Origin of the sequence: Pseudoalteromonas sp. SG44-17 (assembly GCF_014164235.1) — a bacterium.
Classification (GTDB): Bacteria; Pseudomonadota; Gammaproteobacteria; order Enterobacterales; family Alteromonadaceae; genus Pseudoalteromonas; species Pseudoalteromonas rhizosphaerae.
On the sequence record NZ_JACJEV010000013.1, the window covers coordinates 57,672 to 113,750 of the forward strand.

Annotated in this window: 42 protein-coding genes and 2 pseudogenes (1 of these 44 cut by a window edge); 15 read left to right on the plus strand and 29 right to left on the minus strand. The window is 40.5% G+C overall.

The window, feature by feature from the left end:
• From H5182_RS11255 to ttcA, 6 genes are all read left to right on the plus strand, one after another.
• Positions 1-1,646: the 3' portion of a heavy metal translocating P-type ATPase gene (locus tag H5182_RS11255; RefSeq protein ID WP_182731416.1), read on the plus strand. 730 nt of this gene lie to the left of the window's left edge; 1,646 of the gene's 2,376 nt are visible here — the last part of the coding sequence; its start codon lies off the left edge, out of view; the stop codon is at positions 1,644-1,646.
• Positions 1,643-1,810, plus strand: coding sequence for a cbb3-type cytochrome oxidase assembly protein CcoS (gene ccoS / locus H5182_RS11260; RefSeq protein WP_145233504.1), 168 nt, complete (start codon positions 1,643-1,645; stop codon positions 1,808-1,810). Before H5182_RS11255 ends, ccoS begins: the two co-directional genes overlap by 4 nt.
• The gene (locus H5182_RS11265; protein WP_182731415.1) at positions 1,803-2,474 is read left to right on the plus strand and encodes a sulfite exporter TauE/SafE family protein; all 672 of its coding nucleotides are present in this window, start codon (positions 1,803-1,805) and stop codon (positions 2,472-2,474) included. The genes ccoS and H5182_RS11265 overlap by 8 nt, the downstream gene beginning before the upstream one ends.
• 41 nt (positions 2,475-2,515) lie before the next feature.
• On the plus strand, positions 2,516-3,250 hold the full coding sequence (locus tag H5182_RS11270) for an FNR family transcription factor (RefSeq protein WP_145233499.1): 735 nt from the start codon (positions 2,516-2,518) through the stop codon (positions 3,248-3,250).
• A gap of 92 nt (positions 3,251-3,342) precedes the next feature.
• A complete protein-coding gene (gene uspE / locus H5182_RS11275; RefSeq protein ID WP_182731414.1) occupies positions 3,343-4,269 on the plus strand; it encodes a universal stress protein UspE in 927 nt (308 codons plus the stop codon).
• A gap of 74 nt (positions 4,270-4,343) precedes the next feature.
• Positions 4,344-5,249, plus strand: coding sequence for a tRNA 2-thiocytidine(32) synthetase TtcA (gene ttcA / locus H5182_RS11280; protein ID WP_145233494.1), 906 nt, complete (start codon positions 4,344-4,346; stop codon positions 5,247-5,249).
• A 68-nt stretch (positions 5,250-5,317) separates the two neighbouring features.
• Here the strand turns inward: ttcA and secF are convergent, their stop codons facing one another.
• The 4 genes from secF to H5182_RS11300 form a co-directional block, all read right to left on the minus strand.
• Entirely contained in the window at positions 5,318-6,244 is a 927-nt protein-coding gene (gene secF, locus H5182_RS11285) for a protein translocase subunit SecF (protein ID WP_182760031.1), read from the minus strand.
• On the minus strand, positions 6,241-8,094 hold the full coding sequence (gene secD, locus H5182_RS11290; protein ID WP_182760032.1) for a protein translocase subunit SecD: 1,854 nt from the start codon (positions 8,092-8,094) through the stop codon (positions 6,241-6,243). The genes secF and secD overlap by 4 nt, the downstream gene beginning before the upstream one ends.
• Before the next feature lie 107 nt (positions 8,095-8,201).
• Positions 8,202-8,699, minus strand: a complete 498-nt coding sequence (locus H5182_RS11295; RefSeq protein WP_182735214.1) for a hypothetical protein — start codon at positions 8,697-8,699, stop codon at positions 8,202-8,204.
• 127 nt (positions 8,700-8,826) lie between these two features.
• Complete coding sequence (locus H5182_RS11300) at positions 8,827-9,876, minus strand: NAD(P)-dependent alcohol dehydrogenase (RefSeq protein ID WP_145233486.1); 1,050 nt, start codon at positions 9,874-9,876, stop codon at positions 8,827-8,829.
• 222 nt (positions 9,877-10,098) lie between these two features.
• Between H5182_RS11300 and H5182_RS11305 the strand changes: the two genes are divergently transcribed.
• From H5182_RS11305 to H5182_RS11320, 4 genes are all read left to right on the plus strand, one after another.
• Positions 10,099-11,841 (plus strand): ABC transporter ATP-binding protein/permease, encoded by a 1,743-nt coding sequence (locus H5182_RS11305; protein WP_145234073.1) that lies wholly within the window; start codon positions 10,099-10,101, stop codon positions 11,839-11,841.
• Positions 11,842-12,014: 173 nt separating this feature from the next.
• Complete coding sequence (locus tag H5182_RS11310; protein WP_182757657.1) at positions 12,015-14,081, plus strand: M13 family metallopeptidase; 2,067 nt, start codon at positions 12,015-12,017, stop codon at positions 14,079-14,081.
• A gap of 179 nt (positions 14,082-14,260) precedes the next feature.
• Positions 14,261-14,974 (plus strand): YebC/PmpR family DNA-binding transcriptional regulator, encoded by a 714-nt coding sequence (locus H5182_RS11315; RefSeq protein WP_145233481.1) that lies wholly within the window; start codon positions 14,261-14,263, stop codon positions 14,972-14,974.
• Positions 14,975-15,062: 88 nt separating this feature from the next.
• On the plus strand, positions 15,063-16,337 hold the full coding sequence (locus H5182_RS11320) for a leucine-rich repeat-containing protein kinase family protein (protein WP_182760033.1): 1,275 nt from the start codon (positions 15,063-15,065) through the stop codon (positions 16,335-16,337).
• Between the two features lie 198 nt (positions 16,338-16,535).
• Here H5182_RS11320 and H5182_RS11325 read toward each other — a convergent pair whose 3' ends face one another.
• The 7 genes from H5182_RS11325 to glk form a co-directional block, all read right to left on the minus strand.
• Positions 16,536-18,290: a hypothetical protein gene (locus H5182_RS11325; RefSeq protein ID WP_182760034.1), complete on the minus strand. Its 1,755-nt coding sequence runs from the start codon at positions 18,288-18,290 to the stop codon at positions 16,536-16,538.
• Between the two features lie 187 nt (positions 18,291-18,477).
• Positions 18,478-19,602, minus strand: coding sequence for a sterol desaturase family protein (locus H5182_RS11330; protein ID WP_182760035.1), 1,125 nt, complete (start codon positions 19,600-19,602; stop codon positions 18,478-18,480).
• A gap of 279 nt (positions 19,603-19,881) precedes the next feature.
• Positions 19,882-20,886, minus strand: a complete 1,005-nt coding sequence (gene gap, locus H5182_RS11335) for a type I glyceraldehyde-3-phosphate dehydrogenase (RefSeq protein WP_145233472.1) — start codon at positions 20,884-20,886, stop codon at positions 19,882-19,884.
• Between the two features lie 18 nt (positions 20,887-20,904).
• Positions 20,905-21,525: a bifunctional 4-hydroxy-2-oxoglutarate aldolase/2-dehydro-3-deoxy-phosphogluconate aldolase gene (eda, locus tag H5182_RS11340; protein WP_145233470.1), complete on the minus strand. Its 621-nt coding sequence runs from the start codon at positions 21,523-21,525 to the stop codon at positions 20,905-20,907.
• Positions 21,526-21,557: 32 nt separating this feature from the next.
• On the minus strand, positions 21,558-23,408 hold the full coding sequence (edd, locus tag H5182_RS11345) for a phosphogluconate dehydratase (RefSeq protein ID WP_145233468.1): 1,851 nt from the start codon (positions 23,406-23,408) through the stop codon (positions 21,558-21,560).
• A gap of 480 nt (positions 23,409-23,888) precedes the next feature.
• The gene (locus tag H5182_RS11350) at positions 23,889-24,902 is read right to left on the minus strand and encodes a LacI family DNA-binding transcriptional regulator (protein ID WP_145233466.1); all 1,014 of its coding nucleotides are present in this window, start codon (positions 24,900-24,902) and stop codon (positions 23,889-23,891) included.
• A 35-nt stretch (positions 24,903-24,937) separates the two neighbouring features.
• Positions 24,938-25,936 (minus strand): glucokinase, encoded by a 999-nt coding sequence (gene glk / locus H5182_RS11355; RefSeq protein ID WP_145233464.1) that lies wholly within the window; start codon positions 25,934-25,936, stop codon positions 24,938-24,940.
• Between the two features lie 339 nt (positions 25,937-26,275).
• Here glk and H5182_RS11360 point away from each other — a divergent pair, with 339 nt between their 5' ends.
• Together H5182_RS11360 and H5182_RS11365 are read left to right on the plus strand one after the other, a co-directional pair.
• Entirely contained in the window at positions 26,276-27,292 is a 1,017-nt protein-coding gene (locus H5182_RS11360) for a LacI family DNA-binding transcriptional regulator (protein ID WP_145233462.1), read from the plus strand.
• Between the two features lie 224 nt (positions 27,293-27,516).
• Entirely contained in the window at positions 27,517-28,149 is a 633-nt protein-coding gene (locus H5182_RS11365) for a trimeric intracellular cation channel family protein (protein ID WP_145233460.1), read from the plus strand.
• 100 nt (positions 28,150-28,249) lie between these two features.
• Here H5182_RS11365 and H5182_RS11370 read toward each other — a convergent pair whose 3' ends face one another.
• The 6 genes and pseudogenes from H5182_RS11370 to H5182_RS11390 form a co-directional block, all read right to left on the minus strand.
• On the minus strand, positions 28,250-28,900 hold the full coding sequence (locus H5182_RS11370) for a membrane protein insertase YidC (RefSeq protein ID WP_145233458.1): 651 nt from the start codon (positions 28,898-28,900) through the stop codon (positions 28,250-28,252).
• Positions 28,901-29,483: 583 nt separating this feature from the next.
• Positions 29,484-30,338, minus strand: coding sequence for a CPBP family intramembrane glutamic endopeptidase (locus H5182_RS11375; protein ID WP_182760036.1), 855 nt, complete (start codon positions 30,336-30,338; stop codon positions 29,484-29,486).
• Positions 30,339-30,678: 340 nt separating this feature from the next.
• On the minus strand, positions 30,679-30,768 hold the full coding sequence (locus H5182_RS22625; RefSeq protein WP_404936217.1) for a DUF2834 domain-containing protein: 90 nt from the start codon (positions 30,766-30,768) through the stop codon (positions 30,679-30,681).
• A 56-nt stretch (positions 30,769-30,824) separates the two neighbouring features.
• Positions 30,825-31,004 (minus strand): annotated as a pseudogene (locus tag H5182_RS22630) (DUF2834 domain-containing protein); the annotation flags it as partial.
• Between the two features lie 835 nt (positions 31,005-31,839).
• Positions 31,840-32,415, minus strand: a complete 576-nt coding sequence (locus H5182_RS11385; RefSeq protein ID WP_182735207.1) for a hypothetical protein — start codon at positions 32,413-32,415, stop codon at positions 31,840-31,842.
• Positions 32,416-32,957: 542 nt separating this feature from the next.
• Complete coding sequence (locus tag H5182_RS11390) at positions 32,958-33,962, minus strand: transposase (RefSeq protein WP_259398285.1); 1,005 nt, start codon at positions 33,960-33,962, stop codon at positions 32,958-32,960.
• Between the two features lie 75 nt (positions 33,963-34,037).
• Here H5182_RS11390 and H5182_RS11395 point away from each other — a divergent pair, with 75 nt between their 5' ends.
• Positions 34,038-35,033, plus strand: coding sequence for a transposase (locus tag H5182_RS11395; RefSeq protein WP_259398286.1), 996 nt, complete (start codon positions 34,038-34,040; stop codon positions 35,031-35,033).
• 40 nt (positions 35,034-35,073) lie between these two features.
• Here H5182_RS11395 and H5182_RS11400 read toward each other — a convergent pair whose 3' ends face one another.
• Positions 35,074-36,003 carry a toll/interleukin-1 receptor domain-containing protein gene (locus H5182_RS11400; protein WP_182760037.1) on the minus strand — a complete coding sequence of 310 codons (930 nt, stop codon included), beginning with the start codon at positions 36,001-36,003 and terminating at the stop codon, positions 35,074-35,076.
• A 251-nt stretch (positions 36,004-36,254) separates the two neighbouring features.
• Here H5182_RS11400 and H5182_RS11405 point away from each other — a divergent pair, with 251 nt between their 5' ends.
• On the plus strand, positions 36,255-36,401 hold the full coding sequence (locus H5182_RS11405) for a phage integrase N-terminal SAM-like domain-containing protein (RefSeq protein ID WP_259398287.1): 147 nt from the start codon (positions 36,255-36,257) through the stop codon (positions 36,399-36,401).
• A gap of 106 nt (positions 36,402-36,507) precedes the next feature.
• Here the strand turns inward: H5182_RS11405 and H5182_RS11410 are convergent, their stop codons facing one another.
• The 8 genes from H5182_RS11410 to H5182_RS11445 all read right to left on the minus strand — a co-directional run bounded on the left by H5182_RS11410 (position 36,508) and on the right by H5182_RS11445 (position 52,113).
• Positions 36,508-38,220, minus strand: coding sequence for an alpha-amylase family glycosyl hydrolase (locus tag H5182_RS11410; RefSeq protein ID WP_182760038.1), 1,713 nt, complete (start codon positions 38,218-38,220; stop codon positions 36,508-36,510).
• A gap of 269 nt (positions 38,221-38,489) precedes the next feature.
• Positions 38,490-40,895 (minus strand): glycoside hydrolase family 15 protein, encoded by a 2,406-nt coding sequence (locus H5182_RS11415; protein ID WP_182760039.1) that lies wholly within the window; start codon positions 40,893-40,895, stop codon positions 38,490-38,492.
• 14 nt (positions 40,896-40,909) lie between these two features.
• Complete coding sequence (locus tag H5182_RS11420) at positions 40,910-42,394, minus strand: MFS transporter (protein WP_182732456.1); 1,485 nt, start codon at positions 42,392-42,394, stop codon at positions 40,910-40,912.
• Positions 42,384-44,276: an alpha-amylase family protein gene (locus tag H5182_RS11425; RefSeq protein WP_182760040.1), complete on the minus strand. Its 1,893-nt coding sequence runs from the start codon at positions 44,274-44,276 to the stop codon at positions 42,384-42,386. The genes H5182_RS11420 and H5182_RS11425 overlap by 11 nt, the downstream gene beginning before the upstream one ends.
• A gap of 123 nt (positions 44,277-44,399) precedes the next feature.
• Positions 44,400-46,205: a glycoside hydrolase family 13 protein gene (locus H5182_RS11430; protein ID WP_182760047.1), complete on the minus strand. Its 1,806-nt coding sequence runs from the start codon at positions 46,203-46,205 to the stop codon at positions 44,400-44,402.
• 52 nt (positions 46,206-46,257) lie between these two features.
• Positions 46,258-47,745: a tryptophan halogenase family protein gene (locus H5182_RS11435; protein ID WP_182760041.1), complete on the minus strand. Its 1,488-nt coding sequence runs from the start codon at positions 47,743-47,745 to the stop codon at positions 46,258-46,260.
• Between the two features lies 1 nt (position 47,746).
• Positions 47,747-49,258, minus strand: coding sequence for a tryptophan halogenase family protein (locus tag H5182_RS11440; protein ID WP_182760042.1), 1,512 nt, complete (start codon positions 49,256-49,258; stop codon positions 47,747-47,749).
• A 104-nt stretch (positions 49,259-49,362) separates the two neighbouring features.
• The gene (locus H5182_RS11445) at positions 49,363-52,113 is read right to left on the minus strand and encodes a TonB-dependent receptor (RefSeq protein ID WP_182760043.1); all 2,751 of its coding nucleotides are present in this window, start codon (positions 52,111-52,113) and stop codon (positions 49,363-49,365) included.
• 714 nt (positions 52,114-52,827) lie between these two features.
• Between H5182_RS11445 and H5182_RS11450 the strand changes: the two genes are divergently transcribed.
• The gene (locus H5182_RS11450) at positions 52,828-54,453 is read left to right on the plus strand and encodes an alpha-glucosidase family protein (RefSeq protein WP_145233428.1); all 1,626 of its coding nucleotides are present in this window, start codon (positions 52,828-52,830) and stop codon (positions 54,451-54,453) included.
• A 272-nt stretch (positions 54,454-54,725) separates the two neighbouring features.
• Here H5182_RS11450 and H5182_RS11455 read toward each other — a convergent pair.
• The 3 genes and pseudogenes from H5182_RS11455 to H5182_RS11460 form a co-directional block, all read right to left on the minus strand.
• Positions 54,726-55,109: pseudogene (locus H5182_RS11455) on the minus strand (transposase); the annotation flags it as partial.
• Between the two features lie 77 nt (positions 55,110-55,186).
• A complete protein-coding gene (locus tag H5182_RS22355) occupies positions 55,187-55,312 on the minus strand; it encodes a hypothetical protein (protein WP_259397419.1) in 126 nt (41 codons plus the stop codon).
• Between the two features lie 437 nt (positions 55,313-55,749).
• The coding region (locus tag H5182_RS11460) for a 2OG-Fe(II) oxygenase family protein (protein ID WP_182760044.1) at positions 55,750-56,079 on the minus strand (330 nt) is incomplete at its 5' end.

A 56,079-nucleotide genomic window follows, 5' to 3' on the forward strand; every position in this document is an offset into this window, starting at 1 on the left:
TAAACATGGATCTTCCTGTATCCCTGGCTATTTTTGGCGCATATGGCGCAAGTAGTTACGCCACAGTGATGGCCGTGGGCGAAGTGTATTTTGAATCAATTTGTATGTTCACCTTCTTATTATTGCTAGGTAAATATTTAGAGTTTAGGGCTCGACTGAAAGCCAGTGAGTTTACTGCTAACTTACAAAAGTTATTACCACTTACAGCCCGTACTTTGGATGAAAACGGCCACGAACATATTATTGCAGCTAAAAAATTAAAACTCGGTGACCGAGTCTTAATTAAAGCCGGAGAAACAATTCCTGCAGATGGTGTTATTTGCTCTGGTAGCACCACCGTTGATGAAGCAATGATGACAGGTGAGCATTTACCAGTTAGTAAGTACATTGATCATCAAGTTTTTGCCGGTACCGTGAATCATGATGGTGTAATTGAAATCCTTATCAATAAAATTGGTCAAAATACTCTTTTAAACCAAATAATTAAATTGCAGCACAGTGCGCTTGCCACCCGTCCTAAACTGGTGGAAATCACCGACAAAGTGGCACAGTGGTTTGTTGCCTGCTTGCTGGTATTTGCCTCACTTACCGCCATCGGCTGGTATCAAGTTGACCCTGAACATGCCTTTTGGATCACCATTGCGGTCCTTGTTGCAACTTGCCCATGTGCGCTAAGTTTAGCAATTCCAACCGCCTTAACCTGCGCGGTGGCTACCTTAACCCGCAAAGGAATACTCATTAAGCAGTCTCATGTGCTAGAAACACTACCACAATTAACGCGCGTTGCTTTTGATAAAACAGGCACGTTAACACAGGGGCGTTTTAGCCTAGATGCTGTGGACTTATTAGCAAATTCTTTATCTAAAAAACAGATTTTGGCTCTTGCAGCACAACTTGAAAGTTACTCCGAACACCCTATTGCGACTGCATTTAATGAGTTCACACCCACACAGCGCGACTTAACGAATATTAAAATTCATCCTGGCTGTGGCATCACCGGTGAAGATGACAATCATAACTATGCAATTGGTAAAAGTGGTTGGTTCAACAGTAAAAAAAGTAATGCTCAAGCAACGTTCTACATTGATCAACAACCGGTTGCTAATTTTTACTTTGTAGATGAAGTAAAAAGTAATGCTGCAAACTTAATTACCTCTTTACAACAGCAAGGCTTAACCTGCCACATGCTAACTGGGGACGCCTCAAATGCAGGGCAACAAATTGCTAAGAAGCTCAAACTTGATAGCTTTAAAGTAGGCTGTCTACCAGAGGATAAACAAAGCGAAGTGAAGCTGTGGTCAAGCCAAGGTGAAATTGTTGCCATGGTAGGAGATGGTGTCAACGACAGTCCAGTGTTTAATAGCGCGCATTTATCTATCGCAATGGAAACCGGCGCTGATATTTCCAAAAACACCGCCGATGTGGTATTACTCAATAGTGATTTAGCCGCTATAGAGCATTTATTGACGGTATCGAAAAAAACACGCCGAATAATAAAGCAAAATTTAGCGCTTTCATTGCTCTATAATGGTTCAATCTTACCGCTTGCGGCATTAGGCCTAGTTGCACCTTGGATGGCTGTGATTGGGATGTCTGCCAGTTCCATCATTGTGATCAGTAACTCACTAAGGTTATTAAAATTATGAGTATAATTTATATTCTAGTTCCAATTGCTATTTTATTTGTACTGATCGCGATTGGAGTGTTTTTTTGGGCCGTTCGCGGTGAACAATTTTCAGATTTAAACAAACAAGGTCATAGCATTTTGTTTGAAGATGATAAAGAGCAGCACAAAAAAAGTAATGATTGACCCCTTATTTGTCAGCGCTTTTATCATGGGCCTTATTGGCAGCGGACATTGCATAGCAATGTGTGGTGGTATTGCCAGCTCCTTACAATTAGCCACAGATAAAACCCGACCATTGCAGTACTCCATTGCGTATAACATCGGTCGTGCCGGCAGTTATATGCTCGCAGGGGCGCTCGTTGCTGGGATCAGCAGCCATTTTGCCACCCAAAGTCATTGGTTCGCGTTAATTTTAGCGTTTTTAAGTGGCCTGTTTATGATTTTGGTTGGCTTGTATATCATGCGGTTAGGCGCAAGCTTACAATGGCTGGAATCGCTAGGGAAAACCTTGGTGTGGCAGCACTTGGTAAAACTAAATCGTTTTATAATGCCAATCAACTCATTACCTAAAGCAATGGCTTATGGCGCATTATGGGGTTGGTTACCCTGTGGTTTAGTTTATTCAGCGCTAACCTGGGCGATGACCAGCAACACAGCCCTTGATGGCGCTCTAGTCATGCTATTTTTCGCGCTTGGTACGTTTCCCGCGATGTTAAGTATCGGCATGGGCGCACAAGTATTACATAAAGTATTAAATCACCCATGGGCACGAATAGCACTGGGCAGTGTACTTATTTGGTACGGGATTTATTTACTTATCATTGCAACTGACAAGCTGCTGCATTAATCTTAACAAATTAATGTGACAACATTTAATGGACTGAACTAATGGATTTATATCAAAACAAAGCCAAAAATAATTGCACAATCAGCTGCAATGACTGCAGCATAAGTCAACTGTGCTTACCTTTTACCCTCAATGGGCAAGAAATGGATAAACTTGATGAAATCATTGAGCGTAAAAAACCATTACACAAAGGGGATTTTCTTTTTGAATCAGGAGCGCCACTGAACGCTATTTTTGCTGTTCGTTCTGGTTCATTTAAGTCCTACACCCTTTCAGAGCAAGGTGACGAGCAAATTACTGGCTTTCACCTCGCAGGAGATTTAATCGGCTTTGATGCAATAAATAAAATGGCACACCAAAGCTTTTCTCAAGCGCTCGAAACCTCAATGGTATGCGAAATTCCATTTGAAACACTTGATGATCTAGCGGGTAAATTACCAAAACTACGCCAGCAGATTATGCGCCTGATGAGCAGTGAAATTAACTACGACCAAGAAATGTTTTTGTCACTGAATAAAAAATCAGCCGAAGAGCGCTTAGCTAGTTTTATCTACAACTTGTCAAATCGCTTTGGCGAACGCGGGTTTTCTCGTAAAGAGTTTCGCTTTACCATGACCCGTGGTGAAATTGGTAATTACCTTGGTTTAACCGTTGAAACGATTAGTCGTTTACTGAGTCGTTTTCAAAAAGCTGCTTTAATAAAAGTGGAAGGTAAGTTTATCACTATTCTAGATAGTGATGGGTTATCCGCAGCTGCAGCAATCCACCCAAAATAAACTTGATCTAGCGCAACTAGTTGTTAGCTGTTACTTTAACTACTCACGTTATACGTTACACTCTAGCTATAAAGTAGTTAAAGGAGCAGCTTATGAACACCATCAAACAAATACTCGCCATTATTGATCCAACCGCTGAGTCTCAGCATGGTTTATCTCGCTCTATCGAATTAGCCAAAAAGTCCGGTGCCAGTATCACCGCTTTTATGAGCATTTATGATTTTTCCTATGAGATGACGACCATGCTCTCTGGCGATGAGCGCGAGGCAATGCGCAATGCCGTCGTTAAAGACCGTCAGTTATGGCTGGATGAAATTTTGCAACACTACCCAGACGTCGATATTAACAGCCAAGTGGTTTGGCATAATCGCACTTATGAAGCGATCATCGATACGGTAATAGACCAACAGTTTGATTTGGTTGTAAAAGGAACTCACCAGCACGATACACTTAAGTCAGTAATTTTTACTCCAACCGATTGGCATTTAATTCGTAAATGCCCAGCCCCGGTATTATTGGTAAAAGAGCACGCTTGGCCTTCGCAGGGTAATATTTTAGCTGCTGTTAACGCTGTAAGTGAAAACCAACAGCACCTTGATTTAAACCATCGTATTATTCAAGATGCGCAGTTTTTATGTGAACTGGCTAACGCAAGCCTTAGTATCGTTAACGCCTATCCTGCGACACCGGTAAACATTGCAATTGAAATCCCTGAGTTTAACCCCAGTATTTATAACGAATCGGTAAAAAAACACCATATAGAATCGACCCATGAGTTAGCAGCTAGTCATCAAATCGCCCAGCAAAACTGTGTCATAGAAGAAGGTTTACCAGAGGACGTGATCCCTGATGTAGCAAAGCGCCTTAATAGTGAATTAGTGGTGATTGGTACGGTTGGCCGCACTGGATTAAGTGCAGCCTTAGTAGGTAACACCGCAGAGCATGTCATTGACAGCCTTGATTGTGACGTATTAGCCTTAAAACCCGACGGCTATGTGAGCCCGCTGGCAAAAGATTAAATAAATTTTGTTGATTGAAACTTTAGGCATATAATACGCCCCTTTATTTTACCCATAGTTCTAAAGGGGGCGTAATGTCGCATTCTGTTCAAGCCAAAGCTCAACATAGCTTATCTAAGTTACAAAAACGCTTACGTCGTCAAACCGGTCAAGCGGTGATGGACTTCAATATGATTGAAGAAGGCGACCGTATCATGGTGTGCCTCTCTGGTGGAAAAGACAGTTATACTCTACTTGACATGCTGCAGCATTTACAGCGTGTTGCACCTATTAAATTTGATTTGTTTGTTGTTAACCTTGATCAAAAGCAACCAGGCTTTCCTGAACATGTATTGCCAGCATATTTAGACACTCAGAATATTGAATACAAAATTGTTGAAGAAGACACCTACAGTATAGTGACTGATATTATTCCTGAAGGTAAAACAACCTGTTCGCTATGCTCACGCTTACGTCGCGGTATTTTATATCGTACCGCAAATGAAATGGGGGCCACTAAAATCGCCTTAGGTCATCATCGCGACGATATGATCGAAACCCTATTCTTAAATATGTTTTATGGTGGCAAACTGAAAAGCATGCCAGCTAAATTAATGAGCGATAACGGCGAGCACATGGTAATTCGTCCATTAGCCTACTGTAAAGAAACAGATATTGAACAATATGCTATCAGCCAAGCATACCCTATCATTCCATGTAATCTGTGTGGCTCACAAGAAAATCTGCAACGCAAACATACCAAAGCGATGCTTGCACAGTGGGATATTGAGCACCCTGGTCGTATTGAGAGTATTTTTACTGCAATGCAAAATGTTGTGCCTTCGCATCTAGCAGATAATGAGTTATTTGATTTCACCAACTTAAAAACCGGTGAAGTAATTGATGGCGGCGATATTGCGCTTGATAAACCAGACATACCAAAACAACCTGTACTTAACGATGATGAAACAGCTGATGTTGTGACAATTAATTTAAGTTAACAAATTAACTTAAATAATAACAATGCCGCGTATATCGCGGCATTTTTGTTTTTCGTTGATAAAGTTAGTTACGGCATATCCATCAACGCTTGGCTTTGCTCATCGACCTTAACTTGATAGTTTTCATGTCTTAAACCAAGTAACTGCGGTAACGTTGCAGCAATACAAATTGACGATAATGTTCCCACAACAATTCCTACAAATAGTGCGATAGAAAACCCCTGTAACGGCGCACCAGCCAATAACCACACACTCGCCACTGTAGCAAGAGTAGTGCCTGAGGTGATCAAAGTACGGGTCAAAGTGCTCTTAATTGATTCATTGATCACCGTATTCACGCTAGCTTGTTGTGTTGTGGAATCTAAGCGCAGTAGCTCGCGTACCCTGTCCCCGACAATAATTGAATCATTTAATGAATAACCAATGATTGCCAGTAAACTCGCTAACACGGTTAAGTTAAAATCAAGCTGTAACCATGCAAATAAACCAACTACCACCACCACGTCATGCATTAAAGCCACAACCGATCCCAACGCTAAACGCCACTCAAAGCGTAGCGCTAAATAAACCATCACGGCAACCATTGCCGCAAATAATGCCAAACAGCCTTGTTCAAATAATTCATCGCCAACTTGAGAGCCTAAGTAAGAAGATGACAACACTTCAGCACCCAATGTCTCATCTTGCGTAAGCGTTGCTAACCAAGGCGATGTACTGGCTTGCTCTGCCTCTCTTAACTGAAAGTGCTGGCTAGATTGAGCGCTTAAGGTAAAGTCATCATGGTGATAATAATTAATTTTTTTCGCCAGCTCAGCCTCACTAATTGGCACTGCAGTGGTAAACTCAGTTAAATAGCCACCAGTAAAATCAAGGCCGAAATTCAATCCTTTTGTAGCAACTCCTATTACAGAGAGCAGCACTAGTAGGATAGATAAAACCAACCCCGATAAACGTAAGCGGGTTGTGGTGCTCATTTTTTCATTTGAATTGCTCATGCGCGAGCTCCTCGCTTATTTGCCAATTTTAAATACAAAGTCTGACTCAACGCCTTAGAAACATACACCCCGGTAAATACGCTAGTTATTAGCCCTAACGCCAGCGTAATTGCAAAGCCTTTGATTGGCCCATAGCCAATACCATATAAAATAATTGCCGTGATCATAGTGGTAATATTAGCATCAAAAATTGTCGCAAATGCTTGTTGGTAGCCCTGCTCTATCGCTTGATATGGTGCTCGGCCTTTACGGCGCTCTTCTTTGATCCGCTCAAAAATAATAACATTAGTATCAACAGCCATACCGATTGTCAGTACCAGCCCGGCTATGCCCGGTAAAGTTAGCACCACGCCAGGCAGCAGTGACATTAATCCTACTAAAGCTGTTAAATTCAATAATAAGGCAATATTTGCCACCAGCCCTAAACGGCGATACCACAGCGCCATAAAGGCTAATGTAATACCCATTCCCAACATTAAGGCCGCGAGCCCATTATGTATGTTATCTGCGCCCAAGCTTGGCCCAATGGTTTGTTCTTGTACGATTGTCACCGGCGCAGTTAATGAACCTGCACGTAATAGCAATGCTAAATCCTGCGCCGCTTGTGGGCTTTGCATATTAGTAATACTAAATTGGCTACTCAAATGTTGAGCTATATTGGCAACATTAATCACTTCACTTTTTTTAACTACTTCACCTTTGGCATTTTTATAATATTCAGAATACACCGTTGCCATTGGTTTACCGATATTACGTTTGGAAAATGCCGACATCGCCTCGCCACCTTGGCTATCAAGGCTAAGTTGCACTAGCGGCTTGCCCCATTCATCGCGCCCTGCATGGGCATTATTGATGTGTTGTCCCGAAAAAATAGCAATTGGGTCTAAATTGATCGAGCCACCATTTTGCAGGTTAAAGGTTTTTCCGCCGATTTCTTTAAGCTGATAAAAATCAAGCGACGCTGTTGCACCTATAATACGTTTTGCTTCACTTGGATCTTGTACACCGGGTAACTCAATACGAATACGTTGTTTACCTTGGCGCTGGGTAACTGCTTCAGTAATGCCTAATTCTTCAATACGGCCTCTTAAAGTGGTTAAGGTTTGACTCATTACTTCTTTATCAAACGCATTACTACCTTGTTCACTAAAACTAAATGCCACCGTTGTTAAATTACCCTGTGAATGCGCAGTTGCCATTAAACGCTCAAAACGCTTTAGTACATTCGCCTGTACTGCGGCTAAGTCACTTTTAGCAGCAGGCAACGCATGTAATTCAAAACCATGGGCATTTTTTTGTACACGAACACCTCTGGCTTTTTCATCACGAATAATTGTTTTAGTTTGTTCATACGCACTATCAAGTTGCTCTTGTTGCGCTTTCACTAAATCAACATCTAATACAAATAACACACCACCATTAAGATCAAGACCTAATTTTATAGGTGCTAATCCTAAGCTTTGTAACCAATCGGGACTTGTTTGATGCGTAACTATTTTTGCATTCAACTGCGTAAATTCACTTTTTAACGCTTGTTGCGCTGCGGCACTTTTGGTTGGCTCTTGTAGTAACACATTTAATGAAAGGCTGTTTTGCGCCACTTGAATTGATTGCTCAACCAGAAACCCATGTTGATTTAAAAAATCAATAACAGATTTTTGCGAAGGAGTATTCGCTAGTAACTGCTGTGAATGTGGCTGGCTCTGCGTTGTACTCAGATGCAGCCACGATTTTGCTGGATATAAATTTGGTAAGGCACTGATCGCTAATAATACCAGCGCCAAAAACATCGCCATATAGCTTATTTTAAAACGCTGTAGCAGCGGTTTTTTTGATGAATTTTTTAACATATTGCTTCCTTTAAACCAATGCAAGCATCGGTTTCTCGCCTCATAGGCGCAGTAATTTATTTGCTTTAGTTGAATGACTAAAACATCGAAAAAATTAGTAGGAAGAGTTAACTGTAGTAAGTAAGTACTGCACGGTATTGTAAGTTGGCGTCTTTCCAACCACTAATCCGTGATTTTTTACCTTCGTAGGCTACAAACCAAGGTAATGTTATTGGCGGTTCAAGGGGTTGTAAGTAAAGTTGGCGCGCAAGGCTAGGTACAAAAAACTCAAATATTGCCACATAACTTGGCTCAACTTGGCTTTGATACAGAAATAGCGATGAATTACTCGCTGAAAAGCGTGGCTGTAAAGACTCAAACCCCGCGCCTTCTGTTTGTTGATCAGCCGCCGCAATTGGTACCTTCTTGGTAAAAGGGGTGATATCTGATACTGAAGTATCAAATACCTTCACCTCTAAAGCACTCAAATCAGATAACATCGCCGACTGAAAAAAAGCGGTAGGCTGGCTCACATTAGCCTCAGCGTTGCTCACAGCATTAGCCTGCACACTAAAAAGTGCAGTAAACAGCAGTAATACAGTAAGGACTAAGCGAAAACGGATCATTTTATTATCTAAATAGTAAGCTGGTATTATAAATGGGGAGTAATTGCCCTATTTCAATAGCTAATTTGCAATTGAACAAAAAAAACCGCAAGTAAAACTACTTACGGCCAAAAATCACAGTCGATAATTAAGCGACTTCAAGTGAGGACATGTCAATGACATAACGATGAGACAAGTCACCTTCTTTTAAGCGTTCAAAAGCCTGATTAATGTCTGCCATATTGATCATCTCTACTTCCGGTAAAATATTATGCAGCGCACAGAAATTAAGAATTTCTTGAGTTTGTGCAATACCACCAATCAAAGAGCCAGCCACGCGGCGACGCCCCAATAATAATGGCACCGAGTTTGATTCAGCCATCTCACCCACTTGTCCGACTAATACTTGAGTACCATCAATATCTAATAGGGGCATATAAGGGGTAAAGTCATGCTTAACTGGAATAGTATTAATGATCACATCAAACTGATTAGCGTATGCTTTCATGGCTTGTTCGTCTTTAGATACCAGTAAACCTTCAGCGCCATATTCCAACGCTTGCTGTTTTTTATCATCTGATCGACTAATAGCTGTCACATGGGCACCCATTGCCGCAGCGATTTTAATTGCCATATGGCCTAACCCACCTAAGCCAATAACGCCAACTCGGCTACCAGGCCCGACATTAAAAGTACGTAGCGGCGAATAAGTGGTAATACCCGCGCATAAAATTGGCGCACACTTAGCAAGATCAAGTGATTCTGGAACGTTTAAAACAAACTCTTCGCGCACTACAATGTGTTTAGCGTAACCACCTTTGGTTGATTCACCAGTGATACGATCTTTTCCTGAATAAGTTCCGACCATGCCTTCGCGACAAAATTGCTCTTCGCCTTTGTGGCATTGGTCACACTCAAGGCAGCTATCAACCATACAACCAACTGCTACATTATCGCCAACTTTGTATTTAGTCACTTTGCTGCCAACCTCAGTGACACGACCTACAATCTCATGTCCTGGTAAAATTGGGTAACTGGTGCCACCCCAATCATTATTTACGGTATGAAGATCTGAATGGCACACCCCGCAATATAAGATTTCAATCGCAACATCTTCATCGCGCAAATCGCGTCTTTCAAAATGAAATGGCTCTAATGGCGTATTAGCTTGATGTGCTGCGTATCCGATAGTTTTCATCTGCTTTCCCTTCTTTGTTAAAAACTGAGTTTAATTAACCACTCTAAAACATTGTCTTAAGCTGCCTAAACTGTACTATGTGCTGTTAGTAGTATAGCCCTAGATACAAACTGTTAAAGTTTATACCCTAGGCTACTAGAAAAAGTTTAATGCAGACTTAATAGAGTTAGAGAAAATATGCGCGGAATGGGTAAACAAGAAGCAATAAAACATCATGATGCGATGAATTTAAAGCAAAGCATTGTCACCTTGTGGCCTTACTTAGTTGCTTTTAAAGGCCGTGTAACACTTGCAACACTGGCATTGATCGCCGCAAAGGGTGCCACTTTATTGATGCCATGGGCGCTGAAAGAAATAATCGACAGTGTTGATCCAAGTTTACAAAATATAGTCATCGTACCCATAGCTTTACTGTTACTGTATGGCGGACTACGTTTTGCGAGTGTGTTTTTTGGTGAAGTACGTGATGCGTTGTTTGGTCGTGTAACTGAACATGCTATGCGCCATATTGGCCTAAAAGTATTTAATCACCTACACAGCCTTGAGTTGTCGTTTCATCTTGATAGGCAAACTGGCGGCATTAGCCGTGATATAGAGCGTGGCACCAGTGGCTTAAGCTTCTTAATGCGCTTTTTAATGTTCAATATTGTGCCAACTTTATTTGAAATAGCCGTAGTTGCGATTATTTTTGCAACTTTATTTTCGCCGTGGTTTGCCGTAGTTACCCTGCTTGCAGTGGCTTTATATATTACCTTCACGGTTGTTGTAACACAGTGGCGCAACCGCTTTATTCGCGAAGCAAACCAAGCCGACAATAATAGTAACAGCCGTGCTATTGACAGCTTACTTAATTATGAAACCGTTAAATATTTTAATAATGAAAAGCATGAAGCACAAACATATGATGGCTTTTTAGCTAGTTGGGAGCAAGCCCGGCTTAAAAACCGCTTATCGTTGCTTGCCCTTAATTCAGGTCAAGCCTTGATCATAGCAGCAGCGATCACCGCTTTAATGTGGCTTGCTAGTATTGAAGTGGTTAAAGGCACACTCTCTATTGGTGAGTTGGTAATGATCAACGCCTATATGATCCAATTATTTTTACCGCTCAATTTTTTAGGCTTTGTTTATCGAGAAATTCGCCGCGCCTTAACCGACCTTGAAAATATGCTCGGACTATTAACCCGTAAACCACTCATTTCAGATAAAGCAAATGCACAACAGCTCAATATACAACACGCTGATATAGAATTTAAAAACGTTAACTTTGGCTACCATCCATCAAGACCTATCATTAAGCAGCTTAGTTTTTCTATTAAAGCAGGCAGCAAAGTCGCGGTGGTGGGCGCCAGCGGTGCAGGAAAAAGCACCCTAGCCCGTTTACTGTATCGCTTTTATGATATTGACAGCGGTGAAATACATATTGATGGTCAACAACTTACTAGCGTCACACTCAACAGCTTGCGACAAGCGATTGCCATTGTGCCACAAGATACTGTGTTATTTAATACCAGCATTCGCGACAACATTGCTTATGGCCGTCCAGATGCTACAGCACAAGACATTGATAATGCTATTAATATGGCGCATTTACGCAGCTTTATTGATAGTTTAGATAAAGGTGATCAAACCCTCGTTGGTGAACGAGGTTTAAAAGTTTCAGGCGGTGAAAAACAACGCATTGCCATAGCCCGAGCCATTTTAAAACGCTCCCCTATTATCATTTTTGACGAAGCAACATCAGCGCTAGACTCTCATTCCGAGCAAGCAATATTAAAAGCCATGTCTGCACTAGCCTCTAATCATACCAGTTTAGTTATTGCTCATCGATTATCAACAATAACAGATGCAGATACGATTATTGTGCTCAAAGAGGGCCAGTTGATCGAGCAAGGCAAACATGATGAGTTACTTAAATTCAATGGTGAATATGCGCGCATGTGGGAACTTCAACAAAAAACAGCATAAACATGGAGACTCATCTTCGGCGCGGGATACACACTGTATGCCGCGTAGTTTGTTGTTTCACCTAACTGAGAAGTAATTCACCTCAAAAATTTGTCTGTTTTTAGGTTATCAATAACAATCTGAGTTAGAAAACGTGCAATAAAAATAATTAAATTACATTCAGGGGAAGTCCAATGAAAAAAACACTTATTGCAGCAACACTTGCTGCCACATTTCTGACCGGCTGTTCAGAGCCCAAAACAACACAAGCGCAACAGCCTAGTACCGAAACCCAGACAGCAAAAGCTGAATTAGGTAGCTTTGGGGTAGATTTAACAGCCCGCAATGAAGCCATAAAACCAGGTGATGACTTTTTCATGTACGCCAGTGGCACATGGTATGACAACTACGTTATGCCTGCCGATAAAACTCGCTACGGTGCATTTGCAGGATTGGCAGAACGTAGCGAAGAGCGTGTTAAGGCAATTATTGAAGAGATCGCAGCCCGTAAAGATTTAAATACTGAAGAAAAGTTAGTTGCCGATTTCTATAACGCGTATATGGATACAGATACCCTTAATAAGCTTGGTGTGTCGCCAATTAAACCACTACTAACGGAAATTAGTAACGTTTCATCAACCGATGATCTAACCAAATTATTTGGCCAATCGTGGTTAACGGGCGTTAACTCGCCTATCGGTGGTGGCATGTGGTTTAACCGCTTAGACCCAAATAAATATGAAATGTCATTAGGCGCTGGCGGCTTAGGTTTACCAGATCGTTCTTACTACCTTGAAGATTCTGAACGTTTTGTTAAAACTCGTACTGCTTATGTAGCCCATATCGCCGACATGCTTAAATTTGCAGGTGTTGACAATACAACTGAACGTGCTGAGGCAATTTTAGCCCTTGAAACCAAAATAGCACAAGGCCACTGGCCACGAGAAAAACGTCGTAACCGCGACCTTACCCTAAATCAAATCGAACGCAGCGAGCTGAGCTCTAGCTACCCTGATTTTAATTGGGATCTGTATTTTGAACAAACAGGATACCAAGTACCACAGTTAAATGTATCGCAACCAGAGCCGATCAAAGCAATGATTGCATTGATCAATCAAGAAGATGTTACTGTATGGAAAGATTACTTAACCTATCACGCACTAAGCTCTAATGCAGAGCTACTGTCTGAAGATGTATTCAATACTAACTTCGCATTTTACGGAAAAGAGCTAAATGGCCAGCAAGAGCCACGCCCACGCTGGAAACGCGCTATCAGCCAAATGTCGAGCACTGATTCATTAGGTTTTGCCATTGGTAAAGTGTATGTAGCACGCTACTTCCCTGAATCATCAAAACAACAAATGTCAGCATTGGTAGAAAACCTGCGAACGGCTCTGGGCGAACGTATTGACAACCTAGACTGGATGGGCGCAGAAACGAAAGTAAATGCCCGCGCTAAACTCGCTGCGTTTGTGCCTAAAATTGGCTATCCCGATGTATGGCAATCATTTGATGGTTTAAGCATAAGTAGCAATGATTTGATGGGCAACATCAAAAATACCCGCGAGTTTTTCCGAGCTGAAAGCGCTGCAAAAGAATTGCAAAAAACCGACCGTAACCGCTGGGGCATGACACCACAACGTGTTAACGCTTACTACAACAGTTCGTTTAACGAAATTGTATTCCCTGCAGCAATTCTACAACCACCATTTTTCGATCCTAATGCCGATCCGGCAGTAAACTATGGTGGCATTGGTGCCGTGATTGGTCATGAAATGGGCCATGGTTTTGACGATCAAGGCTCTAAATCAGATGCTAACGGCGTACAACGTAACTGGTGGACAGATGCCGATCGTGCTGCATTTGATGCCAAAGCCGACCAACTTGCTGCACAATACAGTCAATACGAGCCAATCCCTGGTAACTTCGTTAATGGTCGTAATAGCTTAGGTGAAAACATCGGTGACGTGGGTGGGTTAGCAATGGCTTATCACGCTTACAAACTCAGCCTAAACGGTAAAGAAGCGCCTATTATTGACGGCCTTACGGGCGATCAACGGTTCTTCCTAGCCTGGGCACAAGTATGGAAAGAAAAACGCACTGAGCAAAGCATGTTAAACCAGCTTCGTGGTGGCACACATGCACCCGGTCGCTTTAGAGCACAAGCACCACGTAACCACGATGCATGGTACAAAGCATTCAATGTACAACCGGGTGATGCCTTGTATTTACCAGAAGATCAACGCGTACGTATTTGGTAATAACCCGATACATTTCGATTGAAAATATAACCCGCAACTGCGGGTTATATTTTTTGTGCTGCTTGCTCACTCAAAGCAACTTTAATTCCCACTGAATTCTGTATTTCCAAGCGAGTTGGGTATAGAATACGGCACTACAAAATTTATACTTTTAAAAACATATTTAAGGCGAAACGCAGATGGGAAGAGCTTACCAAAACAAAAAAGATTCAATGGCTAAGACTGCGGGTGCTAAAACTAAAGTTTACTCAAAGTACGGTAAAGAAATTTATATTTGCGCAAAAAATGGTGGTATTGATCCCGATGGCAACCTATCGCTACGTCGTTTAATTGAACGCGCTAAAAAAGATCAAGTACCAGCACACGTAATTGACCGCGCAATTGATAAAGCCAAAGGCGGCGGCGGTGAAGACTACTCAGCAACTCGTTACGAAGGCTATGGCCCTGGTAACTGCATGATCATTGTTGATTGCTTAACTGACAACAACAAACGTACCTTTGCTGATGTACGTGTATGTTTTACTAAAGCAAACGCTAAAATTGGTGCACAAAACTCGGTATCTCACCTATTTGATCATTTGGCTATTTTTGTATTTGATGGCGATGATGACGAAGCCGTGCTTGAAGCACTAATGATGGCTGACGTTGATGTTACTGACGTAGAAGTTGAAGCCGGCAAAGTCACTGTTTTTGCTCCGCATACTGAGTACAACAACACCCGTACCGCACTTGAAGAAATGGGCGTTACTGAGTTTGATGAAGATTTGATCTCTTTTGTGCCGCAAGTTGAAGCACCAATTGCAGGCGAAGACGTAGAAGTAATGGAACGCTTTTTAGCGATGCTTGAAGATTGTGACGACGTACAAAACGTGTATCACAACGCACAATTTTAATTTTATTGACTAAAATTATGACTAAGGCCAACTTGATTGGCCTTTTTATTTTCTTATTGTTAAACCCCTAAATAAATGGATTTGTATTTTGAATACCGTTGAACAGCTTCGTAGTGGTAAATTAGCTGGCACTAAACGTTTACAGCTAGTTGAAGAGCTAACCACATTCCCAGACGAAATTTTTACCCTTGCAGATACCCTCGAAGTACTCGATTTATCAAATAATAACTTATCTGATTTGCCCGACGAATTTGCTAGTTTAACTAAATTAAAGCGGGTGTTTTTATCATTCAATCAGTTCCAGCATGTTCCTGCTGTATTGGCAAAATGCCCTTCCCTTATTATGATTGCATTTAAAGGCAATAAAATCAGTGAATTTGCCGAGCATAGTTTGCCGCTTTCGACACAATGGTTAATTTTAACTGACAACCATATTGAACAATTGCCAGACTCTTTTGGTGAACTTACGCAACTGCGTAAACTTGCCCTTGCTGGTAATCGACTAACGACTTTGCCACACAGCATGCAGCAGTGCCAAGCGCTTGAACTCGTGCGTTTATCTGCGAATAACTTAACTGATGTTAATGACTGGCTGTTTGAATTACCAAAACTCAGTTGGCTGGCTTTTGCAGGCAATGACTTTAATAAAGCACAAAGTTTACAACAAGTTCAATTAGCAGCCATACAACTAAACGAGTTTTCACTTGTTGAAAAAATTGGTGAAGGTGCGTCTGGGATTATTCACTTAGCACAGTGGCAGCACAATAATGTGGCGTTAAAACTGTTTAAAGGCGCGATCACCAGTGATGGCTATCCACTTGATGAAGTAAACTGTTGCTTGCAAGCGGGCGAACATAAAAACCTAATAAACGTTCTCGCCTATATCGATAGCCCAGAGCAACTTGGTCTGGTTATGGAGCTTATCAGCAAGGACTATCAAAACCTCGGCTTACCGCCGTCACTTGATACTTGCACCCGCGATACCTTTTTTGAGCATACACAGTTTACTGCTCACGCCATTAAACACATAGCTAAGCAAATGGTCAGCACCCTTGCCCACTTACATATCAACAACGTAAGTCATGGCGATGTATATGCGCACAACACCATGATAAACGATGAATACACAGTATTGTTTGGTGACTTTGGCGCAGCAACTAACTTAGACTCTCTGACCGACTATCAGCGCCAACAAATGCAGCGTATTGAAGTCAGAGCGATTGGCTGCTTAATTGATGATTTACTGAGCGTGTGTTCTGAAGTTACGAGCGATGCAACACAGCTAAGAAAACTTGCTCAACAATGTATGAATGCAGATATGAGCCAACGACCAACTCTTAAAGCACTAATAGAAAAACTATAACTTTTATGCGCGACTCTACCTCTGAGTCGTGCTTTACCGCCTTGCTTTGCTACATAGCTATAAAATAAAACTGAATATAAATAAGCCTTGGTCTACTTATATGGCTTTCGTGTCTGGTATGCTTTTATAATATCAGTAACTTTACTGAGCTTTGGTCAAACTAATTCACCCAAAGCTCAGTTGGTTAATAAAATAGCGTTAATCAAGCGTTATTGTAATGACTTCGTTGGCAAATTCGCTATACACCACAAGGTGTTTTTCAGAAATAGTCTCAAAATGAAAGTCTTTCATTGAATAACTTTCCCATGACACATCAGCTTTGATCAAATACTCTTTATCCGCTGATAGGGCCCACAGTTGCCCCGTAGATTGATTAGATGACGCATCACCTACATAAATCAATAAATAGCCTTGTTCACTCACAATAGGAGTTATTTTTTTAGTATTACTTCGTGCATAACTCGCAATTGTGCGCCATGTTTCATTATAAACTCTGATCGGTTGAGTGGTATTTAACCGTGATTGCAACTGCAATTCTGACTGCTCTGTACCAGCCTTACGTAAATATTTAAGCACGGCATATTTTATCGATGCTGTCTCAACAAAATCACCCGCTAGTAAAGTATCTAAGTCGCCGCCAATCCAATCAGGAGTTATTTGTCTTAGCGCGGTTAAATCGAATGCAGTACTTGTCTCTACTTGTTCTCGTGTAAATTTAAACTGTTCAATGCCACTGTCTTGGTTTGTAAATAAGAACTGGTTATTACCATTTTGCCAAATAGTAGCATTGCGTACATTATTCAATGAAAACACAGCGTCATCGCGCGCACTTGGTATAACGTCCATTACATTTATAAGCAATTGCTCATCAGTACCAAAACCTAGACCAAATGTGATGTCATCATATTCAAAAAATGGTGTATGACTAAATGTACTGATCTGCTTACTCAATACAGTTCTCCCTCGGATCTGAGCATTTATGATCTGTATATACGATTTTGATGAAACCTCATTATTATCTTCAAGCGCTAGATAAAGGTCTTGATTATTTGCAATAAATTCACTTTTCAAAACCCCATCGTTGATTAGGTTAGATACTGCTTTCCATTTACCACTTTGCCAACTATAAACACCATCAGGAAAAGACGTTAACGCAAATAGTTTACCGCCTGAAATAGCTAGACTTGAAGCGTTAATATCATGGATTTTATAATTACCTAATTGGCCATTATCAAAAGAAGCAGAGTGTAATTTGTATTGCGTAGAGGCGCCTTCAGTAATAAACCAAACTTGCTCATCAAACCATAAATATTCAGATTCAATTAACCGCTCTTTGTCGGGGTTATCAAACAATAATTGCTTTTCTTGTTCACTAAACACCAAATACAATTTACGTTTTTCATACACCACAGTATAAGGACGGCAAGCTACTTTAAACTTAAGATTAGAGGAGTCATCAACTTCACAAATCTGTGGCCCGCCAAGCGCTGTAATTTCAGGCTCAATCATTGTAAGTGGTGGAACCGAGACTGGAGAGTCTTTTAACTGAATACTTTGCTCGCCATAACGAATAGTTACAGGGTATGAATAAGGGGTTGTTTGTGCAAAACTCGCCTGAGAAGATACACATTTAACAGCAAGGCTATAATTCAACGTTGTTGTATTGCTCAGCTGTGTGTCGCACGTGATACTTTCTGGTATAGCTAATAAGGTTGGTTGTACAAATGTTTTTGACGTTGCGCTCAGTTCAATAACCTTGTCTGCAGTAAGCTTCGCTTTGTTATCCATCCATGACACTTCAAGTCCTGCGGCAACACCATTGGCTGTTATTTTGAGCGTAAACGTTTGCTCTGAAATAGCAGGTGGCTTTGTGTCTTGACTGTCTCCAGAAGAGCCACCGCATCCACTTGCGGCTAAAATAGATAAGCTCACTAAAAATGATTTAAATTGCAAAATAGAATCCTTGTGTTTAATTAGTTTCAAAAAAGTCGCTAGTAATACATATTCCTTCAGTTATCAATTATTACTACTAGTACCTTTTTTAGCAATATATTTTTTGGTTATTATCTGTCCATACCAATACTCGATAAAATATGACTACTATCGAAAACACTAAATTGAAAGGATTCCCATATCGCGACTATTTTTGCTTTTTAAACGGAAACAGCTGCTGTTTTAACATCCCAGTTGGTACATAGTCCCCGACTACGCCATAAGCTTCTGGCCATTCTTGTTGGCCTTTTACGGCTGTGCCAAAAACATAATCTAACAATGAAAAGTGCGCAGCATAATTACGGTCAATGGCCGCTTTATCTGAAGAGTGATGCCAATGATGAAACTGTGGCGTAACCAATAAATATTTCAACCAACCAAATTTCACCCGTACATTGGCATGGTTAAATACCGCCTGAAAACCCACGATTATCACATATAAGCTGATCACTTGTTGCGAAAAACCCAGCACGAAAATAGGCGTAAGTACTAAACTGCGCGTCACTAAAATCTCTAAAATGTGCTGGCGAGAGCCTGCAAGCCAGTCCATTTCTTTTGCACTGTGATGAATACCATGAAAACGCCATAAATAAGGCACTTCATGATAAGCGCGGTGTACAAAGTACTGCATCAAATCAGCGACTAAAATAATTAACAGCACTTGCAATATAAAAGGTAATTGACTGATGTAGCCCTGCACAGTGCTTGACACTGCCCAACCAAAACCATAGTGCACAAAGTGATTAGTCACTAATAACACAAACCCAATAATCAAATGGTTAACAAAAAAGTGGTTTAGATCACCGCGCCATTCACTGCGTAATATCTTTTGTTCTTTGCGGTGCGGTAACAGCTTTTCAATGAGAATAAATATTAAGGTTGAACCCAATAAATCTAATATAAACCAGTCTAGGCCTATATAGGGTGTGTTATCAGCAAAATCATTCACCTCAACATTAGGGCCGCCAAACGCAATGGCCAGCACAATAAAAAACCACGCAGTTGCACCTAAACGTTTATTTTTGTTACGTACAAAGTTAAGTAATCCCAAACTACCGGCCACGATAAGCGCACCAAACATCAGTTGACGTAAAAATTCTACACTGTAGCTCTTTCTCAGTTCCGGTGTGGTTAAATATTCTGGAAAATGAAAGGCGAGCACGCCTAAACAAGACAGCATCGCTAAAAAGCAGCCGATATAACCGCTAATATTACCTTCACCTATTTGTAGGTGGTTAGTACGGAACAGGTGAGTTTTTAGAGTATTTTTCATTAGTAATTCCTTTTATACCAATCGTGTTAAGTTACTGACCATTTATAGCGACAGATAAATACAGTGATAACAAGGCGTAAATTTTGACATGTAGTTGTTCTACATGAAAATCATAACGCAGTTAGCGCTTTATTTAGCTCGCTAGAATGGTTAAATATTTAAGTCGATTGGTATTAAAACAGCTCGCAGAATACCATATCTACAGCCCAGCGCTAGACACAAAAAAGCCGCGATAGTCGCGGCTTGGTTGGATAAAGCTAAATTTTTACGTGGTACTTATTACAAGTACTGACCTAACGCTTTAACTTGGTCTAACATGCGGTTTGAGAAACCCCATTCGTTATCGTACCAAGCCATCACTTTAACTAGTTTGCCATCAGCTTTCGTTTGCGTAGAATCAAAGATTGACGACGCTGGGTTATGGTTAAAGTCAATAGAAACAAGCGGTAGCTCGTTGTATTGTAAAATATCTTTCATAGAACCAACAGATGCTGCTTTCATGATTTCATTGATTTCTGTAGCAGTTGTTTCACGCTTTGTAATAAACGTAAAATCAACCAATGATACGTTGATTGTAGGTACACGAACTGACATACCATCAAGTTTACCAGCAAGCTCAGGTAACACTAAACCAACCGCTTTAGCAGCACCAGTTTTAGTTGGGATCATTGACTGCGTTGCACTTCGCGCTCGATACAGATCAGGATGATAAACGTCTGACAAGTTTTGGTCATTAGTGTAAGCATGGATTGTCGTCATGCTACCTTGCTCAATACCGACTGTATCGTTAATTGCTTTGGCAATTGGTGCTAAACAGTTAGTTGTACATGAAGCATTAGAAATAATGTTGCTATCTGCAGTGATCACATCACTGTTTACACCGTGAACAACAGTTGCATCTAAATCAGTACCAGGGGCTGAAACGATTACTTTTTTCGCGCCCGCTGTAATATGTTTTGCAGCATCTTCACGCTTAGTGAAAAAACCCGTACATTCTAAAACGATATCAACGTTTAATGCTTTCCATGGTAGGTTAGCTGGATCGCGTTCTTGGGTAAGAGTAATAACGTCGTCGCCAATCAGCATGGTGTTATCAGCAAGCGTTACTTTATGAGAAAATTGCCCATGCACTGAATCATATTGTGTTAAATGTGCATTAACATTAGCGGGTGCTAAGTCGTTAATTGCGACAATTTTAATTTCATTATTTTGTGCAGACTCATAAAGCGCGCGTAGAACATTGCGACCGATACGGCCATAGCCATTAATTGCTACATTAATCATTTCAAAACTCCACTTAAATTATTTAACTTCACTTGCTTGGCGAGCAAGCGCTTCAATGGCTTGCCAGTCTTTATTTTCAATTAGTTGTTTATCTAGCATCCAGGTACCACCAACACAAATAACATTGCTAAGTGCTAAGTAACTTGGTGCTGTTGCTAGGCTAATGCCACCGGTTGGACAAAATGTTACTTGTGGTAATGGCCCACCAATCGATTTAAGCATTGCTGTTCCACCTGCAGCTTCTGCTGGAAAAAACTTTAAAAACTTAAATCCGTGACTGGCTAATTTCATCACTTCACTTGGCGTTGCGGCGCCCGGTAGAAATGGAATATCAGTGCCTTTTGCCAGTGCTAAAAGTTCATCATTTACGCCTGGGCTCACCATAAAATCAGCACCTGCGGCAACTGATGCATCAAAGCTTGCTTTATCTACCACAGTCCCGGTGCCAACATAGGCTTCTGGTACTTCGGCTTTCATTAGCTTTACAGCTTCTGCAGCAATCGGTGTACGCAGTGTAATTTCAAGTGCTTTTAGACCGCCGTTATATAGCGCTCTTGCTAGTGGCGCTGCATCTTCTAAATTATCAATTACCACCACTGGCACTACCGGTGCCGATGATAATATTTTTTCTATGCTCATAGTGTGTTCCTCATACCCAGTTTGGCGAATTATTATTCTATTCCAAAGGCGCTAGCGCCCATGTCTGCGCTACTTACGATATTTCTAAATCCGGTGAACAACTCTCGGCCCGTACCAAACGTTAAGCTAGGTACGCTAAGTTGTAATTCACGTTGTGCTAATTCTTCATCACTTACATGTACTTTTAAGATACCTGCTGGTGCATCAAGAGTAATTAAATCACCTTCCTGAATCTTAGCAATAATGCCGCCTTCAACAGCCTCTGGTGCTAAGTGGATTGCCGCTGGCACTTTACCTGATGCGCCTGACATACGACCATCAGTTACGATCGCTACTTTGTAACCTTCATCTTGCAAGGTTGCCATTACTGGCGTGAGCTTATGCAGCTCTGGCATGCCTTTGGCTTTTGGACCTTGCTCTTTCAGTACAGCAATAAAGTCTTGGTTTAGCTCACCGCGTGTATAGGCTTCTTGTAATGCACTTTGTGAAGCAAAAACTTTTGCTGGTGCTGTAACAACTTGATGTTCAACTGCAACCGCAGACACTTTGATCACGGCTTTACCTAAGTTACCAGTTAGTAACTGTAAGCCACCTTGTTTACTGAATGGGTTGTCAATTGGACGAAGTACATCTTCGTCTAATGAATTCTCTGGACACGGTACCCATTTAACTTTGCTTGGGCCTGTTGCGCTCGTCATGATCAGGTTACTGTCAGTATCTAAACGTGGTTCTTGGGTATACGCCTCGAGACCTTCGCCAACAATGGTTTTAACGTCATTGTGCAAGAACCCTGCACCAACGAGTTCTCTCATAAGGAAACCCATGCCGCCGGCTGCTTGGAAATGATTTACATCAGCAGAACCATTTGGATAAATACGTGTTAGCAGTGGCACCACTTCTGATAAATCCGACATATCTTTCCATGTCAGCTCAACGCCTGCCGCTTTGGCAATTGCCACTAAGTGAATTGCATGATTCGTAGAGCCACCCGTTGCTAACAAACCAACTAAACCATTAATAATGGTTTTTTCAGTTACAACATCCGCTAAGCAATTAGCATCTTTACTTTGAATCAATTGTTTAAGCATGGTTTCTACCGCATTACCGGTTAAACCATCACGCAACTCTGTATATGGATTGATGAACGAGCTACCAGGAAGGTGCAAGCCCATAATTTCCATCAACATTTGGTTACTGTTTGCAGTACCGTAAAACGTACAAGTACCCGCGCTGTGATAAGACGCACTCTCCGCTTCTAAAAGCTCATCACGGCTTACTAAGCCTTGAGCAAACTTTTGACGAATACGGGCTTTTTCTTTATTTGGAATGCCTGACTGCATCGGGCCTGCTGGCAAAAAGTACACCGGTAGATGACCAAATGATAAAGCACCAATTAATAGACCAGGGACAATTTTGTCACACACACCTAAGCAAAATACGCCATCAAACACATCGTGTGATAATGAAATAGCTGTCGACATCGCAATTACATCACGAGAAAAAAGTGATAACTCCATGCCATCACGGCCCTGAGTTACGCCATCACACATGGCTGGCACGCCGCCTGCAACTTGAGCTGTGGCATCGTACTTTGTAGCAATGTCTTTAATTAAATCTGGATAATCTTTGTATGGCACGTGCGCAGATAGCATATCGTTATATGAATTGATAATCGCTAAGTTTGGTTGCTCATCAGCTTTTAAACGTGCTTTATCATCACTGCTACACGCAGCCATAACATGGGCGATATTGCCACAACCTAAACCAGAACGAACTCTTGTTTGTTTTTTTGCATGATTGATGCGTTCTAAATAGGCTTGGCGAGTAGCTTTACTGCGTTCAATGACGCGTTCGGTGACTTCTTGAATACGAGGATGTAACATAAAATTCGACTCATCTCTAAGGTTAGAGGATAAAGGCTCAGTGGCAAGTGCATACTCCACGAATGAACTTGCACTGAGCATCTTTGATTTACCCGTTCAAAGGTATACGTTGGCAGGTTGTCTCTCACAATCAACCTGACACCGGTGTCACTGTATTAACGCATGACTGTGACACCGGTGTCAACCCTATCCTATAAATTTAGTTTAAATATTTTAAATGACCAAATAATGAACGAAAATAATTTTTCATAAGGGGATCTAGCTTGGTCGCTAAATTGTGTTGCTGGAGTGCTAGAAAATGTGAGGAGTTTTTACTTTAATTTATTGATTATAATATCTTTTTATAATCGAAATGATATCAATCGCAAGTACCTATGAGCGGATAATAAAACCCAGATAGCAACAACATGCAGACTACTTTGTTAAGCAAAAAAATGCCCGAGTAAGCGTCACTCAAACTCGGGCAACTGTGAAAAGCCTTTATCTAACTTGTGCGGTAGACTCGCGTGTGATTAATCGCGCTTCAAGCGTAACCTGATACGGTTGCTCTTGCGGATCACCAATATGCTCAATCAATTTAGTAACCGCTTGTTTAGTCATTTCTTCAACCGGTTGCGCTATGGTAGTAAGACCAGGCCAAATATGACGAGCGATTGGCGCATTATCAAACCCCGCGATAGAAATATCATCGGGTACTTTAAATTGACGTTGTGTTGCCAATTTTAATACCGCCGCAGCCATGTAATCATTTGATGCAAATACCGCGGTTGGACGTGGGGTTAAGTCTAAAATGCTGCGCGCACTATCGACCCCAGAATGATAACTAAAGTTACCCTCTTCAACCAAACGTTCATTAAATTCAATGCCGTGCGTACTAAGTGCTCTGCGATAACCTTTGAAACGCTGCTCAGTGGCACTGTGATCTGGGTGGCCTTTAATAAACGCGATCGCTTTATGACCAAGCTTAATTAAGTGCTCAGTGATCTCAAATGCGCCCTGCTCATCATTACTGCGTACTGAAATTGAATCGTCTTCAAGCACTGCTGATGCAACTCGTGCATACGGAATTTTTTTACTTTTGAGAAAATCGACTAATACCTTAAAATCTGAAAATGGCGGCGTCAATACCAAGCCATCAAGACGAGAAGATTGTAGTAAATGCTCAATATTACTGATCAACGCATCACCACGTAAATCACATGGGTGGATTAACAAGTTATAGTTGTTTTCTTGACACGCAGCAAGCGCACCGGTTTGCACCCGGGTGATATAACTTTTACTCGGGTTATCGTAAATGCAACCAATAATAAAACTACGATTTTGCGCCAAACCGCGGGCGATCGGGTTAGGAGTGTAATCTAGCTCTTTAAAAACCTTAAGAACTTTTTCACGGGTTGCATCACTAACATTAGGTTCATTATTTAAAACCCGAGACACGGTTTTTTTAGAGACCCCAGCATAACTTGCAACACTATTTATTGTAACTTTCTTCATCCAACCTTCCCAATAACACCCCTATGAGCGATGTATTATGACTGCTCATTGACGTGCAAACATGCAGCAGCACCAATAAGTGGAATATTATCTTGTGTGACTAACGTCACTGGTATTTGGCTCACATACTGCGACATGATCCCTTTAGCACCAAAACGCTCAACAAAACGACTAGCAAGTAAACGAGCTTGCATACGCGGTAAAATACCGCCACCAATATACACACCACCTAACGCACCAAATGCCAGTGCTAAATCGCCTGCGACACTGCCAATCCAATCACAAAATTGATTTAACGTAGCATCGCAAATGGCACATTCACCACTATTTGCTAATTCGCTAATTTGTGCAGCGGTTAAATTCTTAGCATCGACACCTTTTACAGCTGCCATGGCTTGATACAAATGAGCAATACCCGGCCCTGAAAATACTGTTTCGACCGATACATGTGGCAATAGCTTACGTAACTCGATGATCAGCTGAGTATCTAATTCACTCACTGACGCCAACGTTATATGCCCACCTTCACAACTCAAAACAGCACGTGATTGGCTAGTACGTACTAAACACGCCGCACCAAAACCAGTGCCCGGACCCATGACTGCAATATTTGCATCAGTATCGGCTTGTCCTGCTTTAACTGCAATGTTTTGTTGTGGATCTAAATAAGGTGCTGCATAGGCAAACGCAGCAAAATCGTTGATCACTTCCAGTTGAGCTAAATTAAACTCAGCTTTTACTTGTTCGACACTAAAGTGCCAACCTAAATTAGTTAAATGTACTTGGCCTGCTTTTATCGGTCCAGCCACGGCTAGACACGCGCGTCGAGGTTGAATATGACTAACTTGAGATAAATAATGCGTTATTGCCGCTTCCAATGAACCAAAATTGGCACTGGGGAAAATGATATTATGCTCAATAACGAATTGTTTTTCTTGTAGGTTAAAAGCAGTAATTAAAGCAAAACGGGCATTAGTGCCGCCGATGTCGGCCACTAAGATAGGATCGAATTCTGAATTTGGCTTGGAGTTCATCGTGTTTTCTCTTTTGTCTAAGCGGTTTATATACTTAGCTATAACCGTGCTTATTATTTTAATTTCAATGGTCTTGCTATCGCTATGAGATAAACTTTGAGCTATCACCTCAAAGTAGTTACTCTAGTATAAAAAATGCTGCCCAACTAAATGGGCAGCCAATACGTTTTGACAACAAAATGATAAAACACCCGCATTATGACACCGGTGTCAGGGTTGAATCAATAAAAATTTTAAATTACTGATAAATTACTGATAAATAGCTTGTAAAAATCAGCAAATAAACGAGAATGACACGAGTTATTTGCACTTTAGTTAATTGAAATAGTTAGGTTGTGTATGAAAGGTAAAGCTACATCGTTTGACATTGCACACTACGCAGGGGTATCACAATCCACTGTCTCGCGCGCCTTGCGCAACAGTCCATTGGTTAACGAAGAAACCCGCAAACGTGTTTTTGAGGTAGCCAAACAGCTTAACTACAAAGTAGATAAAAATGCGAGTAACCTTCGAACTCAACAAAGTAGTACATTGGCTTTGTTACTGTTTGAAGATCCCACAGCAGATGAATCACAAATCAATCCGTTCTTTTTAGCGATGCTGGGCAGCATAACGCGTGCTTGCGCAAAAGAAGGATATGACTTATTGGTATCGTTTCAATCTGCAAGCTCAGATTGGCAAGCGGACTACGAAGACAGTCACCGTGCTGATGGTATTATTTTATTAGGTTATGGCGATTACATTGATTTTCAGCCTAAGTTTAATACCTTGCTTGAACAAAACACCAAATTTGTATGCTGGGGAGCAACGGTAGATAATCGTGCCGATTTAACAATTAGCTGTGATAACTATGGCGGCGGCCAACTTGCTGCTACGCATTTAATTGCCCAAAACCGCACAGACTGCGCTTTTATTGGTGATGCATCTGATCATAGCCCTGAATTTTTTGCCCGTTTTAATGGCTTTAAAGACAAGTTAAAACAACATGCTATTACCTTAAGCGAGCGAAAAATAGCGAATGCGATTTCGACCGAAGAGTCTGGTTATCATGCCACACGTTCGCTTATTGCCAACAATATTACCTTTAATGCCCTTTTCGCAGCTAGCGATCTGATTGCTATAGGTGCAATACGCGCTTTAAAAGAAGCCAATATTAACGTGCCAAAAGATGTAGCCGTGATAGGTTTTGATAATATTTCGATTGCCAGCTATGTAAACCCGCCACTCACAACCATAGAGCAAAACACCACAATTGCAGGACAAATGCTAGTTGAAAACTTACTAAAACTAATTCGTGGTGAACAAGTACAAAGCACCCTACTAACGCCACGATTAATTGCACGAGGTTCTAGCTAACTACATATATTTTATTACATTATTTACGGTCTTTTGTCCTTATTTTTTTATAATTACACGCTAGGTAAACGTGCTATTAACAGCCAATTCACACGTTAATTTCACATTAGTTTTTTTTATCTGAAACTGAGCATTTTTAGTGTAATTTCTCACTCGTCTTTTTATTAGTTTCTCTCTACAATCGCACTTTTATTTTTGCTCTTAAAAATTCAAGTGAATATCTTATGCTATTAACTATTGTTTATATTATTGGTATTACAGCCGAAGCCATGACCGGTGCGCTGAGTGCTGGGCGCAGAAACATGGATTGGTTTGGGGTTATGTTAGTAGCTAGTGCCACTGCAATTGGTGGTGGCAGCGTACGCGATATTTTACTTGGCAATTACCCTTTAACTTGGGTAAAACATCCAGAATATTTATTGATCACCTGCGTTGCCGGTATTATTACAACTTGGCTTGCAAAATGGGTGGTTAAATTTAAAGGCATTTTTATGCGTTTAGATGCCCTTGGGCTTGCCGCATTTAGTATTATTGGCTGCCAAGTGGGGCTTAATATGGGTTTGCACTATGGTATTTGTGTAGTCGCTGCTATTGTTACCGGCGTATTTGGTGGATTATTACGTGATTTAATTTGTCGCCAAGCGCCGCTAGTATTACATCATGAGCTTTACGCCAGCGTAGCGCTGATTGTAGCTTGTTTATATCTAGCACTACACCACTACAACATTGATGACAACATCAGCGTTATTACAAGCCTAGTTGTAGGGTATTTAATACGCATGGCATCGGTACGCTTCAAATGGCGCTTACCTACGTTTAGTTTATTAGAACCAGCTAATTTGAAAAATGAACAGTAAAGGCAGTCGTTTATTAACCCCTGCTCATAAGCTTTTCAATAGTCCAATTACTTTTTAGGCTATTGAAACAGCCAAAAAATATTATTTTCATACGTTAAAACTAAATAGTTTTAACGGCTGTTTTATTTTGAAAGTAATTATTGAGTAATAAAGATTGCAATAAACTTGTACCACTTGATGTTGCCCAATATAAACCAATAGCAGAGGGGAAGTTTATTAAGGTAATAACACAAATAACAGCAGGAATAATAAATAATAAGGTACTGGTTTGCTCAGCAGTTCCTGGCATCATCGCCATAGAAAAATAAGTGATCACACCTACCAACAATGAAAGTGCAATATCGGGTTTTGCTATGCTCGCAATCCACGCAAACTTACTATTAAACACGATTTGTTGAAGAGCTTGAAACGTACCAAGGCCAAATAAACCCTGACCTGCCATATTTAACACACTCTTTTTATCAATAAATTTAATGTTGTGCTTTTTATAGAGCGCCATTGTAGATTTAGCTATTGCACTGGGTTGATCTTTATATTTATTTTTTATTTCATCAAGCTCAGGCTTTAATACAGCTATCGCCTTTTTGTTACTAACGGTTTTGGCCATCGCTAACAAGTTAATCGGCATTAAAACTAAGCGACCAATTAGTGTAAATAAAATAATAGCTAAAGCTTGGCTTAGCCCGACTTCTTGAGTAAAAAAGGCGATAGACTGCACGATAAAGCTCGTAAAAAAATTCCAAAGTTCCATTTACACTTCCCTTTCAGTTTGATGTATTAAAAGTAAACACCTCGACATATTATGTCAAGCAGTTTATTAATGTCCATTATCACGCTGATGGATCGTTTTTAATGATATTTACTAAATAAGGCTATTTTTTATCATGATAAAGACATTTAAACGTTTCTTACTTATGAGCTATATCGAGTTTCTAAAGCTGAGCAAATAACCTCAAGTAAGCGAAGATTCGGAGCTAGTTTAACTCTCGATCACTTATTGATAACTAATATTTGCACAATAAATTCAAGTAAATTATTCACTGCAGGGAAGATTAACGAATTTTGTATTAAGATCGTTTTCTACCTCAACCCAGTACTTAACTTCTATATTTAACACAGCCTTTGAAAATAATTTCTCCTTAAAAATCATGGGTATGTTGTGAATCTGCTTTTAAGTAGATGACATTTCCTTTTGTAAGCCCAGAGGCGGATAAGCAGTAGTCGTAGTAATAAATAGCAATGTTTTCTGTGATGCACAGAACAAATTCTTTAGTTATTTCACATAAAATCATGAACTTAAATGACACCATCAGTACTTGATAGCATATAGTTATTTAATAAGAGGGTGTTGCAAGCATAGGGTAAGTAAATAAGAAAAAGTGAAACACATTAACGAACCAATGGCATAAAATAGCCCACTCTAAACGCTGAGTTTTATAAAAAATGTATCCATAGCCCAAACCTGCAACAGCTGCCACTAGCATGTAACTAGCTCCAGCTGAAAAGTGTGCGAGTGAAAATAAACCAGTAGTGATCACAGGCGCTAGTAATGCAAACCGAGCCGAGATTATCACTTTCGAAAGCTTAGTTTGTATTATCCCTCTAAATAACGCCTCTTCTGCAACGCAGGTAAAAAATAGATTAATTGCTATAAATAAAAACCAAAATTCGGGTACTTTAGGCGCAAACTCCATAAGGCCCAATATTAAAGCAGTGATGAGTGCAGCTAAAATCGTGATAGCAATAATCAAAAGTGGATGCCCTACCATTATTGGTTTTAGCGTTTTATTTTTTGTAAAAAAATAAGCGCTCAGCATCAAACCCGCTAATGCTTTATCGAAATTAGCATACAGGGTAAATGTAATCGCATTGCTAGTAAGCTGTTCATTAACAACAATAGGCTGGTTATTAAAACCGGGGAACCAATGTAAGGCTAAACCAAGTGAGGCTATTACAAATAAAGGCGTTAAGATACTGCGTATTAACGCAGAGGTTGCAGATACCGAAAAGTGCAATAAGCCTAAATAAAACACAATAACAATAACTGCGTATAAGTTTATATATTCCTGATAATAGGCAGTTATAACACTTAGCAGCAGTAAGTATTGCCAAATTGGTTGGCGTAAAATTACTATCTTACAAAATGGAAAAACGCATAAAATAGATAGCGCTAGGAAACAAAAAGCCATGAATGTGTAATCTTATGTTTTAGATTTTAAAAAGGCTTTTTACTTTAATTAACGCCTTTTACAGATCCGACCAGCAGCATGGCATTTATAAAAGTAAAAAAGTTCTATCCGCTTTTTGCATTTAATATCAATGATACAAAGCACTATAAATGGCATTAGTATCGAAATAAATAACACCATTGAAGTACCAATAGCGCTAAAAATAGGGCTACCACCAGTAACTACGTCCCATTGCTTACATCTGGAAAATTATGGCGATTTTAAATTCAGTACCAATAAGTAATAAAATATAAAAACCGCCAGATACTTGAAGATAACTATTAACGCCATAACTTATTTGTTAGGGCTGTGATTCAAGGGACTGCTTTTCTTTGAGGTAAAGATAAAGTGGAAGCCCAAACGACACACCCACAAACAACGTGCCCAGCACAGCACAGCAAAATATCGATATGTCACTTTATTTCTGCGACCATCGACAATGATAAAAACCAACAAAACAACGGCAGACACTACAACATCAAGCCAAGCAAATACGCTGATAGAATTTGTCACCGCATCATTAAACAAGAGACCAAGATCTAAGCCATTTGTAACTACCCAAGGAACAAATGCGCCATAGGGCAATAAAATGCCTAATAAAGTAAGTACCAGATAAAACCTAACCATTTCACCATCCTTGCAACTATTTTTAGTAAGCCATAATCAATCTGTAGAATAACTCGTATTTAATTTATTTTTATTGATAGTTTAACCATAGGCGAGTTCCTATTTTGATTCAATCGGTTACTTCGATTTACGTAAAATATAAAAGGTTGTCATTGCCTCATTGACAGTCTATTTTGACCATGATTTTATCTAACAAGTTAACCGTAGGTTTAGAATAATATTTATTACGGAAGATGAACCATCCACTGCACTTTCTGTTAATTAAAAGCGCATCATAGATGTTGTTGGGCTAGGGATTAGAAAGCTCAGGCTAACCGATTATCTGCTCTTTTCTGGAGCGGAGGTAAAGACTATATTTATCACTACTTTTTTGTCTGCTTTACTTATATTTGAAATATCAAACGGTTCCTATACTTAAATAGCTTTTAACGCTTCTTTTTCTAGCTCTTTTTAGCCTGTAGAACACAACTTAGAAAAATTTAGATAACCATTATCTTCAAGGTTTATATGTACCTGCACTTTTTGACCAAAACAAGTTTCGCAAACAAATAAATGTGATTCAATTATACTCTTATTCTTACTAGCCCACTTTGGAACATCAGATTTCTCGTTAAAATCCACAACCTTTCTAGTTGAGAACTTCCTTCAGGTAGTTAATGCTTCATGGTTGAAGCATAGCCTATCATGAGCAAAACAAGATATAGTTTGATTAGATGTTTCATAATTCGCTAGAGCATATATCAAGCCAATTACTTGATTTAAATTTGACCGTCACGGTATGAAGACGGCCAAAAAAACTCTAATGTCTAATGACAGTAGTTAAGATCAATATATGCTATATTTTTGTGACTAGCTCTGTTTTTACAGGAGCAATTAACTCTTTAAATTTAGGGTGTGTAATTAAATCGCGAATCAAAAGCTGAACAGCAGGTGAAAATTCTTGAGCAACTTGTTGACAGGCTTTATCTGCGACCCAATTGGTTGAAAACTCATGTCTGGTCGATATTTTCACAGCGTTATCATTGTTTGATGATGCCGTAAGTTCAAACATCCATTTCCCATTGCCTATATTGGAGTTGAAGTCTATTTCAGTAAAATGTCCATTTAAAATAATCTCCGATTGCTCTTCGTATACACCTGCAACTTTCAACTCTGAAACAAATGCACTGTGAATGTAACTTTCAAAAGACTCTTTATTAGGAGTCTCAACTGAGCCAGCTCCTCTACATGATATGCCACTTTGTCCTGGCTTTACTGATGTAAATGGCTTAACAGCAACTTGTACACCCTTATAATTTTTAAGTGTCTCTATATTTTCAAACGATGCGCCATATTTTGAGGCATGGAAAGAACAACCTGAAATATATATAGCAGTAATCCCTATAATCATTATTTTTATTGTTTTATGCATTCTACTTTCCCTTTTTGTATTTAAAAAATTCAGTTTACGACCAAATTAAATAAAAAATATAACGAGCCTATAGAATTACTCGTTTTAAATTTATTTTTATTGATGTACCGACCATAGCTGAGTTCCTATTTTGATTCAATCAGTTACTGCTATTTCACGTAAAATAAAGAGGACTTAGCTATGTTTTAATTGTTTTTTGCAAGGTGTTAGAGTGACGTCTTTGAGTGGATAAGCACTTCCCTTTCTTAATGTATCGTGTTTTGCAGTGTTTCTAGAAAATAGAATAAATAAAAAGGACATACACAAGAATAAAAAAGTAGAATAAAAAGAGTAGAATAAAAAGGACAGACACATATTTTGTGTCAGAAAATTTAGCACCTCTTCCGTTGTGGGTAACCGTATCATTATTTTTTTGCACACTGTTAGTTACAGAACTGAGAATTCAGTGGCTTGGAAGGAGTTTTAGGCAAATAAAGGCAAAGCTAGGTCATCACTTTATTTAATATCGTGTTTTTTAAACAAACCAATAAAGATGCAACTGTTCAACCTGCGCCTTTGTACCATTTTACATCGTTGCTGGCGGCTTGCTGCTTTAACCGTTGTTTGCTGCCTGCAAAATTTGAGTACTGCTGCCTGAAACGTTGAATTGATTCAAGCCATTGCGCTTCTTCTATATTCAACGTCAGGAGCACTTTTGGTATGCTTTTGTTGATATGCCCTTTTTTCTTTGGATCTATCTGACGGCCACTCCAGTCGACTAATTCAATGTAATCCAGTAAGGCAAAGGGAATCGTGCCTTTAATATGATTACCACCAAATTGCTTTAGCTGTGCTGGTTGACTTTCATGTTGAACAGTATCTTTTTGTTTGAGGGGTTTATTTGCTTTGACCGTGCCTGTGGTAAAGGCTTTGAAATGCGCTATACGCTCTTGAATTGAGGTAAAATCACTGTCTTCAAGCGTATCGGCTATGTTTGCTCTGATAGGATTCAAATCAACGTAGGCCATGCAACTGAGTACTGCGGTTTGATCTAATAATGCCTGTGACTTATAGCGCCCTTCCCAGTACTTGCCCGTGCAGTTATCTTCCTTATTGGCCTCGCGGGCAATGTACTCATTAAGGTTTTTCATATACCAGCTGATGTCATAAAGCCTTGCGCGCCATTTAGCGATGATCTCATCAAAAAAGAGCACACTCGCCTTATCTAGCTGCTCACCATTTAAGTAACGATCAACTAAAACATGGCCGTTATAAAGTTGATACCAGCGTTCAATTACTTCATCATCAGACCAATCAAGTGCTTGACGTCTATTGACGTTCACAACAAGGTGGTAGTGATTGCTCATTATCGCGTAGGCAGCTATCTCTATAGCGAAAACGCTACTTAGTAACTTAATTCGCTCTACTAACCACACTCTACGGTGATCAAAGTTTTTACCTGTGTATTTATCATCACCACACAAAAACGCTCGCCTAACGCATCGTGAAATTAAGTGATAATAAGATGTGGACGCTAAATCAATAAGCTTTTTTCTTGCCCGGGTCATACATAGCAACTCCTGTTAAACTGTATATAAAAACAGTAGTTGATACTATGGATTTTGCAAAAAATTTGCAAAAAAATGCGCCTGTCCTATTTTTCTTTTTTTACGCACAGTGGAGCGAAAGATGATCCTACCGATGCGATTATTCAAGTTGAAATTTTACAACTTCATATGGATAAATTAACGGTTATTAGGCCTGACTCAGAGGACGTTAGGTGTCTTGCGCAACTGGTCGAATATCGTCGTAAATTAGTACAAGAGCGTATTGATTTAACCAATAAAATATCCACAACGCTAAAAAATTATTATCCTCATGTGATTGATTGGTTTAAAGAAAAAGACACACAAATCTTTTGTGATTTCTTACTACGTTGGCCTTATCTTGCACTAGCTAAAAAAGCACGAAAGCAAACCTTGCTCGACTTTTTTAATCAACACAACTCGCGTTACCCACTCGTGAATGAAAAACGGATAAAAGAAATAAAGGACGCTGAAATACTCACTGATGATATGGCTGTGATCACGCCCAATTTATTGCTTATTGAATGCCTTGTTCTTCAACACAAACAGCTAATGCTCGCAATAACACGATTTGATGACGAAATTAAAACACTTTACAGGCAACATGAAGATCGCGTTATTTTTGATAGTTTACCCGGTGCGGGGCCACAATTAGCCCCTCGATTATTAGCGGCAATGGGGTCTAATCGTGACCGTTATTCGTGCGCTGCTGAGATACAAAAATACGCAGGCATTGCCCCTGTTACCGAACGCAGTGGCAAGAAGGAATGGATACATTGGCGATACTCGTGCACTACATTTTTAAGGCAAACATTTGTGGAATGGGCAGGACTCTCTGTGCGTTATTCATTCTGGGCCAAAGCCTATTATCGGCAACAAGAAGCAAAAGGAAAGCCCCATAATACCATCATCAGAGCGCTTGCATTTAAGTGGATACGAATTCTATTTAGGTGCTGGAAAACACACACGCCCTACGATGAATCAACTTACTTAACGGCATTGAAAAGTAAAGGATCACAGCTGTTAAAATTTGCGGTGGGAAGTGAGCTTTAGTGCTTGGTGTCCACCTCAGGGCGTGTTGTTATGTGTGCTTTTAGAACGGTATTTCGTCCCATTCTTTTTGCTTGCTAGGCACACCAACCAGTAATTTACTAACTTTAAACTTAGTAAGCAGAATATTTAACTGTTTTATGAAATCTTGAGAATCTGTTAAAAGCTTATTGTCTGCGACTTGTACTTTTAAGTTTTCTAATATATCTGCTGGAATAAACTCTAGTGAATTAATAATGGCAACCTTATCCAACGCCTCTTCTGGTGAAGTTGCATTTACAATTGAACCAGAAATAGCCAAAAGCATTTTGTTTTTAGTTTTAGGGGCTTTCACTAACGTTTGAAATATTGCTTCTGCAACCTCTCCGATATTTTTGCCGTGGGCTTGAATACCTTGATATTTACCGATGAAACCATATGGATCTAAACCTCTTCGAATAGGAATAATAAGAACATCCCTTCCTACGGCAACCCCTATCTCTTGATCACACCAATTACTCTCTTTAAAGCCCGGCATTAAAATAGCGGCAAGTGCGTCCATCGTTTGAAGACCAGCTTCAATTTCTTGCTGCCACTCTTTAGTTGGTTCAATATCTTCATGAACTACAAAACTTGAAATTGCATATTTTCTTAATGCTGCCTGTAAGTGTGACGTTTGGACTTTAAACGTAGCCAGATGACTTAAGAAAAGTTTGAAATGACCGGTTTTCCAGAAAGTTACTTCCTTTACTGGGACTTGATTTGACGAAGGAGCACCAAGCACACCAAGTTCATTTGCAATTTTGAATAATGTTTCTTCATCGACATTAGCAAGCATGTCCTTAGAATAAGATCGCTTACTATTTTGTGGGTAATCGTCTTGGGTAGGTACACCATGCCCCTTGAAATATGCATCTATATCATTAAACGTCATTCGTCCTTGCAGCTCTAAAGCAATAGAATCAAGGAACTCTAACTTTTCCAATCCATTCATAAGTTAACCTTTAGCTCCTGCACACATAACAATTTTATAGTGCGCTCGTCGCGTACATTTCTGCCAACGTCACGCTAATATATTTATTAATTACTTTTTTAACAAATAACTTAACTCATTGCCAGCTAAAATTTTTTCTTGCTACTAAATATAATAAGAAAGAAGAAAGTGCGCTCAGCGCTCATTTTCTTGAATATGGGAGCAAAACAACTAGACTGTATATTTATACAGCCTTCAATATTGGTGATGATATGAAAATGCGTTCCCCATTTTTAAATTATATCGCTGATTATATGTTGGTACGTCAGTATTCATTACGTACCGTGGACACCTACCTGAGGTGGATTGCATCTTATATTCATTTTCATGATAAGTGCCATGACGCCAGAGGAAGTTAAGCGACTTATGACTCATTAAAATGCGCTATAACTTGGGGGTAATGCAATTATAGTATACACACAAAAGGGGCTAACGTATGTTAACCCCAATTTATGTGTAACCTATTTACAGTGTGTTATTCAGTAACAACAAACCATAAGCTGCGAGTTGCTCGTCATTGAGGTCGTGTTGCCAGCTAGGCGTTAACCCCTGACGTTTTATACCGCTGATGCTTTGTGACTTAGCGGTTAAATTAAGTATAAACATCGATTTACTGCCGTTTAACTCGCGGGTTATTTCAACTAGGCCGTTATCGTATTGATTTAACGCATAACTGCCTTTTATACCCAGCTCTGGGCGCTGTTTTTTCTGCGAAATTAAGTGCTGATATAAACGCCAAAGTGAATCAGAGTCTGCTTGCTGTACTTTAACATTGCGATCTGCAGCATTAATTTGCTCTGCTAAAAACTCAGGCCACCAGCTGGTAAAGTCTTTACCAAATAATTCACTTTGTTCAACCCAGCTCGTTTTAGCTTTGGTAAAACCGGCTTGATTGCTGTTGTCCCATTGCATAGGCGCACGTTTATAAACATCATGGCCTGTGCCCCCTTGTGTTAAGCCAATTTCTTCGCCGTAATAAATATACGGTGTACCAGGGGAGCTAAATAACATCGCAGCGGCAAGTTTTGCTTTATCGTCGTGCTCTGCAAGTTGATAAGCGATACGTTCTTGGTCGTGATTAGTTAAAAACGGCGCAAAAAAATCAAGCGGTGCGGCTGAGTCAATACGTTGCTGTAAATTTTGTTTGAGCACATTGGCATCAACTGCGTTGATTTGTTGGTTAGATTGCATGGTGCCAAATTGCGCTTCGCCACTGGCATCTGGTTTTAACAAACCCAGTATTTTATAGCCCACTTCAAAATCAAAGCCCTGATCAAGCCCCTTCCCTGCACCATAATACTTGGCTGCCACAGGAATATCGGCCCAGGCTTCACCTACTAAATACGCCTCAGGGTTCACACTTTTTACATACTGATTAAAGTGCTGCCAGTAAGCTATGGTTTCGTCTGTGTCGGCCTGTGCATTGCCGCCGCTTTCCATGGCAAAGCGCACAGCGTCTAACCTAAAACCTGCAACGCCTTTATCAAGCCAAAACTTAGCCATTTTTTCCATTTCAGCAATAACATCAGGGTGGCGTAAATTTAAGTCAGGTTGGCTGGCACCAAACGCGCCGTAGTAATATTGCTGGCGTGTTTCATTCCAATGCCATACGGCATCGGGCTTGTCGTTATCACTCCATGCGTGGCCCCAACCGCTACCGGCTTTTGGCATATCGTCGCGCCAAATAAAGTAATCAGCAAAAGGGGCTTGTTGTTTTGCTGAACGCTGAAACCATTCATGGTTACTTGATATATGATTAATAACTAAATCAAGTATGACTTTCATGCCTTTATCATCAGCGGCTTTTATAAAGGCTTCAAACTCTGCCATGCTGCCGTAGTCGTTTTCTACTTGGTAAAATTCAGTAAAATCATAGCCATGATACGACGGTGCTTCAAACATGGGGGTTAACCACAATGCGTTAACGCCGAGCTCTTGCAGATACGGGAGTTTTTGGGTCATACCATTAAAATCGCCATGGCCATCAGCATCGCTGTCGTAAAAACTACGTGGCCAGATTTGATAAAATACCGCATTTTGCCACCAAGGCGTTGCGTGTTGCTCAGTGTTTAATTGCGATATTTCGGTGTTATTAGTGTTGTTATTTAATGATGGTGCGCTTTGGCAGCCTGTTAGCATGAGTGCCAGTGCCAACACGCTTAAGGTAAAGGTTTTCATTACAGCCTCGTTGTTATTGTTATAAACAAAATAGCCGTATTTCACTACGGCTATATTAATTAACCTGAACTTTGGATAATAAATCCATCTCAAGCAGCTATTTTCAGCGCTAACTGCGTTGAATTTACTTGCAATAGGCGAGCTATTGACGCGTAATTTCGCCTTGTTTTCACTAAAAATCTCTGGCTAGAGAAAAATAAGCACAAATATCTTTTTATTCAATACTTTAGTAAATCTCTTAACCAGAGTTCAGGTTAATTAGTTTGCGGTTATTTTAGTGCTTTAGTAACAACTGGGTAATGATCCCATACTTGCTTGTCACTTAATGAGCGAACTAGCTTCACGTATTCAGCATGCGTCCACGCCAGTGGTGTGGCTGAGTTAGTGCCCTCGCCTAACGTGTATCCTGCTTTATTGTTGCCTACGCCATCCCATACTTGTTCTGGTAGCATCATGCCTTCGTTAGCAAATTGCTCTAGACCTTTTACATAGCTATTTTTAATAGCCTGCTGTTTAGTTGCATCTAACGTATTATTGGCATTCGCGGCGGCAATTTCGTAATGACCACGTTCACCAGTAAAAAATGGCCAAACTCGCCCACGTTGCCCTGGGCTGTTTTTTCCGCCTTGCGCATAATTAGAGCCGGTTACTTCATCTTCACCGTATCCGTCGTTACCATAACGGCGGTAGCCTGCAAATGTGCCGCTGCCATCAGTAAACTCAAAGCTGTATTTAACTTGTAGGTTATCGATGAGCGTTTCATCGTCGTACTCAGGTAAGGTTTTAACTATGCTGGGCGCTAGCGCATCACGTACGCCATAGCGAACTAACTCTAAAAAGCCACCATCAAGTATTTGCTTTTTATTAAACCCGTCACGGCCATTATTAGCGTTAATTTTGGTATTTGAGTTGGCGTTTTTATCTTGGCCAATGCGAATAAAATACTCGCCGTCTGAAGCGTTTGATTCTAAATTACCTGCGGTGGTAAACATCATACTTTCTATATCGGCGTTGTAACTTTTTGCTGTCGCAAGGTAGCGTTTAGCATTCACCTCATCTCCTGCCATTTTTGCAATATCAGCAGCGGTAATTAAACCGGCAACAACAGCAGCGGTGGTTGATGGTGAATACCCTGCTTGCTCTTCCCAACGCTCTTGTTGAGTCGCAGGTGGGGTTATTTGCATGTCGTTCCATAGGATTTTAGCGCGCCCACCGCCTACCAAAAAGTCAGCGGCCGGTTTTAACATGCGGGTATACCAATCAGTTAGCTCAGCATCACTTAATACATCAGCCTGATGAAGCTTCCACGCTAGCATAATAGGCATAGCGGTTTGGTCTAGCTGTACGCCTACCCATTCAAGTTCGCCATCTACGTGTGTTTTTTGTAAAAACCACCCTGTGTCGCCGTTGTTGCCCGGGGTTTTGCTGTTTACTTGTACTTTTTCAAGGTATTCAAATGCGGTTTTGGCTGTTGCGGTATCGCCTAGTGCCATAAATGCCATGGCAACTTGATAAAAGTCACGCACCCATACGGCTTTATAACCGGTAGAGCCCGTTTTAGCTGACACTGTTTCGCCCCATGGGTTAGATAAAGACGCAATAAGCGCCCCTGCATGGGTTTTGTCTTCTTGGGCTTTTAACACCATAGCACTGGTATAAAGTAACTTGCCGTTATCAGCGGTTTGCTCGCTCATGCTAGTCAGTGGTGCAAGGCTTTGCAGGTAGTCTTGCCAACCAAGGGCTTCGCCTTTACCGTTGTAATTATCAAGCACAGCTTGGTAACCTTTGGCTAGCGTAGCTTGGCCTTCTTTAAAGCTTGCTTGCTGGTTGTTGCCAAAACTTAGGCTTAAATCGAATTGACTGTTTTTACCAATTTCACCTAGCTCTGCTAATAAACTAACATTCCCCGATTGTTCACCGGTAGTTTTATAAACGCGGGTAAGCTGCTGAGTTGTTTTAAGCTGGCTTAAACCATCACTCACGCCCGTAAAACCGACACTTGTTTGTTTAAATGGCTGTGCACCTTGCAATGACAAGTAATTATCGCCCTGCCACGCTACCAATCCTTGCTCGGTGGTTTTTGCAAAGTCATCTAAGCCGTTGTTGTTTATATACGGGTTAACCGTTACATAAGCTTTTACACCGTCGAGCTGGGTATTAAAAATACTGCGTACAAATAAGCTTTGCCCGTCTGGATCGGTAAATATATGTTTTTCTAGGCTAAAGCGACCTTGTTTGTCTTTGCTTACTACTTTGTATGCTAATGATAACGGGCGGCCTTTATCGTCTTTGTATAAGTAGTCAATAGTAACGTCTAAATCATCAGCTTCGGTGACTGTAAAATCTTTTCCTACTACAACAAATTGCATGTCTTTAATTTGCGCTTGATGAATAAGCCCAAACATGGTTTCGGTGATCATCCCTTTAGCAATCGAAAACCATACTTTTGACACTTTAGCTGTTGGCGCGTCGTCACTGTAATGGCCATTTTGGTATTGCTCAAAAGACGTGCCTATCCCGGTTTTACCTGCGTATGCCCAAAATGGGGCTTCGCCTGGTGCGCCTGGCGCATTCACTGATGTTTGCGCTTCTGTACTGGTTCGCGTATTTTGCACGCCACAACCGACAAGGCCTGCGGCCAATATTGTCGCGGTAATTAGGTTATATTTTTTCATTTTAGACCCTTAAATTAAGACTGTTTAACTCGCAGTACGGCAACCGCTGCAAGTACAAAAGACACAGCACCTAGCATCAATGCGTAAATAGGTTGATTTTGGAAAAAGTGACGAAGTATCAGGCCAAGGACACTGGCGGCTAATAATTGTGGGATCACAATAAAAAAGTTAAATATTCCCATATACACACCCATTTTATGACTCGGTACTGAGGTACTTAACATGGCGTAAGGCAAAGACAAAATAGACGCCCACGCAAAACCAATACCTATCATTGGCCAAATAAGTAAGCTCGGATCTTGTATAAACATAAAGCTCGCCAAACCTAACGCACCTAAAATAAGGTTAAGTGCATGCGCTAGTTTTAAACCAACACGCTTAACGATGATCGGGATACATAAAGCCGCCAATGCAGCAAAACCGTTGTAAGCCGCAAATAATATACCCACCCAGTCTGCACCATTGTTATACGCCGCTGAACTTGTGTCGCTGCTACCATAATGAAAACTGGTTACCGCTGAGGTGGTGTAAATCCACATGGCAAATAATGCAAACCAGCTAAAAAACTGTACCCAAGCAAGTTGTTTCATCGCCTCTGGCATGGTGAATACATCGTTAACGACTTGGTAAAAGCCACCGCTGGTGTGGTTTTTTGCCTGTAGTGCGGCTGCAATAAATTGAATTACGCCAAAACTCACTAAGCCAGCTGCCAATAGGTACAGCTCTTTTTCTAGGTTTAATCCCATAACTAAACCAAGTACGGCAAGCCCTAAAACAGTAAATACACTGCCGCCTTTACTAAAGTTAATTTGTGCAGATACAGCCTGTTCAGCCTCAGTTTGCTCTTGTTGATTAAATGCGGCCAATTCTTCAGGTGAATATTCTTTGGTGGTTATAATTGTCCAGCCCACTGCGACCAGCAATACAACTGCACCAAAGTAAAACGAGTACTTTACTGAATCAGGAATTTGCCCTGCAGCGGCGGTGTTGGCAATATCAAACCAGTTCGTCATCATCCAAGGGAGTGCAGAAGCAACCACGGCGCCTACGCCTATAAAAAAGCTTTGCATTGCATAGCCAGTAGCACGCTGCTTGTTTGGTAGGTTATCGCCTACAAGGGCGCGAAATGGTTCCATAGTGACGTTAATCGATGCATCCATTATCCATAACATGCCCGCTGCAATCCAAAGTGTTGGTGAGTTTGGCATAATAAATAACGATAATGTGGTTAAAATAGCGCCGTATAAAAAAAACGGACGACGGCGGCCTAATTTGCCCCAAGTTTTATCGCTCCAGTAACCAATAATTGGCTGTACAATTAACCCTGTGAGTGGTGCTGCTACCCACAAAATAGGAATGTCATCTACATTAGCCCCAAGGGTTTGAAATATTCGGCTTACATTACCGTTTTGCAGTGCAAAGCCAAATTGAATGCCTAAAAAGCCAAAGCACATGTTCCATATTTGCCAAAAACTTAAATCTGGTTTGTTATTTTTCATTATGAGCTCCAGTGGTTAATACTGCACTGCTAAGCGCATTTAAAGTTAAACTAATATGTGCCTGCTCAGCTGTAATAGTTAGCTCGGCGTTTTGATTCGCCTCTAGCAAATCAAGCAATTGTAATTTTTCGCTGGTATTTTGCGTCAGTGTGTTAAGTGGAATATCAATACTGATCTGACTGACTTGCTCAGCAAAATTACTCACCACCCAAATTTGTTGATTACCGATACTGCGGCTAAACGCAGCAACTTTTTCGCTGCCAGTAACCATCAGTGGTTGCATGTCACCAGCTACAACTGCTGGATGTTTACTCAACGCCATAACGGCTTTGTAATATTCACGTAATTGACCTTGTGCCGGTGTTAATAAAGCACCATCAAACTTGCCGTTGTTCATCCACGCTTGATGCGCTGGCACGCCAATGTAGTCAAAAATACTGGTGCGAGTTGGTTTGCCAAAGCCTGCATCTTCAGAGCCATCTTCACCCACATCTTGAGCAAAATATAATAGTGTTGGCGCACGGCTAATAAGGTTTGATACTACTAATGCGGGTTTGCCCTTTTCACTACTACCTGCAAAGTCAGGGCTGGCGATACGTTGTTCGTCATGGTTTTCTAAAAAGTGCAGCATATGCTGCTCTATGTCAGCCACTTTTTGCTGAGCATTAAAAATAGTGTCTGCCGGTTGCGTGCCTTGCATAACAGCTTTTAAGGTGTCGTAAAAGCCGACTTTATCGTACAAGTAATCCATTTTTCCTTGCTGGATATACGGGCGATATAGTGCAGGATTGTATACTTCGGCTAGTAAAAATGCCTCTGGGTTGTGCATCTTGATTGATGAGTTTAGAAAGCTCCAAAACTCTACTGGTACCATTTCGGCCATATCATAGCGAAAGCCATCTACGCCTTTATCGAGCCAATATAGCGCGATATCACGAAACTTATACCAGCTGTTTGGCAACTCTTTATCCTGCCAAAACTCAAAGTGCGCGCGTAAATCTTTAGTAGCATACTCATCGGGCAGAGTTGGAAAGTCATAACTACCGTCAGGTTTTACGCCATAATTTACTTTAACTGTTTCGTACCAGTCGTTTATATCAGGCTTAGCAGCACGGGCACCATTACCAGTCCATTTTGCAGGCGTTTCAGCAAATAAGTTATCAGCAGTTGGATGGGCATTACCGCCTAGCACTTGGTAGTTTTCAATGGTTGGTACTTGAAATGACTGCCCAGTAACGTAATAAAAGTTATTATCGCGGGCATACTCTACGCTGGTGTCATCTTGCTCACCAAAATCTTTAACTCCAGCGGGTTTAGCGGTTGATTGATAATGACGCGCCACATGATTTGGCACAATATCAATGACCACTTTCATACCGTGTCGATGGGTGCGCTCAATTAATGCAGCAAACTCTTCGAGGCGGCGCTCTGGATTAATGGCTAAATCTGGGTTTACATCGTAATAATCTTTAATTGCATACGGCGAGCCGGCACGGCCTTTCACTACATCCGGGTCATCTTGGCTAATTCCATATTGGCTGTAATCACCGACCAAAGCATGGTGTAACACGCCGGTATACCAAATATGGGTGGTACCAAGTTCTTTAATGCCACTTAAAGCAACATCATTAAAGTCACTAAATGTGCCTACGCCATTTTGCTCTTTGGTTCCCCACGGAATATTGGCTGTTTGCGTATTACCAAATAAGCGCGTGAATACCTGATACACAACCGGCTTTGAATGCTCGTTAACTTGTTCAGCTACCTTTTTGTCAGTACTGGGGGTTTTGGGCTCATCTGAGCAGCTCGACAATAACAAGCTACTAGCTAATACCCATGAGCCATATTTGAATGTACTAATTGTGGTTTTATTTGTTGTCATAATGTTCTTACTTAGATCTGACGTTTTAATGGGTTGTCATTTAAACGTCATTTTTATTATAAATTTAATACTAAAGTGAACTGCCACTGACTGACAGCGGCTGCATACGTATTCACACAGGCTTTATTCAATTATTAATACCGTTGCACTCATAGGCGCTAAGGTCACTGTATCTGTTATATTTATTTGCTGTTCAGTAAAAAGACTCACAGCCTGTTTGTGTTGCCCAATAACCTCTTGCAGATACGCTAATGACCAGTTTTTTGCTGCGGTATTTTTATTTAAAAACACCAACAAAGTTTGCTGCTCACTTATCCGCGCGTAACTGTATATACCTGCTTTAGGACTAAAATGAACCAGTTTACCTTGCGCTATTGCTGGGCTTTGCTTTCTAAAATTAAGTAAGGTGGTGATGGTTTGCTGCATATCACGCTGCTCATCTGATAACCCTTGTCCTGTAAAAGCATTACTTGGCTGACCTTTAAAACCACCGGGGAAATCAATACGGATATCACCGTGATCATTACTGCCCGTATTATCAAGCAATACTTCGGTGCCATAATACATTTGTGCAATACCACGAGTGGTAAGCAACATAGTCATCGCCATTTTCGTTTTCGCTAAATCTTGCTTAAGCTGAGTGTAAACTCGGCTCATATCGTGGTTATCGGCAAACACGAGCAAGTTGTCTGGATTTGGGTATAAAAAGTCATTGGCGATTGATTGATACACTTTTACCCAGCCAGTGTTCCAACTCTCCTCTTCATTAAGTGCTTGAATAAGTGACTCTTGTAATGAAAAATCCATCACGCTTGGTAAGCTTGAGGTATAGCCGTCGTTATTTACCTTTCCTGCTTGCCAATATGAAGCAATCGCAGGATTGGTGGTCCACTCTTCGCCAACAATATTAAAAGCGGGATACTCAGTCATTATGGCTTTATTCCAGTCAGCTAAAAAGGCTTTGTCTGAATATGAATAGGTATCAACGCGAATACCGCTTAAGTCGGCGTATTCAATCCACCAAATAGCATTTTGGATAAGGTAGTTTGCTAATAACGGTTGCCGCTGGTTTAGATCTGGCATTGTGGCTACAAACCAGCCATCGCTGAACTGGCGTTTATCAAACTCACTTGCATGTGGGTCTTGAATTGTTTGGCGAGCATGGCTGGTAGCATGTTTACCGTTTGCAAACTCGCCATTAAAATTGATCCAATCTGATGTGGGTTTATCTGTCATCCATTCATGCTCAGAGCCAAAGTGATTAAGTACTAGGTCCATCACTATACCAATACCGTGTTGTTTCGCTTTGGCTGATAACTCGCGATATAACTCATTTGAGCCCATGCGTGGGTCGATAGTGTAAAAATCGGTAATTGCATAACCGTGATAAGAGTAGCTGGGCATATCATTTTCAAGCGGTGGTGTTAACCAAAGCTGGGTTACGCCCAGTTTTTGCAAATACGGCAGTGCGTTAATTACACCTTGAATGTCGCCACCGTGACGCCCACCTCGCTCAATTGGATTTGCAGCCTCAAGCATTCCTTTTACTGTGTCGTTGCTGCTATCGCCATTAGCAAAGCGATCCGGATTAATTAAGTAAATGGTATCACTGCTATCAAAACCGTTACGTTTACTGCTATTAGCTTTACGTGCATGCAATTGATACTCAAAACGCTCCCCTGATTTGCTGCTAAACACTAAAACACCTGGCTTTGCGATTGGATTTATTTCAATATTTAAAAAAGCGTAATTTGGGTTATCTGTTTTAGTTACACTTTTTAAACTCACCCCTGAGTAAGATGCTAATTGCCATTGTTGCTTAGCAATACCTTGATCATGCAGCATAATTTGCAAGGTATTATTTTGCATACCAACCCACCAGTTTTGTGGCTCAACGCGCATTTTTGCGTGCAGCTGAAAACTCAGCATTACTGTTACTAACAGTAATGCGCTTTTTGATAGTCTCATATTAATATCCTGATTATTTTTGCTGCGGGATGATGGGTGTAAGCGCTCTAAAATGGCTTGCACACTGATGGTTAAAATTATAAAGCTCTTTAATTTGCTGTTGTTGCGTATAACTTGGCTTAGCAACGCTAGGAGGGAAGACGCCATAACCGCTCAATAAGGTATGCCACGACAGACTTGAATAGTAGTTTTCAATCCCTTGATGGGCAATTTCGCCGGTTAAATCATTACGCGATAACCAGCACTGAAAAATATTTTTTAGCGAGGCTGATAGCATTTCATTTTGACCATTTGCTTGCCAATACTCTGTATCTCGACGATTGGATGCGCGATAGTGACATACAATATAATCGCGAATACCTTCTATACGGTTATTAATTTGCGTATTGAACGAATCACGCTTTGCTTCACTCGGTTGGTTATGCTCAAAACATGCGATAAACGATTCGATTGTTTGCTGCACTAAATGTAAAGCAGTTGCTTCAAGAGGTTCGATAAAGCCTTGCGATAAACCTACAGCTAAACAGTTTTTATACCAATGTTGCTTAACTCGTCCTACTTTCATTGTTAGCTTACGTGCAGGTACATCGCAATTGAGTAAGCCGAGTTTGGTTCTAAGTTCTGTTTCTGCTTCATCAGCACTGCAAAAGTCTTGGCTGTAAACATAACCATTGCCAATACGATTGGTAAGCGGAATAGCCCATTGCCATCCATATTTTAATGCGGTTGAAGTAGTTTGTGGGGCTTGTAATTGATTACTCATTGTCGGCAGTACAATAGCACTGTCGTTAAATAGATTTTCTTTAAAACTAAGCCAAGGTACGGCTAATGCTTGCTGAATAAGCAATCCTTTAAAACCACTACAATCGATAAAAAAATCAGCTGCAATACACTGCTGTCCATCACTGTTTTCATCGAGAACAAGCTGCTTGATATTGCCTGCGGAATCAAGCTCAACCTGCGCGATGGTGCTTTTTAGGTGCTTAACGCCTTTGCTTGTTGCTCTATTAGCTAAAAATAGCCCAAGCAGTCCCGAGTCAAAATGATAACCATAACTTTGCTGAAATGGAAAGTCCGCTTGAGTATGTGGCCCACGCTGTTGCTTAGCTAAGTAGGCTGCTAAAAAATAGCTGTCGGGATGTGCATCAATCGCTATACCTTGACGTTTTAACAAACAACTTTTTATAAATTGCTGCTGTGTATGTAAATCCGTCTGCCCATAAAATGAGTGAAAATACTGCTCATGATCTGGATGGGTAGACCAATTTTTAAATTCAATCCCCAGTTTGTAGGTTGCATTGCATTGAGGCATCCACTCACTTTCGCTAATATTTAATGTATCGAAGAATTGTTTTAACTGCGGAGTCGAGCCTTCACCAACACCAATAGGCGCAATTGTTGGTGATTCAATTAAAGTGACATGGGTATTAGTGAGAGAATGATTTAATAAATTAGCAGCCATCCACCCTGCTGTACCACCACCAACAATAATAATATTCATACTAGATCTGGCCTTTTGCTAACTCTGAACAACGACAAAATCGGTGTAAATATTGCTCATGTGTTGGTAAGTGAGTAACGTATTGCTGTTGGATAGTCGCTATATTGGATAAGAACTCATCAAGCTCAGAATCTGAAATTGCACGTGCGAGCGGGTGATAACTTTGTGGTCGGATCCCTTGTCCAATTAAAACTTGTAGCCAAGCAACCTCTGAAAAAAGTTCATCTGCTTGTATTGAAAGCGTGCCTGTTCGTTTAAATAGTGCAATACGTTGCTGTAATGAGTCAGGTAATGTCATAGCGCCACACCGTTGCCAAAATGGAGACTGCTTTTGATTAACAGCGTAATGCAAAATAATAAAATCACGAATTTTTTCAAATTCATTTTTGGCTTGTAAATTATAAGCATGCGCCGATAACTCACAATCAGGGTGCGCCGGAAATAACTTAATAAACCGAGCTATACTGGTTTGTATTAAATGTAAGCTGGTAGATTCCAAAGGTTCTAAAAAGCCACTAGATAAACCAATACTTAAACAGTTTTTAAACCACTGCTGTTCGCGTCTTCCTGGCGTGAACTTAATATGTTTTAGGGCCGTTATGGTCTCAGTTTCTAAACTATTTAATAACTGTTGTTCAGCTTGTTCAGCACTCATAAATTGGCTGCTATATACCAGCCCATTCCCCACTCTATTTTGCAGCGGAATTTGCCATTGCCACCCGGCATCTTTTGCAATCGAACGAGTAAATGGCGGCGTATTTTTCAGCGGTTTAGTTTGCACTGCAATTGCACGATCACAGAAAAGCCAATGCTGATAACTTTGGTATTTAACCCCCAACGCCTGTTCAATCAAGCGTGCATTGGAGCCGCTGCAATCAATAAAAAAATCACCTTTTATGGTTTGTTCATCACTGAGTTCAAGTGTTTTAATCAAGCCATTATCGTCTAATTTTACAGACTCCATCGTACCACTGAGATATTCTACACCTTGCGCAATTGCAAACTCTTGTAATAACTTTGCGTATTTGCCCGCATCAAAGTGATAAGCATAAGTAAGCCCAGCTAAAGGCGTTTTACCAATCTGTGGATTTGGGTGGAATTTATTATGGTTTGCCGCAATGGCATTAACACTGAAGTCCCATAAGGTTTGCGTTGTTTTGCTTTGGTTGCTTTTGAGCCAAAAGTGATGAAATGGGGTGATCCCAAGCCCTCTGCCAATATCACCAAATGCATGCTGGTAACTATCGCCTTGTTGGCCCCAATTTTCAAATTGAATACCAAGTTTATAAGTGCCTTGAGTGCGCTTTAAAAAAACGTGTTCATCAAGCCCCAAGACATTGTTGAAAGTCTGTATCGCAGGGATAGTTGCCTCCCCTACACCAACAGTTGGAATATCGGGTGATTCTATTAAAGTGATTGATAGCTGCTTAGAAAACACTTTTGCTAACATCGCAGCGGTCATCCAACCTGCACTGCCGCCGCCTAAGATAACAATTTTTTCTATCGCTTTCATTTATCACTCCTCACAAGTAAAAAAGGGATCTCTATTGAGATCCCTAGTATCTTGTCTCAATCGCGTTTAATACAACTGAATCATACTGACTTGGGTATATTTAATTAAAATTTATAAGCAAAGCCTAATAAATAATTAGCCCCATAGCTTTGATAATCACGTACCGTTGCTTTATTGCCGTCATGATAAGTTACAAACGGCTCATCAGTTAAGTTTTGTGCTTGTAGCGATACAGTAAGACCTTGTAATGCTTCAATGCTAGACTCAGAGAAATCGTAACCAATTTGGGCATCCCAGATAGTCTCTTCTGCAACAACGACCGTTGTTCTTGCTAATGATAGACCATTTACTTCACCTAAGAAGTCAGAGCGGTAACGCATACTCACACGTGCTTGAAAACCGTAGTTTTCATAATAAAGTGTCCAGTTATAAACTTTATCTGATAGACCTGGAATTTCTTCTTTCTCACCATTGAGGTTATCAAGCGAAGAATCTAAAAAGGTAGCGCTAATAACTGTACCAAAGCCTTCAAGGCTATCGCTGAGTATATTACCTGGTAATGTCGCTGTTAACTCAAGGCCTGATACTTTTGCATCGCCTACGTTATCCCATGCGCTCACTAGACCTTGGTTAGTGATCGGCACTTCACCATTAGGTGTATCAACATCAGCAAAATCACCCACTATTTGCGTGTTGAACTGCCAATCTTCTATGTCTTTATGAAATAAAGCAGCTGCAAAATAACCTTCCGCACTAAAGTAATACTCATACGATAAGTCGATTTGATTAGCAATAACAGGACGCAAACTTGGGTTACCGCCACTTGCACTCCATGGTGAATTCTCTAGATTAGTCGGTGGTGTTGTAACGTTGTTTTTTGCCGCATCAAAGCTGTAGCTGTTACTTGCATTCATACGATCCATACGTGAACGCGACATTGTACGAGCTAAACCAAAGCGTAGCATTTGATCTTCAGTCAACGATAAGTTCAAGTTCAAGCTTGGTAAAAATTCAGTATACTTGTCGCCTGCTCTATTTGATTGTACACGGACAAGCCCTGTATCCGGATCTGAATCAACCGCATAACCGTCAGAGCTTTGATCTGTATTTACAATTTGCAAGCCCACGTTGCCGCGTGCAGGTAAACCAAACAATTCAGTATCTAAATCAGCTTTAACATAGGCAGTTAAAATATCCTCTTGTACAGTCCAAATATTTGCCCAACGGCCTGTATCAGTATCAGCTTGATTAAATGAATCGTACGCGCCGCTGTTGTATAGGGCTAACGAATCATACGCAATCATGTCACCCATACCAATAAAATCAAGTGATACTGAGCCTAAGTAGTATTCATCTGGGATACGCACCATTTCAGGATACTCCTTGAGGCGCAGGTACTCACCAGTATCTTGTTTATCTTTCTCACGGCTGCTGTAGTTAACACCAAATTCAACTTGGCTTATCGGGCTGTTTTCAATGTAAGTTTTTGCACTTAATTTTAATGATGCTAATTCATCTTCAATATGTGGTCTATTTAAAAAGCCATCTTGACCATCGCCACCAACAATACTATTGCCCCAAGTACGTGCTGCACCCAGTTGAAATAAGTCACGATCTGAATAATCAAGAGTAGGGGTAAAAGTTGCTCCAGCCATGCCACTATCAAGGCTGTATTGTAGGTTATCACCAAGGCCTTCATTGTCACCACGTCCTGTCGCTGCATAGCTCTCAAGACCCCAGACATCACGTTCAACCTTTGAATAACTCACATCAGCAGCCACTTGCCAACTGTCATTTATATCGTATTCAACGTTAAAACCAAGCGCGAGTAAATCAGCAGTCCTAAAGTTTACGTCATTACGAACTAAGGTTTTAATATTATTAACTTGGCCTTGAGTAACAACTCCACCATTGGTAGCTAACGTTTCATAATTTGTGTCTGCACGACCCGCATTTAATGGCAGTTCTATGCCTCGTAAAATTTGCTTATCTTCAAAATCAACATACATTGCATCGGCAGTAATATGCAGTTTATCTGATGGCGCAAATTCAAGCACCCCTAAAAAGCTATCTCTTGTTAGCTCTGATGAACGTGCATAAGGCTTAGCGCCAGTCAAACGTAAATCGCCGTCAGCACCACTTGGATCATAACCCCATGCATTCCAGCGTTGTTCTTGATTTGGTGATTCCATGTGGGCATAAGCAAATGCAACACCAATGGTATCATCAGCAAATTGATCTACATAACCAAACGAACCACGATAACCTTTATTATCCATTTCTGGATTAACTGCATCCATTTCGTTTTGTTCAAAACGCACATTTGCAGTAATTGATTGTTCACCGGCTGATAGAGGACGCGTAGAGCGTAAATCAACGGTACCGCCAATCCCTTGAGTCGTTAAAGATGCGTCTGGCGTTTTATATACAACAACTTCGCTGATCACTTCTGACGGGTATAAGTCGTATTCAACACCACGGTTATCACCAATCGATACTTGCTCACGACCATTAAATGTTGTGGTACTAAAGTCTTCGCCCATACCACGAATAGTAATTGAACTTGCACGGCCATCTAATCGTTGCGCTGCAAGACCTGGTAGACGAGCAATTGATTCTGCAATAGATGAATCTGGTAACTTACCAATATCTTCTGCTGAGATTGCCTCTACTACTGAACTGCTGAAACGTTTAGTGTCAATAGCTTGGATTAAACTACGACGAAAACCTTTCACTTCAATGACTTCTAAATCTTCATTCGCAGTTGTTTGTTGCTCAGCTGCAAAACCTGACATGCTTGTTAAGCCTGCGGTTGCAAGTGCAATTGTTAATATACTTGGTTTGAACATAGACATGATGTGTTTCCCGTTACCCAATTTTATATTACTAACTTTTAGCGAGTTGCTTGTGATAGGAGCATAACCCGATGTTAGCTATTTTGTTGTCAGGATGAATATTAACGCCCGTTTTATTTTATTAACAACTTTATGCATACGTATTCAGACTAGTGCAAAACCAATAACTTTAACAAAAAATTCACATAAATAATGGCAACACCTTGTTTTTATAGGTATAAAGATGAGGCAATTGATCATTCTATTTTATAAAAGAAATATGCACTGCTTCGAGCTCCTTTGGTGCGGCAATTTACAGTTTAATACCTTAATTATTAGTGCATTCACACTTTATATTCGAGTCCTGCTCGCTCCTCTTACAAAATGCCAATTGGTAAGACCATTAATTGCACTGCACCATAACGCTACAGAACCCATATAATATGCACCAAGTTGGATTTGCTACTTTGTTAATGATACGAAAACGAGAATTGGTAAACATTAATTTGCCGCTCACATACCTTTATTCGTAGGTTTTTCAGAAGCTGTTTTCCTTATCAAAGCGATCTATTTAGCATGCATACGTATGCATCCTTTTTACAGTATCAAGCCCTTCACGTATGCTTTTTAAAAAATAACGTAGTTCGTTTCAATCGAACTGCTAACAAGATTACGAACACACCATTTCTAAACAGTAATAATTAAATGGGAAGTGTTGTCACGATGGAGAAAAAAATGGCTCAACAGCAGTGGTATAAGGGCGCCGTGATTTATCAGGTTTATCCGCGCAGTTTTCAAGATACCAACGGTGACGGCATTGGTGATTTAAAAGGGATCATCAGCCGGATAGACTATATTAAAAGTCTGGGTGTTGATGCTATTTGGATCTCACCATTTTTTAAATCACCAATGAAAGACTTTGGCTATGATATCAGCGATTATCGTGACGTAGACCCTCTTTTTGGCGATCTTAATGACTTTGACGAGCTCATTGCACAAGCTCATCAACGTGATATTAAAATTATTATTGATCAAGTATTGAGCCACACATCAGACCAACATCAATGGTTTTTAGATAGCCGAGAAGACAAAACTAACGACAGATCTGATTGGTATGTATGGGCTGATGCAAAACCAGATGGCACCCAGCCAAACAACTGGCTTTCAATTTTTGGTGGCCCTGCTTGGCAATGGGAGCCTCGTCGTGGCCAGTATTATTTACACAACTTTTTTACTGAACAACCGGATCTTAATTTTCACAATCCAGATGTACGTCAAGCAGTATTAGATAATGTTGAGTTTTGGCTTAAAAAAGGCGTAGATGGTTTTCGCCTAGATGCAATTAACTTTTGTTATCACGATGCACAGCTACGTGATAACCCAGCCAAACCGCCAGAAAAACGCCAAGGCCGTGGTTTTAGCGAAGATAATCCATATGCATTTCAGTATCATCATTATAATAATACCCAACCTGAAAATATCAGCTTTATGCAAGATATTCGTACCCTGTTAGACAAATACCCTGGTACCGTGTCTTTGGGTGAAATATCATCCGAGGATTCACTTGCTACTATGGCTGAATACACAGCTGGTGGCGATAAATTGCATATGGGTTACAGTTTTGAGCTACTAACCAATGATTATAGCAGTGAGTATATTCGTACAACAGTTAAAACATTGGAAGAACGAATGACAGAAGGCTGGCCATGCTGGGCCTTTAGTAACCATGATGTAGAACGTGTTGCTAGTCGTTGGAGTAACAATGGTGAAGTAAACTCAGAGCAGTGTAAAATGCTTACCGCCCTACTCGCTTCATTGCGCGGTAGTGTATGTATGTACCAAGGTGAAGAGCTAGGTCTTGGCGAAGCAAGTGTGGCGTTTGAAGACTTACAAGACCCATATGGGATAACTTTTTGGCCAAACTTTAAAGGCCGAGATGGCTGTCGTACGCCTATGCCATGGCACAATGATGACGGTGAACAGGCCGGATTTTCTGCAACGAAACCTTGGTTACCTGTTGACGAAAACCACAAACGCCAGACTGTAAGCAAACAAGATAGCGATAGCGATTCGATTCTAAATGCGTTCCGCCATTTTATGACATGGCGTAAGCAACAAGCTATCTTACTCGAAGGCGATATTGAATTTATTAATACCCCTGAGCCATTGTTAGCTTTTTACCGTCGTTTTGCAGGCCAGACTATGTTGTGCGTATTTAACCTAGCTCAAGAGCCTGCAAGCCTCAACATTGAACACACTGATATTGTGCAACATACAGAATTGAATCATCACAATGGCAGCTTAGAGAAACAAACCCTTACCCTACCCGGTTTTGGTTGTTTTTACGCAGCAGTTAGTTAATTTCAAAATCTAATTACAACACTGCATATATAAAATTAAGAAACTAACCATTGTTATAGACTATCATAACTTAGTTCTTAAGGAACGCAGGTCGTGTGATCTACCTATTTTAAACGGCAAATATCATTATTTTTTTCAATGAATTGCCGCTTACAATTTACCGCTAGTTGATCAAGTACACGGTGTATCTTATAATTACACTGTGTTCGCAGTATGCTCAGCCAAACCAGCGATTCTGCAATATGCGGTTTTTTTTAATAAAACCCCTTGAGTTATTCCATGACTCTAGCTCTTTGAAAAATAATCGATTTGTCAACGAGTCGCGTATATATCGAGTAACTCATCAAGGTTAAACTGTATTCTTTTAAATTAGTAACAGGGGAAACGGGGCGCTTTTCATTGGGTAGATAAATAAGCATATACTCGGATCCATTTTTCTTCCAGCGTACTGTTAACTCAAGTGGCTGACTACCCCACTTCTCGGGCAAATTTTTGAGTTTACTATTATTTTCTTTAAGCTCTACACCAGCGTAATAAGCTGATGTGACGGTTGGGTTAATGTTTTTATTCGCTCTGATCAAAAAGTAGCCGCCATCTTGAGATATTTGCTCAAAGTAATCTAAGTCAAAATACCCTGTATCAGCAAGTAATAACGTATTTTCTAGTGTGTGACGACCAGGTAAAAGGCTAGCTCAGTGTCAACATCAGGACGGGTATCTATTTCACAAGGCTGTTAGTTTAATAGGTCGTAGGTAACATGCAACTCAATTTCGGCAGGACTTATAGCAGTAAAGCGACCAGCAAAAACCACAGCTAATTCATCATGTAGAACAAATGATGAGCCATCTTGCAATAACACTCGCTGTATTCCTAGCTGGGTAAAAAAGGTTTTATCCAGCGTGTTACAGTCAATTTAGACATCGCTTAAGTAACGAGTTCACGGACTAGTTCAGTCAAGGCAGGTTTATAATTTATCGTGCAATTAGCCTGCGTTCGCAGGTTCTGATGGATATCTGGCAAGTTAGCGTCTTGCAAGCAAGATAAGCTTTTGAATACAGCTTTGAGCAGATAAACAATCAATCGGCAACGGTGTCGAATTTGAAATCCAGAGGTTTTTGCAAGCTTAATTAGATGCTTTTCTGAGATAAGGGCTTTAAATTGATTTGAAACTTGGCTAATCTGCGGCTGAACTCTGTTTTTGGTCATGTTTTTATTGGCGTAACTATTTGATCATTAACATAGTTCAACTTCAATTTTTCTTAAGATCTAACCTATGAATATGCCTTAAATATAAGGCTAAATTATATTGAACCAACCAGTAATAGAATATCTTGGATACTTTGCGAAAGGTGTTACGTAACTTACTGAATGTGGTAAGTTTACATCAAATAAACTAAGAGTATTATTTTTCGGGAAAAATGTATCAACCATCCCCCCTTCAGCATTAAAAAAGTGTAGTAAACCACCCCAATCAGGATGCCAGTTTGGTGTAAAACCAAACACATAGGCAATAGCTCTACCTTCACTAGGTAGCACATCATTATGCCTTGTTAAAAAATTACCTGATATATAGCGTGTTACTTGTACACTTGCACTAATTACATTTTCATTACCAGTGATCTGTCG

Bases quoted from the DNA above. Each gene is read 5' to 3' on its own strand.
- H5182_RS11265 (WP_182731415.1), top strand. From the start codon at position 1,803: ATGATTGACCCCTTATTTGTCAGCGCTTTTATCATGGGCCTTATTGGC.
- H5182_RS11390 (WP_259398285.1), bottom strand. From the start codon at position 33,962: ATGACCCGGGCAAGAAAAAAGCTTATTGATTTAGCGTCCACATCTTAT.
- gap (WP_145233472.1), bottom strand. From the start codon at position 20,886: ATGATTAATGTAGCAATTAATGGCTATGGCCGTATCGGTCGCAATGTT.
- eda (WP_145233470.1), bottom strand. From the start codon at position 21,525: ATGAGCATAGAAAAAATATTATCATCGGCACCGGTAGTGCCAGTGGTG.
- H5182_RS11350 (WP_145233466.1), bottom strand. From the start codon at position 24,902: ATGAAGAAAGTTACAATAAATAGTGTTGCAAGTTATGCTGGGGTCTCT.
- H5182_RS11415 (WP_182760039.1), bottom strand. From the start codon at position 40,895: ATGAAAAAATATAACCTAATTACCGCGACAATATTGGCCGCAGGCCTT.
- H5182_RS11450 (WP_145233428.1), top strand. From the start codon at position 52,828: ATGGCTCAACAGCAGTGGTATAAGGGCGCCGTGATTTATCAGGTTTAT.
- H5182_RS11425 (WP_182760040.1), bottom strand. From the start codon at position 44,276: ATGACAACAAATAAAACCACAATTAGTACATTCAAATATGGCTCATGG.
- H5182_RS11365 (WP_145233460.1), top strand. From the start codon at position 27,517: ATGCTATTAACTATTGTTTATATTATTGGTATTACAGCCGAAGCCATG.
- glk (WP_145233464.1), bottom strand. From the start codon at position 25,936: ATGAACTCCAAGCCAAATTCAGAATTCGATCCTATCTTAGTGGCCGAC.
- H5182_RS11375 (WP_182760036.1), bottom strand. From the start codon at position 30,338: ATGGCTTTTTGTTTCCTAGCGCTATCTATTTTATGCGTTTTTCCATTT.
- H5182_RS11315 (WP_145233481.1), top strand. From the start codon at position 14,261: ATGGGAAGAGCTTACCAAAACAAAAAAGATTCAATGGCTAAGACTGCG.
- H5182_RS11295 (WP_182735214.1), bottom strand. From the start codon at position 8,699: ATGATCCGTTTTCGCTTAGTCCTTACTGTATTACTGCTGTTTACTGCA.
- H5182_RS11330 (WP_182760035.1), bottom strand. From the start codon at position 19,602: ATGAAAAATACTCTAAAAACTCACCTGTTCCGTACTAACCACCTACAA.
- H5182_RS11270 (WP_145233499.1), top strand. From the start codon at position 2,516: ATGGATTTATATCAAAACAAAGCCAAAAATAATTGCACAATCAGCTGC.
- H5182_RS11300 (WP_145233486.1), bottom strand. From the start codon at position 9,876: ATGAAAACTATCGGATACGCAGCACATCAAGCTAATACGCCATTAGAG.
- H5182_RS11385 (WP_182735207.1), bottom strand. From the start codon at position 32,415: ATGCATAAAACAATAAAAATAATGATTATAGGGATTACTGCTATATAT.
- H5182_RS11370 (WP_145233458.1), bottom strand. From the start codon at position 28,900: ATGGAACTTTGGAATTTTTTTACGAGCTTTATCGTGCAGTCTATCGCC.
- H5182_RS11395 (WP_259398286.1), top strand. From the start codon at position 34,038: ATGCGCCTGTCCTATTTTTCTTTTTTTACGCACAGTGGAGCGAAAGAT.
- secF (WP_182760031.1), bottom strand. From the start codon at position 6,244: ATGAGCAATTCAAATGAAAAAATGAGCACCACAACCCGCTTACGTTTA.
- H5182_RS11445 (WP_182760043.1), bottom strand. From the start codon at position 52,113: ATGTCTATGTTCAAACCAAGTATATTAACAATTGCACTTGCAACCGCA.
- H5182_RS11400 (WP_182760037.1), bottom strand. From the start codon at position 36,003: ATGAATGGATTGGAAAAGTTAGAGTTCCTTGATTCTATTGCTTTAGAG.
- secD (WP_182760032.1), bottom strand. From the start codon at position 8,094: ATGTTAAAAAATTCATCAAAAAAACCGCTGCTACAGCGTTTTAAAATA.
- H5182_RS11440 (WP_182760042.1), bottom strand. From the start codon at position 49,258: ATGAAAGCGATAGAAAAAATTGTTATCTTAGGCGGCGGCAGTGCAGGT.
- H5182_RS11405 (WP_259398287.1), top strand. From the start codon at position 36,255: ATGAAAATGCGTTCCCCATTTTTAAATTATATCGCTGATTATATGTTG.
- H5182_RS11435 (WP_182760041.1), bottom strand. From the start codon at position 47,745: ATGAATATTATTATTGTTGGTGGTGGTACAGCAGGGTGGATGGCTGCT.
- uspE (WP_182731414.1), top strand. From the start codon at position 3,343: ATGAACACCATCAAACAAATACTCGCCATTATTGATCCAACCGCTGAG.
- H5182_RS11305 (WP_145234073.1), top strand. From the start codon at position 10,099: ATGAATTTAAAGCAAAGCATTGTCACCTTGTGGCCTTACTTAGTTGCT.
- H5182_RS11420 (WP_182732456.1), bottom strand. From the start codon at position 42,394: ATGAAAAATAACAAACCAGATTTAAGTTTTTGGCAAATATGGAACATG.
- ttcA (WP_145233494.1), top strand. From the start codon at position 4,344: ATGTCGCATTCTGTTCAAGCCAAAGCTCAACATAGCTTATCTAAGTTA.
- ccoS (WP_145233504.1), top strand. From the start codon at position 1,643: ATGAGTATAATTTATATTCTAGTTCCAATTGCTATTTTATTTGTACTG.
- H5182_RS11410 (WP_182760038.1), bottom strand. From the start codon at position 38,220: ATGAAAACCTTTACCTTAAGCGTGTTGGCACTGGCACTCATGCTAACA.
- edd (WP_145233468.1), bottom strand. From the start codon at position 23,408: ATGTTACATCCTCGTATTCAAGAAGTCACCGAACGCGTCATTGAACGC.
- H5182_RS11310 (WP_182757657.1), top strand. From the start codon at position 12,015: ATGAAAAAAACACTTATTGCAGCAACACTTGCTGCCACATTTCTGACC.
- H5182_RS11430 (WP_182760047.1), bottom strand. From the start codon at position 46,205: ATGCTGAGTTTTCAGCTGCACGCAAAAATGCGCGTTGAGCCACAAAAC.
- H5182_RS11360 (WP_145233462.1), top strand. From the start codon at position 26,276: ATGAAAGGTAAAGCTACATCGTTTGACATTGCACACTACGCAGGGGTA.